The 56979-nt window shown below is 61.8% G+C and carries 55 protein-coding genes (1 of these 55 cut by a window edge); 35 read left to right on the forward strand and 20 right to left on the reverse strand.

From position 1 onward, the window contains the following. Window positions 1-113 precede the first annotated feature (113 nt). Both VJ698_RS24205 and VJ698_RS24210 read left to right on the forward strand, forming a co-directional pair. A complete protein-coding gene (locus VJ698_RS24205; protein WP_324105388.1) occupies window positions 114-1073 on the forward strand; it encodes a transporter in 960 nt (319 codons plus the stop codon). A 26-nt stretch (window positions 1074-1099) separates the two neighbouring features. Beyond that, window positions 1100-1540, forward strand: a complete 441-nt coding sequence (locus VJ698_RS24210; protein WP_324105389.1) for a TlpA disulfide reductase family protein — start codon at window positions 1100-1102, stop codon at window positions 1538-1540. A 49-nt stretch (window positions 1541-1589) separates the two neighbouring features. On the opposite strand, the gene VJ698_RS24215 is transcribed toward VJ698_RS24210, so the two are convergent. The 4 genes from VJ698_RS24215 to VJ698_RS24230 form a co-directional block, all read right to left on the reverse strand. Next, window positions 1590-2699, reverse strand: coding sequence for an ATP-dependent 6-phosphofructokinase (locus tag VJ698_RS24215; RefSeq protein ID WP_324105390.1), 1110 nt, complete (start codon window positions 2697-2699; stop codon window positions 1590-1592). A gap of 96 nt (window positions 2700-2795) precedes the next feature. Then, window positions 2796-3137 (reverse strand): zinc ribbon domain-containing protein YjdM, encoded by a 342-nt coding sequence (locus VJ698_RS24220; RefSeq protein WP_324105391.1) that lies wholly within the window; start codon window positions 3135-3137, stop codon window positions 2796-2798. A 66-nt stretch (window positions 3138-3203) separates the two neighbouring features. Further along, entirely contained in the window at window positions 3204-3614 is a 411-nt protein-coding gene (locus tag VJ698_RS24225; protein WP_324105392.1) for a hemerythrin domain-containing protein, read from the reverse strand. Between the two features lie 131 nt (window positions 3615-3745). Next, window positions 3746-4483 (reverse strand): Crp/Fnr family transcriptional regulator, encoded by a 738-nt coding sequence (locus VJ698_RS24230; protein ID WP_324105393.1) that lies wholly within the window; start codon window positions 4481-4483, stop codon window positions 3746-3748. A 267-nt stretch (window positions 4484-4750) separates the two neighbouring features. Here VJ698_RS24230 and VJ698_RS24235 point away from each other — a divergent pair, with 267 nt between their 5' ends. From VJ698_RS24235 to VJ698_RS24275, 9 genes are all read left to right on the forward strand, one after another. Beyond that, window positions 4751-5851, forward strand: a complete 1101-nt coding sequence (locus tag VJ698_RS24235) for a HAMP domain-containing sensor histidine kinase (protein WP_324105394.1) — start codon at window positions 4751-4753, stop codon at window positions 5849-5851. A gap of 85 nt (window positions 5852-5936) precedes the next feature. Then, window positions 5937-6635 (forward strand): hypothetical protein, encoded by a 699-nt coding sequence (locus VJ698_RS24240; protein ID WP_324105395.1) that lies wholly within the window; start codon window positions 5937-5939, stop codon window positions 6633-6635. A gap of 170 nt (window positions 6636-6805) precedes the next feature. Continuing rightward, window positions 6806-8053, forward strand: a complete 1248-nt coding sequence (locus VJ698_RS24245) for an efflux RND transporter periplasmic adaptor subunit (RefSeq protein WP_324105396.1) — start codon at window positions 6806-6808, stop codon at window positions 8051-8053. Continuing rightward, window positions 8050-9279, forward strand: coding sequence for an ABC transporter permease (locus VJ698_RS24250; RefSeq protein ID WP_324105397.1), 1230 nt, complete (start codon window positions 8050-8052; stop codon window positions 9277-9279). Before VJ698_RS24245 ends, VJ698_RS24250 begins: the two co-directional genes overlap by 4 nt. Next, the gene (locus VJ698_RS24255; RefSeq protein ID WP_324105398.1) at window positions 9272-9961 is read left to right on the forward strand and encodes an ABC transporter ATP-binding protein; all 690 of its coding nucleotides are present in this window, start codon (window positions 9272-9274) and stop codon (window positions 9959-9961) included. The genes VJ698_RS24250 and VJ698_RS24255 overlap by 8 nt, the downstream gene beginning before the upstream one ends. 139 nt (window positions 9962-10100) lie before the next feature. Then, window positions 10101-10835 (forward strand): Crp/Fnr family transcriptional regulator, encoded by a 735-nt coding sequence (locus tag VJ698_RS24260; RefSeq protein ID WP_324105399.1) that lies wholly within the window; start codon window positions 10101-10103, stop codon window positions 10833-10835. Between the two features lie 185 nt (window positions 10836-11020). Further along, window positions 11021-11221, forward strand: coding sequence for a hypothetical protein (locus tag VJ698_RS24265; protein ID WP_324105400.1), 201 nt, complete (start codon window positions 11021-11023; stop codon window positions 11219-11221). 20 nt (window positions 11222-11241) lie between these two features. Next, window positions 11242-11595: a hypothetical protein gene (locus VJ698_RS24270; protein ID WP_324105401.1), complete on the forward strand. Its 354-nt coding sequence runs from the start codon at window positions 11242-11244 to the stop codon at window positions 11593-11595. Continuing rightward, the gene (locus VJ698_RS24275) at window positions 11582-11800 is read left to right on the forward strand and encodes a hypothetical protein (RefSeq protein WP_324105402.1); all 219 of its coding nucleotides are present in this window, start codon (window positions 11582-11584) and stop codon (window positions 11798-11800) included. Before VJ698_RS24270 ends, VJ698_RS24275 begins: the two co-directional genes overlap by 14 nt. 146 nt (window positions 11801-11946) lie before the next feature. Here the strand turns inward: VJ698_RS24275 and VJ698_RS24280 are convergent, their stop codons facing one another. From VJ698_RS24280 to VJ698_RS24300, 5 genes are all read right to left on the reverse strand, one after another. Beyond that, window positions 11947-12108, reverse strand: a complete 162-nt coding sequence (locus VJ698_RS24280) for a hypothetical protein (protein ID WP_324105403.1) — start codon at window positions 12106-12108, stop codon at window positions 11947-11949. A gap of 140 nt (window positions 12109-12248) precedes the next feature. Continuing rightward, window positions 12249-15017 (reverse strand): protein kinase domain-containing protein, encoded by a 2769-nt coding sequence (locus VJ698_RS24285; protein ID WP_324105404.1) that lies wholly within the window; start codon window positions 15015-15017, stop codon window positions 12249-12251. Window positions 15018-15571: 554 nt separating this feature from the next. Beyond that, window positions 15572-16342: a PP2C family protein-serine/threonine phosphatase gene (locus tag VJ698_RS24290; protein ID WP_324105405.1), complete on the reverse strand. Its 771-nt coding sequence runs from the start codon at window positions 16340-16342 to the stop codon at window positions 15572-15574. A gap of 22 nt (window positions 16343-16364) precedes the next feature. After that, entirely contained in the window at window positions 16365-16643 is a 279-nt protein-coding gene (locus VJ698_RS24295; RefSeq protein ID WP_324105406.1) for a hypothetical protein, read from the reverse strand. A 176-nt stretch (window positions 16644-16819) separates the two neighbouring features. Further along, window positions 16820-17101, reverse strand: coding sequence for a hypothetical protein (locus VJ698_RS24300; protein ID WP_324105407.1), 282 nt, complete (start codon window positions 17099-17101; stop codon window positions 16820-16822). Window positions 17102-17536: 435 nt separating this feature from the next. Between VJ698_RS24300 and sodC the strand changes: the two genes are divergently transcribed. Then, the gene (sodC, locus tag VJ698_RS24305) at window positions 17537-18079 is read left to right on the forward strand and encodes a superoxide dismutase [Cu-Zn] SodC (RefSeq protein ID WP_324105408.1); all 543 of its coding nucleotides are present in this window, start codon (window positions 17537-17539) and stop codon (window positions 18077-18079) included. A 91-nt stretch (window positions 18080-18170) separates the two neighbouring features. Here sodC and VJ698_RS24310 read toward each other — a convergent pair whose 3' ends face one another. From VJ698_RS24310 to VJ698_RS24320, 3 genes are all read right to left on the reverse strand, one after another. After that, window positions 18171-18365 (reverse strand): hypothetical protein, encoded by a 195-nt coding sequence (locus VJ698_RS24310; protein WP_324105409.1) that lies wholly within the window; start codon window positions 18363-18365, stop codon window positions 18171-18173. Between the two features lie 155 nt (window positions 18366-18520). Next, window positions 18521-18784 carry a hypothetical protein gene (locus VJ698_RS24315; protein ID WP_324105410.1) on the reverse strand — a complete coding sequence of 88 codons (264 nt, stop codon included), beginning with the start codon at window positions 18782-18784 and terminating at the stop codon, window positions 18521-18523. Between the two features lie 62 nt (window positions 18785-18846). Next, window positions 18847-19128, reverse strand: a complete 282-nt coding sequence (locus VJ698_RS24320; RefSeq protein ID WP_324105411.1) for a hypothetical protein — start codon at window positions 19126-19128, stop codon at window positions 18847-18849. A 131-nt stretch (window positions 19129-19259) separates the two neighbouring features. Here VJ698_RS24320 and VJ698_RS24325 point away from each other — a divergent pair, with 131 nt between their 5' ends. Next, window positions 19260-19433 (forward strand): hypothetical protein, encoded by a 174-nt coding sequence (locus VJ698_RS24325; RefSeq protein WP_324105412.1) that lies wholly within the window; start codon window positions 19260-19262, stop codon window positions 19431-19433. A 114-nt stretch (window positions 19434-19547) separates the two neighbouring features. Then, window positions 19548-21587: a serine/threonine protein kinase gene (locus VJ698_RS24330; RefSeq protein WP_324105413.1), complete on the forward strand. Its 2040-nt coding sequence runs from the start codon at window positions 19548-19550 to the stop codon at window positions 21585-21587. Window positions 21588-21951: 364 nt separating this feature from the next. On the opposite strand, the gene VJ698_RS24335 is transcribed toward VJ698_RS24330, so the two are convergent. Further along, window positions 21952-23778, reverse strand: a complete 1827-nt coding sequence (locus VJ698_RS24335; RefSeq protein WP_324105414.1) for an SUMF1/EgtB/PvdO family nonheme iron enzyme — start codon at window positions 23776-23778, stop codon at window positions 21952-21954. A 212-nt stretch (window positions 23779-23990) separates the two neighbouring features. Here VJ698_RS24335 and VJ698_RS24340 point away from each other — a divergent pair, with 212 nt between their 5' ends. The 8 genes from VJ698_RS24340 (at window position 23991) to VJ698_RS24375 (ending at window position 33509) form a co-directional block, all read left to right on the forward strand. Continuing rightward, window positions 23991-24446 (forward strand): DUF4399 domain-containing protein, encoded by a 456-nt coding sequence (locus VJ698_RS24340; RefSeq protein WP_324105415.1) that lies wholly within the window; start codon window positions 23991-23993, stop codon window positions 24444-24446. A 20-nt stretch (window positions 24447-24466) separates the two neighbouring features. Beyond that, window positions 24467-24892: a DUF4399 domain-containing protein gene (locus VJ698_RS24345; protein WP_324105416.1), complete on the forward strand. Its 426-nt coding sequence runs from the start codon at window positions 24467-24469 to the stop codon at window positions 24890-24892. Window positions 24893-25038: 146 nt separating this feature from the next. Further along, window positions 25039-26955, forward strand: coding sequence for an HD domain-containing phosphohydrolase (locus VJ698_RS24350; protein ID WP_324105417.1), 1917 nt, complete (start codon window positions 25039-25041; stop codon window positions 26953-26955). Further along, entirely contained in the window at window positions 26952-28346 is a 1395-nt protein-coding gene (locus VJ698_RS24355; protein ID WP_324105418.1) for an efflux transporter outer membrane subunit, read from the forward strand. Before VJ698_RS24350 ends, VJ698_RS24355 begins: the two co-directional genes overlap by 4 nt. A 19-nt stretch (window positions 28347-28365) precedes the next feature. Beyond that, on the forward strand, window positions 28366-30846 hold the full coding sequence (locus VJ698_RS24360; protein WP_324105419.1) for an FHA domain-containing protein: 2481 nt from the start codon (window positions 28366-28368) through the stop codon (window positions 30844-30846). 309 nt (window positions 30847-31155) lie between these two features. Next, window positions 31156-32529, forward strand: coding sequence for an HlyD family efflux transporter periplasmic adaptor subunit (locus VJ698_RS24365; protein ID WP_324105420.1), 1374 nt, complete (start codon window positions 31156-31158; stop codon window positions 32527-32529). A gap of 95 nt (window positions 32530-32624) precedes the next feature. Next, complete coding sequence (locus VJ698_RS24370; protein WP_324105421.1) at window positions 32625-33083, forward strand: universal stress protein; 459 nt, start codon at window positions 32625-32627, stop codon at window positions 33081-33083. 75 nt (window positions 33084-33158) lie between these two features. Next, entirely contained in the window at window positions 33159-33509 is a 351-nt protein-coding gene (locus tag VJ698_RS24375; RefSeq protein ID WP_324105422.1) for a hypothetical protein, read from the forward strand. A gap of 10 nt (window positions 33510-33519) precedes the next feature. On the opposite strand, the gene VJ698_RS24380 is transcribed toward VJ698_RS24375, so the two are convergent. The 3 genes from VJ698_RS24380 to VJ698_RS24390 all read right to left on the reverse strand — a co-directional run bounded on the left by VJ698_RS24380 (window position 33520) and on the right by VJ698_RS24390 (window position 37286). Beyond that, window positions 33520-33969, reverse strand: a complete 450-nt coding sequence (locus VJ698_RS24380) for a CBS domain-containing protein (RefSeq protein ID WP_324105423.1) — start codon at window positions 33967-33969, stop codon at window positions 33520-33522. A 717-nt stretch (window positions 33970-34686) separates the two neighbouring features. Beyond that, on the reverse strand, window positions 34687-35883 hold the full coding sequence (locus VJ698_RS24385) for an acetate/propionate family kinase (RefSeq protein WP_324105424.1): 1197 nt from the start codon (window positions 35881-35883) through the stop codon (window positions 34687-34689). Next, window positions 35880-37286, reverse strand: coding sequence for a bifunctional enoyl-CoA hydratase/phosphate acetyltransferase (locus tag VJ698_RS24390; RefSeq protein WP_324105425.1), 1407 nt, complete (start codon window positions 37284-37286; stop codon window positions 35880-35882). The genes VJ698_RS24385 and VJ698_RS24390 overlap by 4 nt, the downstream gene beginning before the upstream one ends. 621 nt (window positions 37287-37907) lie before the next feature. On the opposite strand from VJ698_RS24390, the gene VJ698_RS24395 reads away from it, so the two are divergent. The 11 genes from VJ698_RS24395 to rquA all read left to right on the forward strand — a co-directional run bounded on the left by VJ698_RS24395 (window position 37908) and on the right by rquA (window position 47795). Further along, window positions 37908-38579 (forward strand): Crp/Fnr family transcriptional regulator, encoded by a 672-nt coding sequence (locus tag VJ698_RS24395; protein WP_324105426.1) that lies wholly within the window; start codon window positions 37908-37910, stop codon window positions 38577-38579. 354 nt (window positions 38580-38933) lie between these two features. Continuing rightward, window positions 38934-39572 (forward strand): cytochrome c biogenesis heme-transporting ATPase CcmA, encoded by a 639-nt coding sequence (gene ccmA, locus VJ698_RS24400; RefSeq protein ID WP_324105427.1) that lies wholly within the window; start codon window positions 38934-38936, stop codon window positions 39570-39572. Then, window positions 39566-40234, forward strand: coding sequence for a heme exporter protein CcmB (ccmB, locus tag VJ698_RS24405; protein WP_324105428.1), 669 nt, complete (start codon window positions 39566-39568; stop codon window positions 40232-40234). Before ccmA ends, ccmB begins: the two co-directional genes overlap by 7 nt. Window positions 40235-40631: 397 nt before the next feature. Then, window positions 40632-41312, forward strand: a complete 681-nt coding sequence (gene ccmC, locus VJ698_RS24410; protein WP_324105429.1) for a heme ABC transporter permease CcmC — start codon at window positions 40632-40634, stop codon at window positions 41310-41312. Then, window positions 41309-41503, forward strand: coding sequence for a heme exporter protein CcmD (gene ccmD / locus VJ698_RS24415; protein WP_324105430.1), 195 nt, complete (start codon window positions 41309-41311; stop codon window positions 41501-41503). The genes ccmC and ccmD overlap by 4 nt, the downstream gene beginning before the upstream one ends. Further along, a complete protein-coding gene (gene ccmE, locus VJ698_RS24420; protein WP_324105431.1) occupies window positions 41487-41957 on the forward strand; it encodes a cytochrome c maturation protein CcmE in 471 nt (156 codons plus the stop codon). Before ccmD ends, ccmE begins: the two co-directional genes overlap by 17 nt. After that, window positions 41958-43940: a heme lyase CcmF/NrfE family subunit gene (locus VJ698_RS24425; protein WP_324105432.1), complete on the forward strand. Its 1983-nt coding sequence runs from the start codon at window positions 41958-41960 to the stop codon at window positions 43938-43940. 223 nt (window positions 43941-44163) lie between these two features. Continuing rightward, a complete protein-coding gene (locus tag VJ698_RS24430; RefSeq protein WP_324105433.1) occupies window positions 44164-44691 on the forward strand; it encodes a DsbE family thiol:disulfide interchange protein in 528 nt (175 codons plus the stop codon). After that, the gene (locus VJ698_RS24435; RefSeq protein ID WP_324105434.1) at window positions 44684-45151 is read left to right on the forward strand and encodes a cytochrome c-type biogenesis protein; all 468 of its coding nucleotides are present in this window, start codon (window positions 44684-44686) and stop codon (window positions 45149-45151) included. The genes VJ698_RS24430 and VJ698_RS24435 overlap by 8 nt, the downstream gene beginning before the upstream one ends. Beyond that, complete coding sequence (gene ccmI / locus VJ698_RS24440; RefSeq protein WP_324105435.1) at window positions 45148-46413, forward strand: c-type cytochrome biogenesis protein CcmI; 1266 nt, start codon at window positions 45148-45150, stop codon at window positions 46411-46413. The genes VJ698_RS24435 and ccmI overlap by 4 nt, the downstream gene beginning before the upstream one ends. Before the next feature lie 629 nt (window positions 46414-47042). Further along, on the forward strand, window positions 47043-47795 hold the full coding sequence (rquA, locus tag VJ698_RS24445) for a rhodoquinone biosynthesis methyltransferase RquA (RefSeq protein ID WP_324105436.1): 753 nt from the start codon (window positions 47043-47045) through the stop codon (window positions 47793-47795). 54 nt (window positions 47796-47849) lie between these two features. Here the strand turns inward: rquA and VJ698_RS24450 are convergent, their stop codons facing one another. The 4 genes from VJ698_RS24450 to VJ698_RS24465 all read right to left on the reverse strand — a co-directional run bounded on the left by VJ698_RS24450 (window position 47850) and on the right by VJ698_RS24465 (window position 54119). Beyond that, window positions 47850-48554: a lipoate--protein ligase family protein gene (locus VJ698_RS24450; protein WP_324105437.1), complete on the reverse strand. Its 705-nt coding sequence runs from the start codon at window positions 48552-48554 to the stop codon at window positions 47850-47852. Between the two features lie 487 nt (window positions 48555-49041). Next, complete coding sequence (locus tag VJ698_RS24455; RefSeq protein ID WP_324105438.1) at window positions 49042-50628, reverse strand: methyl-accepting chemotaxis protein; 1587 nt, start codon at window positions 50626-50628, stop codon at window positions 49042-49044. Between the two features lie 281 nt (window positions 50629-50909). Then, entirely contained in the window at window positions 50910-53135 is a 2226-nt protein-coding gene (locus tag VJ698_RS24460) for an MtrB/PioB family decaheme-associated outer membrane protein (protein ID WP_324105439.1), read from the reverse strand. A gap of 18 nt (window positions 53136-53153) precedes the next feature. Beyond that, entirely contained in the window at window positions 53154-54119 is a 966-nt protein-coding gene (locus VJ698_RS24465) for a DmsE family decaheme c-type cytochrome (protein WP_324105440.1), read from the reverse strand. An 807-nt stretch (window positions 54120-54926) separates the two neighbouring features. Between VJ698_RS24465 and VJ698_RS24470 the strand changes: the two genes are divergently transcribed. Both VJ698_RS24470 and VJ698_RS24475 read left to right on the forward strand, forming a co-directional pair. Continuing rightward, window positions 54927-55901 (forward strand): DmsE family decaheme c-type cytochrome, encoded by a 975-nt coding sequence (locus VJ698_RS24470; RefSeq protein WP_324105441.1) that lies wholly within the window; start codon window positions 54927-54929, stop codon window positions 55899-55901. A gap of 16 nt (window positions 55902-55917) precedes the next feature. Then, a protein-coding gene (locus tag VJ698_RS24475) for an MtrB/PioB family decaheme-associated outer membrane protein (RefSeq protein WP_324105442.1) crosses the window boundary here: on the forward strand, window positions 55918-56979 show its 5' end (the start). The gene runs 1290 nt beyond the window's last position; 1062 of the gene's 2352 nt are visible here — the first part of the coding sequence; it begins with the start codon at window positions 55918-55920; its stop codon lies off the right edge, out of view.

Genomic DNA, 56979 nt, shown 5'->3' on the forward strand with positions numbered 1-56979 from the left:
CACGGAAAGGTGCTCCCGAGCATGTCGGCGCCATTCCGTAATACATTCGATTCCTGCCTGCCGTCGTCACATGGCTACAGCTGGTCCATCCATCATTGAAGCAAACCCTGCACATGAAGAATCCGAAGTTGCTGCTCCTTGCCGTTGCCGCCGGCGCCATTCCCTCCTTGTCCTTTGCCAGCTGCGGCGCCGCCTTTTGCACCGTGAATTCCAACTGGACCTCGGAAAGCGCCATGGTCGAGTCCGGCTCGTCCTTCGACCTGCGTTATGAATTCATCAAGCAGGACCAGCCGCGCACCGGCACGGACAATATCGCGGTCGGGCAGATCCCGCACCATCACGATGAGGTCAGCACCTACAACCGCAATCTCGTTGCAACCTACAGCCGCAGTTTTGCCTCGGGGTGGGGCGTGTCCGTGATTGCGCCGCTGGTGGATCGCGACCACACGCATATCCACAATCACCAGGGCGGAAAGGATCTGGAACAATGGAACTTCACTGAACTCGGGGATATGCGCGTGATCGGCCGCTACCAGTTGCCGTTGATCGGCGACCCGATCAATGCCGCCACCGCCGGCCTCACCTTCGGCCTGAAGCTGCCGACCGGACGGACCGATGTGGCGAATGCAGATGGCGATGTGGCAGAGCGCAGCCTGCAGCCGGGCAGCGGCACCACCGACCTGATCGCCGGTGCCTACTACCACCAGAAGCTTCCGCACCTGAATTCAGCGTGGTTCGCGCAGGCGCAATATCAGCATGCGCTGAACGAACATGACGGCTTCAAGCCGGGCGCCCAGTTCGGCGCGGACGTCGGCTACCGCTACGGCGTCAGCGACAATCTCGGCGCGCTGGTGCAGCTCAACGCCGTGGTGAAGCAGCGCGACAGCGGCACGCAAGCGGAGCCAGCCGACAGCGGCAGCCGCGCGGTGTTCCTCAGCCCAGGGCTGAGCTATGCGGTGGCGAGTAACCTGCAGGTCTATGGCTTCTACCAGCACCCGCTGTACCAGGACGTCAACGGCGTGCAGCTCACCGCGAAACGAGCCTTCGTGCTCGGCCTGAGCGGGCGGTTCTGATCAACCACTAACGGAATGCGAAGCCCATGCTGAAACGTTTCCTGATCCTGCTGCTTGCGGCCCCGCTCATCGCGCATGCGACGCCATCCGGTTTTTCGCTGACGGACATGCAGGGAAAGACGCACACGCTGGCGGGGCACCAGGGCAAGTGGGTGCTGGTCAATTTGTGGGCCACGTGGTGCGCGCCTTGCCTCGGCGAGATGCCCGAACTGGAAGCACTCGGCAAATCGCGCGGCGACCTCGTGATCCTCGGCGTGGCCGTGGACGGACAGAGTCCGCGCAGGGTGGCGCAGTTCGTGGAAAAGCTGCACGTCACTTATCCGGTTGTGGCCGGCGATGAGGAACTGGCGAAGCAGTTCAAGCCGCGCGGCTTCCCGACCAGCATCCTCTACGATCCTGCCGGCAAGCCGGTACTGACCAAGGAAGGCGTGATCACGCGCAAGGATATCGAGAGCGCACTGCATTAAGGATGTGAGGCTTCGTGCCTGCCGCTGCGGGAGTTGGCGGGGCAGGCGACTAATCCCCGAAGCAGATCCCCAGGTCGCGCCCAGTCTGCAGCGTGTCGCTGTCCATCGGCACCGCCTTCATGCGGCCCGCGACTTCTTCGAGGGAGACATAATCCACGTTGGGGAAGGCGAGCGACACCATGACGCCTGACAGGCCGTTGCCGAGCGCGCGCACGGCCGCGGCACCGAAGCGCAAGGCCGCCAAACGGTCGAAGCTGGTCGGGCTGCCGCCGCGCAGAAGGTGGCCGAGCACCACCACGCGGGCATCCTTGCCGGTGCGCTCAGCGAGCGCTTTCGCGACGCGCTCACCCATGCCGCCGAGTCGCTCGGCATGGCCGGCTTCCGCCGGCGTGACCACCTCGCGATGTCCGTCGATGGGTTCGGCACCTTCCGCCACGACGACGATCGAATACATGCGGCCCAACTTGTCGCGGCCGCGGATCTTGGCGGCGACCTTGTCCACGTCGAAGCGGATTTCCGGAATCAGGATGCTGTGCGCGCCGCCGGAGATGCCGGAGTGCAGGGCGATCCAGCCGGCGTAGCGGCCCATCACTTCCACCACCATGATGCGCTGGTGGCTTTCGGCGGTGCTGTGCAGGCGGTCGAGGCATTCGGTGGCGAAGGCCACCGCGGTGTCGAAGCCGAAGGTGGTGAAGGTCTTGTCGAGGTCGTTGTCGATGGTCTTGGGCACGCCCACTACGCGCAGTCCCTTGCGATGCAACGCGTTGGCGATGGTCAGCGAGCCGTCGCCGCCGACCGACACGAGCGCATCCAGTCCTTCGCGCGCAAAGTACTGCAGGATCTCGTCGGAGCGGTCGGTTTCCCTGACCGTACCGTCCGGCATGGCAGTGGGGAAGCTGAGCGGATTGCCCTTGTTGGTCGTGCCGAGGATGGTGCCGCCGAGATGCGCGATGCCGCGCACCTTGTCCATGGTGAGACGGACCACGCCGCCTTCGGGATAGCGTTCCGGGCAGAGGATGCCGTTGAAGCCGTCGCGGATGCCGTAGCATTCCCAGCCGCGCTTGGAGGCGGCAACGACCACCGAGCGGATGACGGCGTTCAGGCCGGGGGCGTCGCCGCCTCCGGTGTTGATGGCAATGCGTCGGATCTGGCTGGACACGGAGACTCCTGCAGGGAACATGACTGGTTGATATGCAGGGAAGTATCTACGGCGACCATGATCAAGTCAATCGCCGCCGGCCGCCACGCGGACCGCTCAGGCCTTGCGCAGGTAGCACGCTTTCAGCATGAAGCTGCCTGCATCCATCTTGCAGTCGACCTCATGGTCGCCGCCGACGAGGCGGATGCTCTTGACCTTGGTGCCCATCTTCAGGGTGATGGACGATCCCTTCACTTTCAGGTCCTTGATGAGCACGACGGAGTCGCCGTCGCTCAGCACATTGCCGTTGGCGTCTTTCACCACGGCGTCGGCGCTGTCATCAGCGACGGCGGTCTGCGCCATGGGCCACTCGTGCCCGCAGTCGGCGCAAACATAGTTGCTGCCGTCCGGGTAGGTGTTTTCCATGGCGCATTGCGGGCAGGAGGGGATAGAGGACATGATTTCTTTCACATTGCAAGCGGTTCAAAGGCGGGAAGTATAACCGCATGAAATGAATTCGAGAAATCAATAAGCCTCGATTGCCGGGTAGAACTCGGTGTTTTCCCTGCACATCCGGTCATACAGGACGCGCAGCACGTTGTTGGCATCGGCGCGGAATTCCTCCGGTTTGTTCGTCAGCGTATGCGCCGTATTCCAGCGGCGCGCGAAGTCAAGGTAAGAGTGGGCGATGCCCGTCATCTCGTCCTGATAGCGTTGACCCATGCGCGTCAGCGTGGAATCGCCGGTGTTCTTCAGTGCCGGATAAAGGACCTTGTCCTCGACGGCGAGATGCAGCTTGATGGTGGAGCTCATCGAAATGATCCTGCGCGCAATCTCTTCGGCATTGGTGCCGATGCCGCTCTTGACCAATGCCCTTAAAACCGAGATGGACGAAAGGATTTCAACATGCTGGTGTTTGAACTTGTCGATGTTCATGATTTCTCCTGGGCGATGTTCGCAACAATGTGATTGAACGTGGCCAGCGTCCGGTCGATAAACCGTCTGAAAACGTTGCGGTGCAGTAATTTTAGAACGGCTCGCTAAAAGATGCAAATAAAATGTATCTTTTAGCGATCGACCTGGCCGGAGCCGCCCAAGCCCAGGAAATTGGCGAGATGCCGCCGTACCACGCCATAGCATTCGCAGCATGCTTCCTCGATGCCGGCTCGGTCCATGATGGTGATGACGCCGCGGTTGTACCTCAGCAGCCCGGCCTGCTGGAAGCTGCGCGCGATGAGGGAAATGCTGGGCCGATGCACGCCAAGCATGTCGGCCAGGAATTCCTGTGTTAGCTGGAAAGTCTGGGAGCGCGCGCGATCATGACTGTGAAGAATCCAGCGTGCGAAGCGCTCTTCGGTGGAGTGCAGGCGGTTGCACGCGACGGACTGCGAGACCTGCGCAAGATAGGCTTGCAGGAAACGGTAGGACAGGCGGCGCAGTTCCGGACACGCAGCGAGTGCGTCGTTGAACTTTTCCACGGGCATGCGCAGGCTTTCCCCGGGGATCTGGCAGATCGTGGTCTCGGTCGCCTGCGTGCTGCCGGTAAGAACATCCACCGTCGAGAGCCCTTCATAGCCAACGGTGCCTACCTCTACGGCCGATCCATCTTCCATGATCGCCAGCACGGAGTGCGCCCCGGACAGCGGGAAGTATGCATATCGAATCTCCTTGTCCCTTTCGAACAGCACTGACTTCAATGGCGTCGGAAAGAATTCGAGGTGCGGCCTGATAGCTTGAAATTCATTGGCCGGCAATTGCGCCAGCAGGAGGTTCGGGCATTCGGCGGCAGTGGCGGGGATGTTCATTGTCTGTCTTCGCGTTCGAGTCAATGTCAAGCCGGCGCGCGTGTGCTTGAGGGTAAGCGATCCCGCGTACCAGCGCGAACAGGATGATGCATGACAGACAAGATCAGGGATGAATGATTCCTCTGATTCTGTGCATGGACTGGGATCGAAATCGTACGTATAAAAGTATACAGACAGGGCGCGGCCGTTTTGCTACATTCGCCACCTTTCGAAATAAATACAATGCGCGGCCTCAGGAGCAGGAGAAGGTCGAGCCCAAGGAGATACATGAGACTGGCCGCATTGATGCTCGAAAATCTGGAGCCGCTCTGCCGGGAGTGGGAAGATTCCGCCCGCGGCATCCGGCCGCACAGCCGCTCTCCGGAGCCTGTCGATTTGCGCGACCGGATGAAGGAAATCCTGCAGGAAATCGCCGCTGCCGTTGCGGGATCGACGCCCATCGCCAACGCAACGGGCGAGGGAAGCGCGGTGCATGCGCATGCGGAGGCGCGGCTGAAGTCCGGCTTCGATGTGGAGCACCTGGTCGCCGAGTATTGCGCGCTGAGGGCGAGCGTGCTGCGCCTGCGGCTTTCGCAGGGCAAGAATGCCGACCGGCACGATCTGGACGACATGCGCCGCTTCGACGAAGCAGTGGATCGCATCCTCGCCGAGGCCGTGGCGCATTACGCGTCGCTGGTCCGCCGTTCGCGCGACATCTTTCTTGGCATGGTCGGGCACGATCTCAGGACTCCCTTGCAATCGCTCAGCATCGGCGCGCAACTCCTGCTCCAGCTTGCACAAGACGATTCGCGCTTGAGCCAGCTAGGTACGCGCATGCTCAACAGCGCATCGCGCATGAGCCAGATCCTCGATAATCTGCTCGACTTCACCCGCAGCCGGCTTGGTAGCGGCATGCGCATCAAACTCAGGCCGGCCGATCTCGCTGCCATCCTCGAACAGGTGGTCGAGGAACTGCGGCTTTCCCACCCGGAGCGCGCCATTGTCGTCCAGTCGCGCGGAGACCTTTCCGGCCGCTGGGACGCGGGAAGGATCGGGCAGGTCTGCCAGAACCTGATCGGAAATGCCCTCCAGCACGGCGGGCGCGAGGGCGATATCACGGTACGCGCGCAAGGCGACGAGAATGGCGTCAGGATCGACGTGCACAACTACGGAGAGCCGATTCCGGAAGCCGAGCAGGCGAGGATCTTCGATCCGATGCACCGCTACGTGAACCAGGCTGCGGGGCGAAGCGATTGGACCAGTCTCGGGCTTGGTCTGTATATCGTGCGGGAGATCGTCCAGGCGCATAAAGGCAGCGTCGAGGTGAGGTCGGCGGTCGGGAGCGGCACGACTTTCAGCGTGTGGCTTCCGAAAAAAGACGCCCCATGAGCGGCATTGGCCGGCCTCGTTCATAATGTTGCGTTCGCGGCCTTCCTTCGCCGCTCCTCCTCGCCTGGCTCAGGACAGCAACATCATGGAACAATTTCAAGCCTTCGACGCCAGCCTGCTGGACCATGCCGGACTGAACCGGCAAGCCGTGTTCGACCTGGATGCCTTGCCTGCAGACATCGCCGCGCCGTTGCGCGCCGGCAGCAACGCCCGCTTCCGGCAACTCATCCTCCTGGGCCACGCCGGAAGACGTCTCTGGGAAGCGGTCAAGACGTCCGACGTCGACCCGGAGCATCCGATCGACGATTTCACTGTGCGCACCGTGCGCCGCTGGTTCGCGGACAAGCACCCGCAGCATACCTACGACATCATTTATCCCGGAAGCCAGACCATCGGCCTGCAGCGCCTCGGCCAACTGGCGGGCTGGCATCACGCGACCCCATTCATGGTCGGCATCGACCCGAAGTGGGGCACGTGGTTCGCCTACCGCGCCGTCGTCCTCGCGGACACGGCCTTTGTCCCCACGCGCTCGGTGGAAGGCGAACATTCCTGCATGTCCTGCAAGGACAAACCCTGCATTACCGCGTGTCCGGCAAATGCGCTGGAAGGCGGGCAGTTCGACCTCGCGCGGTGCATCGGCTATCGCCGGCAAGCCGATTCGCGCTGCAGGGAAACCTGCGTGTCGCGCCTGAGTTGTCCGGTTGGCATCGAGCACCGCTATCCCGAAGAACAGATCCGCCACAGTTACACGCTCTCGCTGCGGGCGATCGAAAAATACTATTAAGGCTTCCTCCGCCGGCAAGCATTCGGATGCCCCACGGCTCCATGAAATCGGCCCCAACTTGATCCAGATACGCGCGTCCGCCCCCATTTCGTCGTAGCGTAGCAATAGTTCGTCCCACCGCACCGGAGTGTGAAGGCCACGGGCCGCAATCGCAGGAGCGCATGTTGGGCATGCTTGATCTTTCCGAATCCTGGCGCAAGCACCGGGCCGCCTTGCTCGGGCTTTCCGTTGTCGTGCTCGCCCTGGTGTTCCTTGCGGCGCACACGGTGCTCGGCCCGGAAGTGCCCGCCTACGCCGTCACGCGCAGCGATATCGTCCAGACCGTCGTCGCCAGCGGCCGCGTGGAAACGCCATTGCGCGTCGAGATCGGCAGCCAGGTCACCGGCACGGTCGCCGCCATTCCGGTCGCCGAAGGCCAGGATGTGAAGGCAGGCCAGCTCCTGATCGCGCTTGAAAACAGCGAAGCCAGCGCCACCGTGACGCAGGCGCGCGCCGCCGTGGCACAGGCGCAAAGGCGACTGGAACAACTGCGCGACGTCGGCCTGCCGACCGCGCAGCAGGGTTTGCGCCAGGCGGAGATCGCCTTGAACAATGCGCGCCGCCAGCATGAGCGCACCCAGGAACTGCACAGCAAGGGTTTCGTGGGTGAAGCGCAACTCGATGATGCGCAGCGTGCGCTCGACACGGCCCAGAGCCAGTACCGCGCGGCACAATTGCAGGTGGCAACCAACGGCCCGCAGGGCAGCGACTACCGGATGGCCATGGCCGCACTGGAACAGGCGCAGGCGAACCTGCGGATGGCGCTGGCCCGGCTGGAATACACGAGCATCAAGGCCCCGGTGGACGGCACGCTGATTGCACGCAATGTCGAGCGCGGCCACGTGGTGCAACCGGGAAAGATACTGATGGTGCTGTCGCCGGCGGGGCAGACACAGCTCGTGCTACAGATCGACGAGAAGAACCTTTCCACGCTGCGCCTCGGGCAGCAGGCGATCGGTTCGGCCGACGCCTATCCCGACGACCGCTTCGCGGCTGAACTGGCCTACATCAATCCGGCCGTCGATCCGCAGCGCGGGTCGGTGGAAGTCAAGCTCAACGTTCCGCATCCGCCGGTCTACCTGCGTCAGGACATGACGGTATCGGTCGACATCGAGGTGGCGCGCAAGACCAATGCGGTCGTTTCGGCATCCGCCGCCGTGCATGATATCGGCGGCAAGGCGCCGTGGGTCATGAAGGTCAACGGCGGCAAGGCGCACCGGATGCCGGTCAGGCTCGGCGTGCGCGGCAGCGGGAAGCTTGAATTCCTGGAAGGCGTGCAGCCCGGCGATGTGCTGCTCGCCGCCACCAATGCCGTCGTGAGCGACGGCGAGCGGGTGCGCCCGGTCGTGCACGCGCCGAATGGAACGCCGGAGCCATGAACGACCTGATGCCCTTCGAATGGATCGCAGCCATCCGCTTCCTGCGCGAAGGGCGGATGCAGTCGCTGTTCATCATCTGCGGCGCGGCCATCGGCGTGGCAGTGATCGTGTTCATGTCGGCGCTGCTCGACGGCATGCAGGCCAATATCTTTCGCCGCGTGCTGAGTTCGCAGGCGCATATCGTGCTTGAGCGGCCGAAACAGGTGGCGCGGCCCTTGCGCGCGACCGCGCCGGGCCAGTCCGCGCTGGCAACGATCCAGAAGCCGTCGCAGCGGCTGAGTTCCATCGACCAGTGGCAGAAGATCCGTGACGAGATGAAAACGCGGCCCGATGTCGCCGCTGTCTCGCCGACCGTGACCGGGCCGGCCTTCGCGGTGCGCGGCGACGCCAACCAGGCGATTTCGCTCATCGGCATCGATCCCGAACAGTATGTGCGCATCGTGCCGCTGCCGGAGAAGATCATTCGCGGTACGTTCCGGCTGACGAACAACGACATCCTGATCGGCTACCAGCTGGCCGATGACCTCGGCGTGGAAGTCGGCGACAAGCTGCGCGTGGCGACCGCATCCGGCGGCAACCTCACGCTCACGATCGCCGGCATCTTCGACCTCGGCAGCCGCGGCGCGAACCTGCGCAACGTGTACGTGCTGCTGTCGACCGCGCAGAACCTGATCAACCTGATCGGCGGCGTCTCCAGCATCGACCTGACCGTGAACGATCCGTTCCAGGCGGAGGACATCGCGCAGTCGATCGCCGACCAGACCGGCCTTGATGCACTGTCGTGGATCAAGACGAACAACCAGTTCTTCCTCGGCCTGAATGCGCAGAAATTTTCCAGCCAGATGATCCGGCTGTTCGTCGGCCTCTCGGTGGCCGCCGGCATCGCGAGCGTGCTGGTCGTGTCAGTGGTGCAGCGCTCGAAGGAAATCGGCATCCTGCGCGCGATGGGCGGCTCGCGCGGGCAGGTGATGCGCGTGTTCCTGATCCAGGGCGCGGTGGTCGGCCTGCTCGGCTCGCTGCTCGGCTCGACCATGGCGACCGGTCTGATGGCCGTGTGGCGCCTGGTCGCGAAGAACCCCGATGGCACGCCCATGTTTCCCGTCACCGTGCAGCCTTCGCTGTTCATGTGGGCCGCCGTGGTGGCGACGCTGACCGGCCTGCTGGCGGCGGTGACGCCGGCCTTGCGCGCGGCGCGCCTCGAACCGGTGGAGGCGATCCGTGGCTGACGATGTCCTGCGACTGGAGCAGATCAGGAAATCCTACGCAATCGGCACGCCTGCAGAAACCGAGGTCCTGCACGGCATCGATCTGTCGCTGAAGCGCGGCGAATTCTGCGCGTTGATCGGACCGTCCGGCTCCGGCAAGAGCACGCTGCTCAATATCGTCGGCCTGCTCGATCGTCCCAGCGGCGGGAAACTCTTCCTCAACGGCGAGGACACCACCACGTTGGACGAGGCAGCGCTGACACGGCTGCGTGGACGCAGCATCGGCTTCGTGTTCCAGTACCACCACCTGATCTCCGCGTTTACCGCCGTCGAAAACGTCATGATGCCGATGCTGCTCGAACAGGGACGGCCGAACGCGGCCATGCGCGACGATGCTTTGCGCCTGCTCGACAAGGTCGGCCTGGCGCAATGGAAGGACCATCTGGCCACCAACATGTCCGGCGGGCAGCAGCAGCGCGTCGCGATTGCACGCGCGCTGGCGCTCCAGCCTTCGCTCGTGCTGGCCGACGAGCCGACTGGCAATCTCGACACGAAATCGGCCGACAGCGTATTCGAACTGCTGCGCCAGGTCGGCGCGACAAGCGGCACCACCTTTCTTTTCGTTACGCACAACATGAATCTTGCGAAGCGCTGCGACCGCATCGTCGAGCTGGTCGATGGGCGCATCGTGTCCGACAGGTAATCGAAAAAAACATTTGCGGCATGTCCGGCATGGCGGCATTGGCTGATGTATTCTTGGTTACGAGCTGCACTCTCCCGCCGGTTAAATCAATACGGGCTGTTGCCCTGCGGCGTCCGATATTCCTGTCGAGGAGATGCGCATGCACGATCATATCAACGCCTTCCGCCGCCGCGGCAATTTTCTCCTCGACAGTCTTGATGACGAAGAATACTGGCAGGTGGATCCGCATTTGCAAGTCGTGCGTCTTGCGGCGAAGGATGTGATCGGCGAACGGGATGCATCGCATACGCACGTCTATTTCCCATGCACCAGTGTATTGTCCGTGCTTGTCCTGCTGTCCGACGGCTCGGCCGTTGAAGTGGGTACGGTCGGCAAGGAGGGAATGGGTGGCATAGAGGCGCTCGCCGGCGGAGACCGCTGGACCGAAACCGTCATCTGCCAGATCGAAGGTCACAGCTTTTGCATGCCGCGCAGCGCGTTCGCAGACGCCATCAATGGCGATACCGGACTGCGGCGCATCACGCAGCGCTATCTTCTGGCTTACCTCGGCATGGTGTCGCAATCCGTCGCCTGCAACCGGCTGCATGCGATCGAAGCGCGCTTTGCGCGCTGGGTGCTCATGACGCACGACCGTGTCGGTGGCAGCGAGTTCGGGCTGACGCAGGAATTCCTGGCTGACATGCTCGGTGTCAAACGGCCCAGCATCAGCCTCGTGGCCGGAGCGTTCCAGCAGGCAGGGCTGATCCGATATTCGCGCGGGCACATGATGATCCTGGACCGGCCCGGGCTGGAGAAGGCTTCCTGCGAATGCTACGACGTCGTGCGCAGACAACTCGATCAATCTTATGAGTTCGACGATGCCCGCATGCATTGAGCAGTGGCGTGGTCATTCCTTCTGTCCATTAAAATGCCTTGCGCGCACCGCTGTTTCGATATTTTCGCAACGTCGCGGTGGGCTTTTTTACGATCCCTCAGGCATGTGTCAGCTATCGAACAGAGCAACACTTCGAGTAAATGGATAATGTCCGATGTCCGTGAACTTGTTGTTGAGTTTTTCCCATGTCTGCAGTCAATGTTGCCCATCCCTGGATCCTCGGTTCCTATGCGGTCTATGCGCCCAGCCTGCATGCCGCCCGGAGAGTCTACGAACTTGTCTGCTCGGAATTCCCGCCCCGTCCATTCGGAACGGTGATTCTCGAGACAGGCGATGAAATCGACTGGATCAACATGCGCTACCGGAGCATGCCCTGCCTCGCCTGATCGCTGCGCAAGCTGGCGCCATGCGAGAGGTGATGCTTCCGAAAAAAGCGCTGCGTCCTGCAAAATCTGAAGATCGAGCCATGAATCAATTGAGCCAAGCACATTACTACGACCCCAACCGGCTGATCGACGCCTTGTCCGATTGGCTCGGCATTACCGGCGATGCGATGCTGTCGCGCGCGCTGAAAATCTCACCGCAGGTACTGAAAAAATTGCGAACCGGGCGGATTCCGCTCCGCCCCAGCATTCTCGTCTCGATGGCTGACTGTGCAGGACGAAGCATCGACGAGTTGCGATGCGTACTGGGAGAAAGACGTCGCAAAGCACGCATGACCATCGCGATCGGCGCGGAGGCAAGGCATGGAAATAACTGACGCAATGCTCGATGCGGCGGTACGCAAAGCGGTGGAGGCGGGCCTGTTCGCACGTCACGGCACATCGCATGACTTGGCCAATAATCGCGAGATCATGCGGTCAGTGCTGGAGGCATCCATGCAAGTGGCCATTTCGGAGGTGCCGGAACATGAACCAGCGCGCAGATGGGGCAGGATACGACGGCGTGCCGATGCAGCGTCGTAGCGCGCGGAGCATGATGAAGAGCACCGAAGACGCCCAGCCGGCCTCTTGAAAGACACATAAAGATTTTGTATTTTTCGTGTCTTTCGTGGACAAGAGGTTTTGCGCAGCGAATGCGCGCATCCACCCCTGCACCATTAACCTGCGCTTCAATGCCAGAGCAGTTCGAACGCCAGGTCGACGAAATACATCGAGCCGAACACAACTGATGGCACGCCGATGATGAACATGGTGGCGTACTTGAAATTCTCGTTATGTTGCGGGGTAGGGCGCTGGGACGTGTGCGCGGGGCTGAAGAAATGCAGTTTCATGGCCTTGCTCCAGATGCAGTCATGCCGGCCTGCAATTCCAGTATAGGAACAGGTTTTCGGTCCGCAAGCCGGGTTTCGGGCAAACTTGATCTGGAGCATGGTGCGTGGGCCGATGCAGGCCCAAAGCGGACCACATCGATTTATTCCGTGCCGCCCGCCACGGCCGGCTCTGCTGCGGTCGGTTGGCCCGTCTCTTGCCGTCCGCCTGATGAGGCACGGCTCCTGGCTGCCTGAAGCGCGCGTTCCGAGAACACCAGCTTGCCGTTTTCCGTGCGCTTGTCATTGCGGAACTCACCTTCCCAGTAGCTGCCGTTGGCCCAGGTGTAGCGCCCGTGGCCCTGGCTCTTGCCGTGAACCCATTCGCCGCTGTAGACATCGCCGCTCCTGAAGTGCGTGGTGCCCTGTCCGTGCGGGACGCCGTCCCTGACATCGCCCTCGTAGCGACTGCCGTCAGTGAAGGTGATGGTGCCTTTGCCGTTGGGCATGTCCCTCGCCCAGTCGCCGGTGTAGCGCTGGCCGTTGTTCCAGATGAATTTGCCGCGGCCTTCCTTCTTGCCGCGCACCAGCGTGCCTTCGAACTGGTTGCCGTTGGGCCAGACCACCTTGCCTGTGCCGGACAGCACGCCGGTTTTCGGATCACTGGTGAAATCACCGGTCAGTACGGTGTTGTCGTCGGTGGTGATCGTCTTCTTGCCCGTCGTGCGCGGCTCGCCTGCGGGTGCTGCCTGGGGCGCTTGTCGTGGCACTGGAGCGGCGGAGGGGCGCGGGCTTTCCGCTTGTGTCCGCGCTGATTTCTCTATCGGCGCTGATTTCTCTGCAGGCGGCGGTAGCGAGGCAGGTGTCGACGCAACGCGCTCGGCGCGCTTCAGGCTGGCCAGCCTATCCTTTGCCTGCGGTGCGTAACGGCCTGCCGGATAGACGTTGAGATAGGCTTCATAGGCAGGCGCGTCATCGATGCCGGCGGCCGATTTCCAGAGGTCCTCTTCATCTGTCGATGCGGCTTTCGGCGCTGCGGAACGCTGCTCATCCACCTGCGGTTTCTTCTGATCGGAATCGGAAGCCTGCGTGGACGGTGCATTCAACACGATCTTCGGTTGCTTCTCCTCCAGCTTGCGGCGCGCCGTGGATGCATGCGGCCCTTTCGGATAGGCGTCGAGATACTTTTCATAAGCACGCGATGTATTCAACGCGTCGGCTTCCTTCCAGAGGTCCTTTTCCGACGGCTCGCGCGGGGCGCTCTGCGAGGCTGGGGCGCGTTCCGGCTTGGGAGTGACGGCCTCCTTCGCCATGACAGGAGGCTTGCTTGCGCGTTCGACAGGTGCGGGCAGTGCGGGCGCAGGTACTGCAGCTGCGGGCTTTTCCGTCGGTAGCGGAACGGGCGTCGCAGGGCTTGGCTGTTCGTCCTCCGTGGCATCGCTCGATCCGGACGATTCCATGGCGGGCTTGCTGCTCGCGACGGTGCTTCCATGCAGATCGCGCCATGGCTGGTGCGTGCCGAGGTAGACACCTGAAGCGATGCCCGCCGTGAGCAGCAGGCCGAGCACCAGCCATGCCGGCTTGTCGCGCGACGCCATGTTCTCGGCAGCCTGATTCACGCCCCATGTCTTTTGCCAGTTGCCATCGCCATGATCCATGGGCGGATCGGGCCGGTGGGGCGGCGCAGCGGGCTCCAGCTTTGGCTCGACACGTGCTTCGTGGCGCGCTTCGGGGTGCGATTCAGGACGCGATTCAGGGCGCGCCTTGGCTGCATGCGCCCTGGAGCCGGGCTGGGTTCTCGGCGTCGTGGCAGGCCGGTTGGGAGGAAGCGTGCCGAAGCGTGTCTGCCCGTCCGGTTCCTCCGCTTGGTTCGGCACCTGCGGCGGCGGCACATTCTGCTTCACTTCCGCAATGCGCGTGGTGCGCACCGCAGTGGTATCCCATTGCGAGGTCATGCGCGGAAGCGTGCGGGGCACGGCTTCCATGATGTCCAGCGCCTGGCGCAATTCGTCGATCGAGCGGAAACGGTGTTCCGGCTTCACCGCCAGTGCCTTGTCGAGCGCGGCAAGGAAGGACGGGCTGTAACGGCCTTTGCCAGCCTCGCGCGCCGGCACCAGTTCATCATGCACCATGCGGGCCACGGCCGGCGGCGGCGCCTTGCCTGTGATGAGGAAGTAGACCACGGCGGCCAGCGCGTAGATGTCGGTCCAGGCGCCTTGGCGCAATCCCGCGATGTCCGCGTATTGCTCGATGGGAGCGAAGCCGGGCTTCAGGATGACGGTCAGGCATTGCGTGAGGTCGCCGATCACGCGGCGCGCGGCGCCGAAGTCGAGCAGCAGCGGACGGCCATCCTTGAGCAGCAGGATATTGTCAGGCGCAATGTCGCGATGCAGGCAATGCGCGCGATGGATGGTGTCGATGGCATCGAACAGGTCCGCCAGCAGCATGCGTATCCACGGTTCGCCCGGCGTGATGCGGCGTTCCTTCAAGGCGCGCTTGAGCGTGATGCCCTCATAGAACGGCATCACCATGTACGCCGTGCCGTTGCCTTCCCAGAAGCGATGCACCTTGACCAGCGAGGGCGAATCGAATTGCGCCAGCATGCGCGCTTCGTTGATGAAGCTCTTGAGGCCGGCCGTGAAGGTCGCGGCGTTATGCTCGGAGCGCACGGTGACGGCCATGCTCGTGGTGCGCGTGGCCAGGCCGGAGGGCATGTACTCCTTCAGCGCGACGTGCCGCTCCAGCGAATGATCGTAGGCCAGATACACGATTCCGAAGCCGCCTTCGCCGATCAGGTCGAGGATTTCGAATTCGCCAAGGTGCGTTCCCACCGGGAGGACGTTGACGCTCTGTTCGGAGTCGCTGCCCGGCGCCGGCCTGAACGGCATCCTTCGTGTGCGCACCATGGTCTTGTCATTGTCTTCGTTCATCATGTGAACCTAACGAGTGTTTGAAGGCGCCGTATCCGGCGCGGGACTCGTGCAAGCATTCGCGCAGCCGGTATGACAATCGCGATTTCTAGCAGCTTTGATGCCAGCAAGCGAAAACCGGATGCACGGTCGCGTGCGAGGGGAAAATGCAGTGCCGTCTGCAGAAAAATGAAGCCTGCGCGGGCTTTTCGGGTGTGTCGATGATGCGGATGCCACCTCGCGATCGCGCGGCTCGCTTGCACGTGTCCGTCCGCGGCCGACATGGGCGTGCCATGATGTCCCGGAGCGTTGGAAAATCCCCGACACATCCATGCTGCGCACGTTGCCAGGTGGATGGCCACGCGGATCGCCGATTCGCATCGATGGAAAGTTTCTGCGCCCGTCCTGCGAGCAATGAAGGTGCCTGTCTGCCCGTACATGCTGTGAACCCCTGAGGGTCGTTCCATGATCGTCGCACCATGCGTACAGGCGTTGATCTGCGTCGCAATCGGGTTGATTTTCAGAGGAGCTGTTGCGAAAGGAGCCCGCTACACCGGTGCGGGCATCGATGCGGCGTTTCAGAGCGCCGGATTGAGCACGGTCTTTTCGGTGCTGTAGAGGTCTTCCGCGCGCGCGACGATGACCGAGACGTTGTCATTGCCGCCATGGTCGAGTGCGAGTGCCAGCAGGGTTTCCGCTGCCTGCCGACAATTGCCGGAGACGAGCGCGTCATGCATGTCCTGCGCACTGACCTCATTGCTCAGGCCGTCGCTGCACAGCAGGAACATGTCGCCATCGAGCACGTCCAGCATTTCCTCGTCGAGGTCGAGCAGGTCGGCCGCGCCGATCGCGCGCGTGATCAGGTTGCGCGCGGGATGGTGCAGGGCATCCTCGGCGCTGATGGTGCCGGTCTGCCTGAGCTCTTCGACCTGGCTGTGGTCACGCGTGAGCTGGCGAAGTTCGCTGGCGCGATAAAGGTAGATCCGGCTGTCGCCGGCCCACGTGCAGGCACAACGGCCGCCGCAGGCGAGCAGGGCGGCGACGGTGCTGCCGATGATCGGCACGTCGCGCATCGCTGCTTCTGCGCGCAGTTGGCGGTTCACGTCGTGCAGGTGCGTACGGACCTCGACAATGAAATCTTCCAGCGTGTCCTGTTGCGGAATGGCGCCGAGCGATTGCACCACCATGCGGCTGGCCAGGTCGCCGAGGGTATGGCCGCCCATGCCGTCCGCCACCACCCACAAGCCGCGCTCGGGCTGGTCGAGGCAGGCATCTTCATTGACCTGACGGACCATGCCAGTGTGGGAGCAGGAGAACGAGGTCCATGCGAATTCGGTTACACGCGACACGAGTACCTCTGGGAATCAGTGATCAATGCTTGTTGTTCACGCTGTTCTCATCCAGGCCAATGTTGATGCTCGAGTTGGGCGCCGTATTCTTGACGTCGACGACCTGGATCTGGTTGATCATCTGGTCGGCAAAGTTATTGATCTGGTAAAAATTGATCACGGGGCCGAAGGCGGGCGTGGCTGCAACAAAGGGTCTGATCCAACCATAAACCCAGGATGCGCCGCCGCCTTTGATGAAGGACATTGCCGAGCGATCCAGTGTGCGCTCCGTGCGCAGGTCTTTGATGGTGATTGCCGCCATGGGATGTCTCCTGGATATGAATTCGAAATATTTTGATCGCCTGGTTGCTGCCATTCTTGCCCATTCACCGTGCATCCGGAACGCCGTCCGGCTCACGGATCATGATATTGGACATGCTGATTCTTTTTTAATTCTCGCAGGGAGGCGCAGCCAGCGCCGCGCCATCCCGCAGGGGTTTAGCCGAAGTTGATCTTGTTGGTGCCGTTTTGCGTCGGCTTGACGTTGGCAGTGATGTTGTCAGAGAAGGCGACGTTGTTGCCGTTGTTGACTTCCGTGTTCTGCGATTGCGACAGCAGTTGCTGGGCATCGAAGGAGAAGTCGTTCTTGTTCACGCTCAGCGACGGGCCGCCCCAGTAGTAAGGGTAGGAACCCATGCCGGTGCCGCCGTGCACGGCAGCCATGGCATCGCGGTCGAGTTCTTCGGTGACGGACAGGTCTTTGATGGTCAGGGTTTTCATGATGGTCTTCCTTTAAAGATGATTGGGTTTGGTTGGTGAGCGTTTCGTTGCACTCGACAGCCACTATCGCAGGGAGTGTGCCAGCCTGTGGCGCAGGCACTGCAGGCGCGCGCAAGTCATTGAAAACACGCGGAGATTTTCGTTTCGATGACGCTTTGAATAGAGACGATGGCAAGCCTCTCGCGCACGATGTGCCGGATCGCGTCCAACAGATTTTTCGGCGACTGTTCGCCAGCCTGAGACACCGGCCTGCGACAACGGGCTTACTTGCGCCAGCACTTGCCGCAGGTCAGGCTGTGCTTGCGCTGAGCTTCATCAAAAGCAGGGGAAATGCGGCTGCTACAGTCTTGCGAACCCCCGCGGCCCGGTTTGGAGATATCAGCCCGTGTGCAGCAGGCGGCCTGGAAACGTTCTGGATCATCAAGAAAGGAAAAAATGAAAATGCGATTGAAGATGTTGACGGGCATTGCCCTGCTTCTGCTTGGAAGCCTCGCAAGGGCCAATGACACCGGCCTGACCGAGCTGACGGTGCCGATGAATTTCGTCGATGAGAATGGTGTCGGCGCGCCGGTCGGACAGGTGACGATCACGCAGTCAGCTTATGGCGCGGTGTTCACGCCGGCGCTCACCGGGCTCCCGCCCGGAATCCACGGCTTCCACGTGCACGAAAACCCGAGTTGTGATCCGGGCGAGCAGGGCGGGAAGATGGTTGCCGCACTTGCGGCGGGTGGACACTATGATCCGCAGTCGACCAAGCGGCATGGCTTTCCGTGGGGAGACGGACATCTTGGTGACCTGCCGGCGCTGTACGTGGACATGTCGGGCAACGCCAGCAACCCGGTGCTCGCGCCCAGGCTCAAGCTCAGCGACGTGAAAGGGCATGCCCTGATGATCCACACCGGCGGCGATAACCACGCCGACCAGCCGACGCCTCTTGGCGGCGGCGGAGCGCGCATCGTATGCGGCGTGATCCAGTAGCGGGAGAATAGACGACAGGCCCGATCACGCGGGCCTGTGCTGGGATATGGACGGATATATGGACGGAGATTCGGTCAGAGAAGGGCGGCGATTACCTCGACCTTGCTTTCTCGGATGACTGTGGCGCAAAGCCGGTCGGGAAATTGACGATCCGTGTGCCGCCGAATATTGTCCGTCCGATCGCTTGCGGGCGGCCACGGGTGCGCGCGCCGCCGATGATCGCAACCATTGCCTTGCGATCGAGTTCCATGCTGTCCGGCAGGTCTTTGATAACGATGTGAGCCATGGCTTGTTCCTTAGGGTCAAGGTGGGCAGGCGGCCACCAGTTTAGGGGGAAAGGATCTTCTGATTGGACAGGTGTGCAGGGCTGGTGTTCAGTCATGGCATGGAAAACAAATAGCAGAAAGCAGAAAGCAGCGGAACCCTTCCGCTGCTTTCGTCTTACAGGATCGCCTGTGCGTTGGCGAACTGCGTCGGGCTGACATCGAGCTTGAGCGGCCCGAAGCCGGCGCCGATCACGCCCACGTTGTTGAGCGCATTGACATCGACCTTCTGCAATTGCGTGATGTCCTGGTTGACATTGACGTTCACGTTGGCAACCGGTCCCAGCCCTTTCAGCCAGGAATTGCCTCCGCGGATGGCCGCCAGCGCCTTGCGGTCGAGTTCCTGGCTACCTGCCAGGTCACGGATCATGATATGGGACATGCTGATTCTCCTTTCATTTTTTGGCAGGCGGCGCAGACCTTGCTGCACCGCCACCGACTGGTTTAGCCGAAGTTGATCTTGTTGGTGCCGTTTTGCGTCGGCTTGACGTTGGCGGTGATGTTGTCGGAGAAGGCGACGTTGTTGCCGTTGTTGACCAGCGTGTTCTGCGATTGCGACAGCAGTTGCTGGGCGTCGAACGAGAAGTCGTTCTTGCTTACGCTCAGCGATGGGCCGCCCCAGTAGTAGGGGTGGGAACCCATGCCGGTGCCGCCGTGTACGGCAGCCATGGCATCGCGGTCGAGTTCTTCGGTGACGGACAGGTCTTTGATGATCAGGGTTTTCATGGTGGTCTTCCTTTAAAGATGATTGGGTTTGGCTGGTGAGCGTTTCGTTGCACTCGACAGCCACTATCGCAGGGAGTGTGCCAGCCTGCGGCACAGGCACTGCAGGCGCGCGCAAGTCATTGAAAATACGCGTGAATTCCAGCGTTGATAGCACATTGGCCAGCCAAAGCGGCAAGCTTTCCGCAGTCGGAATGACGGGCGCGGCCCAACACAATGCGGCCGCCTGTTCGACCACGGAAAACACATTGATCGATGGCAGTCATGCGGATGATTTGAATTTACGGATGCCGTATCTGTCTGAATAATCATGGTAATCAGCAGTACACGCCTGGGTTCGCGCCGGACGAAGCGAAGCGCGACAAGGCAATCTGCAGGGCGCGAATAACAAGAACAAGGCGGGACGTCGGGAGTTGATACCTATGGCTAGTCTGGGACACGCGATTCATTCCTTTCAAAACGGCAGGCTGTCGCACAAGGAGTTCTTCGCCCAGGTGGATCGCGTCCTGGGATCGGACGACACCAGCCCGGCGCACCTGCTCCAGCTGCTGGACGACGAGCACACACGCGTCCAGCTGCCGCCCGACGTGTATGCTGAATTGGCGCGCCGCGTGGAGCGGCTGCTGGAAGAAAAGCAGAAGACGGGCACCACTGAAACGCGCATGCAGACCCGCCTTGACGAGCGCGTGACTTCACCTTCGATGCGCAACCTGGAGCGTGACCTCAACGAGGAACCGGCGCGCATGAAAGGCGTCGGCGACACGCTCAATGGGCGCTTCGTGCTGGAGGAATGCATCGGCTTTGGCGGCATGGGCACGGTGTACAAGGCGCTCGACCTGCGCAAGCTGGAAGCATCCGACCGCAAGCCTTATGTCGCGATCAAGGTGCTGAACGTGCAGTTCCGCGGCCATCCGAAATCGCTGATCGCCCTGCAGCGCGAAGCGCGGAAAGCGCAGACGCTGGCGCATCCCAACATCGTCGCCGTGTATGACTTCGATCGTGACGGGTCGACGGTGTATCTGACCATGGAATGTCTGTCCGGCAAGCCGCTGAGCCGGCTGCTCAGGGCGCCGGGCTTCACCGGCATGCCGCTCAGGGACGCGATGCGCATCATCCAGGGCATGGGCAAGGCGCTGTCCTATGCGCATGAACGCGGCTTCGTGCATTGCGACTTCAAGCCGGCCAATGTCATCCTCACCGATTCCGGCGAGGTGAAGGTCATCGACTTCGGCATCGCGCGCGTCTTCCAGAAGCCGGAGGAGGAGGTCGAGGCCACCGTGTTCGACCCGGGCAGCCTCGGTGCGCTCACGCCGGCCTACGCCAGTCCGGAAATGATCGAGCACCGTGTCCCTGATCCGCGCGACGACGTCTACGCACTGGCATGCATCACCTACGAACTGCTGACCGGGCATCATCCCTTCGACCGGATGTCCGCGACCCAGGCGCGCAACACCGGCATGCGCGCGCAACGGCCGAAGAACCTCGGGCACTTCCAATGGCGCGCGCTGAAAGCGGCACTGTCCTTCGAACGCGAAACCAGGACGCCGACCGTCGCGCGCTTCCTGCAGGGAATGAGCGGCGAGCAGCATATCGCGCGGTACGCGGCGATGGCCGGTTCGACGCTCGCGGCCGCCATCGTCATCGCGCTGGGTATCAACTATTTCTGGAAACCGGCATCGACGCTGCCGGAAGAAAGCGCGTTGCCGCCGGCGACAAGTTCGGGCGGGCCGACCACCGAACCGCAGGCAGCCAGCGGCAGCGGACCGCCGCCAGCGCCTGCAGTGGAAGCGCCGCTGACGCTTGCCGCCGTGACGCCCGTCCTGTCCGGCGTACCATGCTCGGCCCTGGCGCCGTCGGTGCAGGGCAATACACTCGATGTGCAGGGATACATCGCAAAGAGCTATGGCAGCGCGCGCCTCAAGGAGACGCTGAATGGGATTCCTGGCGTCAAGGATCTCAAGCTCGATGTCCGGCAGGTTGGTGACGCGGAGTGCGGCGTCATCTCCGCGCTCGGGCCATACTGGGTAAAAACCTCGCAGGCGGGCGGCGCGACTGCGATCCATACCCGTGCTCTGAATGCCGAACTGAAAGAAGGTGATCCGCTGGTCCTCGACATAGCGACTCCAGGCTATGACTCCTACGTCTATGTCGATTACTACGTGCTGGACGGCAGCGTCGCACACCTGCTGCCCAATCCACGCTCACGCGACAACCAGGCGCCGGCCAACTACAAGGCCACCATCGGCAGCCTCGGCAACTGGGTCATCTCCAAGCCCTTCGGCAACGAACTGATCGTCCTGCTCGTCACCCCCGCGCCCCTGTTCGATGGTGTCCGTCCGATCAGCGAAACCCGCGCCGACTACCTGCGTCTCGTCGAAAAGCAGTTGGGGAAGATCGCAGGCAAATACGGCCGCGACAAGATCGCCGTAGATTTCGTACAGATCACGACGCGGGCCCGCTGAGCGCGGGAGTGCTTATCAGGGTGAGTGCGACAGGTGTGTTGACGTGTTGCTGTTGTTGCTTGCGTCCTATTTTTTGTCCACGGAAAACACGAAAAACACGGAAAGGTGCTTGGGTGAGTTCAAGGCGCGCTTACCGTATTTGTGTGGCGCGCGATTCTGTCAGTCTGGACGTGATTGCGCATCGATGGACGGACGATCTGAACAAGGCGCTTACAGCTCTTGTCGACAACGCAGAGGTATGTCTCGCATAGAGTACTCAGAGTTCCATGACGTTTTCCGTGTTTTTCGTGTTTTCCGTGGACAAACGATGTTGTGCCGTAGCTGAACGCTCCGACCGTCGGCCCATCCCCTCGATCTGCACGATCTACTTGTTATCCCTCGCCACGCGGAAGCCATTCTGCGACTGGCGCACGCTGGCGTCGTATTTGAAGCGGGTGGTCGATGGCATGTAGCTCGCGCCTTCGCGCCATGAACCGCCGCGTATCACGCGCATGCGGCAGTTCGCCTCGTCCCACGCCTTGCCGTCGTGCGGCGCGCCCTTGTAGTTGTTGTGCCAACAGTCGCTCACCCATTCCCAGACGCTGCCGCTCGTGTCGTACAGGCCAAAGGGATTGGGAGCGAAGGAGCCGACCGGGGTCGGCGCGTTTTCCTGCCACGGATCGCCGCAATCCTTGCAGTCGGCTTTGCCGCGCTGCATCTGGTCGCCCCACCAGTAACGCGTCGTGGTGCCGCCGCGCGCGGCGTATTCCCATTCGGCTTCCGTCGGCAGGCGGTATGGCTTGCCGGTGACTTTCGCGAGCCACTTCACATAAAGCTGGGCATCGTCCCAGCTGACGTCGCGCATCGGGGTGTTCTTTGGCCGATTTTCGTTGTCGGGACGCGGGCAAGCGCCGGCGTCGGCGCAGGCATCCCAATGCGCGACGGTGACTTCATATTTGCCGATCGCGAAGGGCGTGCCGATCGTGACACGATGCGCAGGTTTCTCCGAAGGATCGCTGGTATTGCTGCCCATCGTGAACTCGCCGGCCGGCAGCGCGACCAGATCGGGACAGGTGGCGCAGTCTTTCACGGCACCGGCCGATTTCACAGTCGAGGGCTGCGGTGCAGGTGAGGATGCGGATGACGGCGCAGGTGACGGTGCCGGCGCTGCTTTCGCCGGAGCGGGCCGGGGTTTCTCTGCGGGGGACTTCGCTGCGGGAGTTTTCGCCGCGGGAGGCGCAGGCGTTTCCGCCTTCGGAGCCGCCTTGCGCAGCCGTTCGATGCGCGCGCGCGCCAGCGCGGCGAAGCGGCCGTTCGGATAGGCCTGCAGGTAGGCTTCGTAGTCGCTGATGTGGTTGCTGTCCTTGATCGAATCCCAGAAGGTCAGTTCATATTGTTCGGCACTGTCCTTCGGCAGCACGCCGCGGCTGCGCATCGTCGTCACCGCATCATCCGGCGCCATGGCCAGAGCAGTATCCAGCCGCGATTGCTCTGAGATCGCTGGCGACAGCCAGGGGCGTTGGCGACCGTTGCTGGCCGCGCGCACCTCCGCCACAGCGCGATGGAAGCGTTGCGTCATGTCCTGGTCCGGATCACGCATCGCTCGCAGCAGCGCGGACGTGAAGAGACCATGGTGCGCCGTGTCGCCGGCGAACGTGCCGGGCGCCGTCGCATAGGCAATCAGAGTTTCCTGCGGCGCAAGGCTTGTTGCCGTCCGGCTCGCACTGAAGGGATTGTTCAGGCAAGTATCGAGGATGACAAGGTTGCGCTTGGCAGGCCGCGGCGCGCTCATGGCATCGAGCACCGACTTGAGGTCGACGCCTTTGTTCAGCAGCGTGGCCGGTGCCTTGTCCTCGACATCGACGGGCAGCAGCAATGTCTTGTCTGCAACCTGCAGGCCGTGTCCGGAAAAATAGAACAGGCCGGTGCCGCCTGCATCGAGGCGGCGCTGGAAATCCGCAAGCACGGATTGCATCTGCTGCGCGTCCAGGTTTTCGTAGCGCATCACCTCGAAGCCAAGCAGGCGCAGGGCGTCGCTCATGGCACGCGCGTCATTGGCCGGATTCGCGAGCTGTGCGCCGCGGTAATCCCCATTCCCGATGACGAGCGCGAGATGCCTTTGCGTTGCCGTGCGCTCATGGTCAGGGGCATCGGCCCCGGCCCAGTTGCAGCACAAGGCTCCGAATAAAACGATCAGGAGTTTTCGCCACACGTGGAGTGACCTTCATTTGCCAATCGTCTTGGAACTCTCGCGCATAATTCTGCGGCTCTTTATGACGCACTTCAAAATCGTGGCGAATCCCTCTGATAAATTCTGAAAACCTGTCGCGTTCCCGTCACTGCAGAATGAGCCGGTTCCAGCGCTGACAGCAAGCAATTCGGGCCCGGCTTACAGCCGCACCGCGAAGCGGACAAACCGAAAGGATGCACAGCATGCGCAAAGCAATCATGTCCTCCGCTCTGGCCGTGGCTCTTGTCTCCCTGGTCTCTCTTCCTCCCGCCATCTCGCCAGCCTACGGCGCCGGCACGCCTGCCCCCAAGGACGCGCATGTCTATTTCATCTGGCCGCAGGATGGCACGGTCATTCATGGCGGCAAGTTCTGGGTGCGCATGGGACTGCGCAACATGGGGGTCGCGCCGAAAGGCGTGAACATGCCGAACGTCGGCCATCATCATCTGCTGATCGACACCGACCTGCCACCGCTGGACGAGTCGATCCCGAACGACCGCAACCATCTTCACTTCGGCGCGGGCGAGACCGAGGCGCGTATCGAACTCCCGCCAGGAAAGCACACGCTGCAGTTGCTGCTGGGCGACCAGGATCACCGGCCGCACGATCCGCCGGTGTATTCGAAGAAGATCACCGTCACCGTGCGATGAGAGACGAAAGAGGCACGACCATGCTTAGACTCGCTACGGCCATTGCAGCAATTGCATTCTTCTTCACCGGCATCGCCTTCGCAGGAGAGACGTCGGCGCCACCGAATGCCCATCTCTATATAGGCTGGCCCAACAATGGTGAAGTCATCGCCGGCGGCAAACCCTTCCGCGTCTGGTTCGGGCTGCGTGACATGGGCGTCGCTCCCAAGGGCGTGAAGTTCCCCAACACCGGCCATCACCACCTTCTGATCGACACCGATCTGCCGCCGATGGACCAGCAGATCCCCAATGACCGCAATCATCTTCATTTCGGCGCGGGTGAAACGGAAACCACGGTGGAACTGCCGCCCGGGAAGCACACCCTGCAATTGCTGATGGGTGATGAGAACCACATTCCGCACAACCCGCCGATCTATTCGAAGAAGATCACGATCACCGTCAAATGAGCGTTGCCGAGGGTCGGAACCGCGATTGCAGGGCAGTGTCAAAAATTTCTCGGTGAATATCCTGTCTGGCTGATTCTGCCAAGAGGCTGTCGCAGCACGGCTTGTTCATCGCCTCCAAGGGCAGTGCTATGGGAAATGCAGCAAGTTTGGCCGAACCGGTCGGTGCGGTGACGGCGTATCTCGAAGTGACGGGCGAAGGCGCGGGAATCCCGACCGTCTTCCCGATCCATGACGAAGTCGTGATCGGCAGGGAGCCGCAGGATTCTCTCGCGGCGGACAAATTCATGTGCATCCCCGAGCATACCGTCAGCCGCCGGCACGCGCGCATTCGCCGTCGCGGCGACACCTATTTCGTGGAAGACCTGCATTCCTTCAATGGCACGTTCGTCAACGAGGAGAGGCTGCGCCCCGGCGCGTGGCATCCGTTGAATGATGGCGACGAGATCAGCATCTCTTCGGCACTCATCGTGTTCCACTCCCTGCTGGTGCCGGCGCGGGAAAACACGACCACCGTAATCGCCAAGGCGGTGGACGCTTCCGACCTGACGCGCATGCTGGAATCATCGCCCGATTCGACGCAGGGTGACGTGCAGCGCACCGTGCAGAAACTGCATGCGATGGCGCAGGTGAGCATTGCGCTGGGTGCGGTCACCAGCCGCGAGACGCTGACCGAGAAGATCATGAATTTCATCTTCGAGCTTTTCCCGCTGGCCGAACGCGCCTTCATCCTGCTGCGCAAGAGCGAGGGCGAGGAGCCGGTGCCGGTCGCCGCCGCGCGGCGCGATGGCGTGGCGATGGATCCCGAGAGGGTCAAGCTGTCGCGCACCATCATCGGCGAGGTGCTCGAAAAGAAACAGTCGATCCTCTCGGTCGATACCTTGTCGGACCGCCATTTCGGCAGCCAGCATTCCATCATTTCACAGGCGATCCGCAGCGTGATGTGCGTGCCGCTGCTGCTCGAGCGCGAATGCCTCGGACTGATCCAGGTCGATACCTCGTCCGATCCCTATGCTTTCAAGGAACAGGACCTGGAGATGCTGACCGGGGTCTGCGCGGAGACCGCCGTCGCGCTCAAGAATTTCCAGCTGTATTCCGATATCGAGCAGCTGCTGGACGGCTTCGTGCGCGCCTCGGTGCAGGCCATTGAAGAACGCGACCCGGTGACTGCCGGCCATTCATTCCGGGTGGCGGATTGCGCGGTGCGCCTGGCGCAGGCGGTGGACCGCTGCGACACGCCCGAATTGCAGAAAGTGTTGTTCAGCAACGACCAGATCCGCGAAATCCGCTATGCGGCCCTGTTGCACGACTTCGGCAAGGTCGGTGTGCGCGAGCATGTATTGCGCAAGGAAAAAAAGCTGCACCATGCCGACATGCGCATGCTGGAGCAACGCTTCAAGTACGCACGTTCCTGCCTGGAGCGCCAGGCCTACCGTCACCTGGTGGAGCAGCACGCACTGCATGAACTGAGCATGGCGTCGTTCCGCGAGGAGAAGCAGAGGATCGAGCAAAGCCTGGGTGAAGAATTCGCCCGCCTCGACAGCTTCCTCGATGGCATCCGGCGCGCCAATGAGCCCGCCATCTCTCATGCCGCCGGCGGGACGCCCGACCTCAGCGAGGTTCTGCACTATGCCTGGCACGATCCGGACGGGGTGGGCGCGCCCCTGCTGGAAGAGTGGGAGTTCTCCGCGCTGAGCGTGGGCAAGGGATGCCTGACGCCGGAAGAACGGCGGCAGATCGAATCGCATGTGGCCGATTCTTATTCCTTCCTGATCCTGATTCCCTGGACGCGCGATCTTTCCGGTGTACCTGCGATTGCCCATGGTCATCACGAGAAGCTCGACGGTTCGGGCTATCCGATGGGGCTGCGCGGCGATCAGATCAGCATCCAGACCCGGATCCTGACGATCAGCGACATCTTCGATGCGCTCACTGCAGGAGACCGTCCCTACAAGAAGGCGGTGCCGGTGGAAGCGGCGCTCGACATGATGTCGGAGGAATGCCGCGCGGGGCATATCGATCCCAGGCTGTTCAATGTGTTTGTCGAATCCAGGAGCTGGTCATGAGGCAAGTCATCGTCACCGGGCTGGGCGCCGCTTTGCTGGCAGGGTGCGCCGACGTGAGCATGCCTGCCTACCAGCGCCCGGAAGCGCCCGCCAAGGCGTCGTGGACGCAATCGCAGAATCCGCAGGCATCGGCCGCACAGGCCATCGCGCCCGACTGGTGGCGGGAGTTCCGCGATCCCTACCTGGATCAGCTGGTGAACAAGGCGATCCACGGCAATTTCGACGTCAAGATCCTCGCCGCGCGTATCCAGGTGGCGAATTCGCAGGTCGGTGAAGCACGCGCCGGCGCCTTGCCCACGCTGGACGCCGGCGCCGGCGCCAGCTTCGAGAAGAGTACCGGCCAGAAATTCACGAAGCAGTTCAACCTCGGCACGCAGGTCAACTGGGACGTGGACGTGTGGGGCAAGGTGGAAAAGGGCGTGCAGGCGCAGACAGCAGAATTCCGCGCCTCCGAGGCCGACTGGCGCGCCGGCTACCTCAAGCTGGTGTCGGATGTGTCGACCACGTATTTCCAGATCCTGCAGTTCGACGAACAGATCGACCAGCAGCAGAAGACGCTGGAGAAGAACAAGCAGATCCTCGGCATCTATGAAGCGATGTACAAGAACGGCTTGCTGCCGAATACGCGCGTGCTGCAGCAGCGTGCCGAAATCAACCGGCTGACCAACGACCTGCTGGAGTTGCGCCGGGCGCGCGAGCTTGCCGGCAATGCGCTCGCCACCTTGCTGGGCACGCCCGCCGGCGAGTTCCGCGTGCCGGATGGCCGCTTGCAGGAAAGAGTGCAATTGCCGGTCGTGCCGGCCGGCCTTCCGGCGGAACTGCTCAAGCGGCGGCCGGACATTGTCGCCGCCGAGTACCGCGTGCTGGAATCCTACGACCTCACCGGGCAGGCCAAGCTCGCGCAATTGCCGTCCATCAGCCTGACCGGGCGCGGCGGTACATCCAGCTTCGCGCTCACCGACCTGCTCAAGTCCTTTACCTTCGGCCTTCTTCCCAGCATCAACATTCCGATCTTCGATCCTGGCGTGAAGGCACGCATCAAAACGAGCGAAGCGCAAGCCAAGGTGGCGGAAGAGCAGTACCGCAAGACGGTGATCGACGCATTCGAGGAAGTCGAGAATGCGCTGGTGAACCTGGATGCGCACAAGAAGCAGCGCACCGAACTGCAGCAGCAGATCGATCATCTGAAGGTGGTTGCCGCGCAGGTCGAGGCGCAGCTCAAGGAAGGGCTGGTGTCCCAGCTCGAGGTGTTTGAAACGGAACGCTCGCTGCTGTCGGCACAGCTGGCATTGCTGGCCAACCACCAGCAGATCCTCTCGGACACCGTCACGCTGTACAAGGCGCTCGGCGGCGGCTGGCCGCCGGAAGACGTCCGCAACGCCAGCCGGTAATGGGCAGGCACATCAACCTATGGCATCGAATCAGGCAACGATCGCTGACACGCAAGCAGCCGCGGGTCAGGAGTTCGACATCGTGCTCAAGCCAGTCTCCCATCCGGAGCTGGGCAGCATCCGCATAGACGAAAATCTGTTTGCCATCGGGCGCACCGAGCCGCCGTTCGATGCTTATCCGCCGGAGGTCGTCGCCGACTTGTCGCGCCGCCATGCGCGCATCTTTTCCGAACAGGGCGGTGTGTACATCGCCGACCTCGACAGCAAGAACGGCACCACCGTCAATGGCGTGAACGTGCAGCAGAAGATCACGCGGCTGAGCAACGGAGACCTGATCTGCTTCGGCGGCACGCTGTCGTTCAAGGTGCATCTCGGGGTGCGGGCGGAAATGCGCGGCCGCCCGGCGAAACTGGTCAGCCTCACCTTGACGCCCGAGCGCGGCGACCTCGGGCTGCAACCCATCGTGGTCACGCGTTTTCCCTTCCTGGTCAGCAAGGCCGACGAAGTGTTCTCCCGCTACAAGAACGACTATCCGCACCAGGTGAACTATATTTCGCGGCGTCATGCGCACATTTTCCTGAAAGGCGGCTCGCCCTTCGTCGAGGACCTCGGCAGCACCAACGGCACCTTCGTCGCCGGCAAACGCCTGGACGAGCACGCGGTGCCGCTGGAAGATGGGGACGTGCTCGCATTCGGCGGTCACCATTTCGTGTACAAGGTGAGCCTGCAGAAGGAAGAGTCCGATCCCACGATCACCAGGCTGAGCCAGGCCGTGCGCGCGCCGGAACGGCCAACGGCCGATGCCGACAAGACCACCTTCGTTGCGGCGGCCGACTCCTTCCTCGATATCTTCTGCGTCGATCACGCGCCGCAGCAGGAGGATGAGCTGAATGCGGAAGCGCCGAAGCCCCAGGAGGAAGACGGCGACGACAAGCATGCGCCGCGCGGCAGGGCATGGATTTTCCTGTCTGGGCTGGCGGAGGCGTTCAGCGGGGGCGAGCACAAGGAAATGGCGCCGCGCGTCCGACGCGCCGGCGCCATCGTGGCGGCGCTGATCGCCGTCCTTGCCGCGGCCCTGTATTTCAATGGGTCTGGCAAGCGCGATCTGAAGGAAATGATGGCGGACGGGGATTATGCGCACGCGGCCGAGGCTGCCGATACCTACCTCGCACAAGACCCCGACAACGCCGAAATCAAGGCGATGGGCACGGAAGCCTTGCTCAAGGCCGCCGTGCCGGGCTGGCTGGCCCTGCTGAAGTCCGGCAACTTCCGCGGTGCGGACGCCGCGCTCGCAGACATGAATCGGCGCGGCCGCCATAACAGCGACATGCAGCCGGTGCTTGCCGAGATGGCCTGGATGGGCAGGCTGGAAAACTTCATCGCGTCGCGTGGCGGGCCGGATGCGCCGGTGCGCATCTACGTGGATGAGGATCGGATCAAGGGGCTGCTCAGGCAGTGGGACGACGACCCGCCCGCGCACCAGCGTGCGTTTGCCGCGATTGCTGCCGCTGTGCCGGAATTCCGTGATCCCTATGCGCAAGCGCTCAGCCACCTGCGCAAACTGCAGAGCGATGAAGCCGTACTGCTTGCCGCCATCGATCGCCTGAAGGGTGCCATCGGTGATGCATTGAAACAGGACCAGCCGGAAAACCTGGACTCCGTGCTGAAAGACTACGCGGAAAAATATCCGCGCCTGGGCAACCTCGATGCCGTGCGGCAGGACGTGCGGCGCTACACCGAAGCTGAGAGCCTGGTGCGCGAGCGGAACCTGGCACGGCTGGTCTCGCTGCAGGAGAAGGCGAAATTTTCCACGCCGCCATTCCAGGAAAAATTCAGCGCGCTGATGTCCGGCAATCGCTATCCGCCCGCCGAAGTCGTGCAGCAATACCAGACCGTGCGAAAAGCATGGCAAGCCGGCGACAGCGGGCAGGCCTTCGCCGGCTTGCAGAAAATGGGCGAGGGCGCATGGGGCGATGCGGCGAAGAAGGAACTGCAGCACAAGAAGGAGATCGTCGACGCTTTTGCTGCCTTGCAGAAGTCGCGAAACACCAAAGGCTATGAAGAGCGCCTGCTCGCCTTCTACAGCGGTCTGGATCCGGACGAAGATGTGTATTTCGTGCGCGCCGTAGCGCCCGACATCGGCCGTGTCCGCGACAAGGCGCTCGACCACGCACGGGAACTGGCCGGCAGGGCGCAGGCGCGCTGGCAGCAGTATCGCGAGAGAGGGCCGATCGAAGGCGGGCAGCGGCTCGAAACGCGGATCTCGGACGGGTTCCGCACGCAGGCACGTGCCTTGTCCGAAGCGCGCGCGGATGCGAACGAAAGCCTGCGTATCTACGCCCAGCTCAAGGCGGAAGCCCCGGCCGGATGGAAAAAGATGCGCGAGGAAATCGATGCTGAAGCAGATGCGCAGCGCAAGGGTTTGCTGGAGTTGCGCAACGTGCTGGAGCCGGGCTTGCTGAAGGCGAAGCTGGCATTGCTCGCGAGCGAGGACAAGTGATGAGTTATAAGCCGTACTTGAGGGCGGGCGCCGGAAGTTCACTTCCGGGATGCCTTGCCTCCGTCGTCCTCGCGAAGGCGGGGACCCATAGTCCGGTCGATTCTGAGGAACGTCGCTCGAACAGGCACATGAGGATGTGAGCGTCTCTATGGGTCCCCGCCTTCGCGAGGACAACGGGGCAAAGGTGGTGAGCAAGCAAAACCAGCGATACCCGCACTCGTACTCAAGAACTTATGAAGAAGCCCTTGTGGAAGCACTTGTAGAAGTCCTTGTAGACGCACTGGAAGGAGAACACAGCGAGTAGAAGCCATGGCAAACCCCATCCACCTCAAACCACTGACCGAAGCCCTCGAAGACCACAGCGCCGAGGGCATTGCGATCCTGACTGCGGAGCCGTGGCGCTTCACGCACGCTACGGTCTACATCATGGTCGGGCTTGTCTTCGTCGCATTGCTGTGGTCCTTCTTCGGCAGCGCGGACGTCATTGTGACTGCGCAGGGCGCGCTCACGCCGGAATCGGAAGTGCGGCGTTTCTATGCGCCGATCGACGGCGAACTGGCGAACCTGTATATCGCCGAGGGTCAGCCGGTGTCGAAGGGCGATACGCTGGCGCGGCTGAATGCGCGCGGCGCGATCGAGGCAGCCAAGAATGCGCTCGAAGCACAGCTCAAGCTGGAAGATGCGGAGCGGGAATGGAAACAGTTCCCGGAAAAGAAGGCACTCATGGAACGCAAGGTGGCCGCGCTGAAACAGGCCATGGAACTGGAAGAGCATCAACACTCGCAGCGCGTCTCGGAAGGAACGTCCAAGCTGGCCGAGGAACAGCGGGCGCAATTGCAGGAAGCGCGCACCAACCTGGAGGAGGCGCGCCGCGCGCGCGATGCCGCGAAGCTGGAGGCGGACAAGTACCAGCGCCTGTTTTCCATGACCGGCGGCGGTGGCGTCTCGCAGCTGCAAGTGGAGAGCAAGAAGAACGCACTGCAGGCGGCGGAAAATGCGCTGCGTGTCGCGCAGTCCAGGCTGAGCGAAACAAGCGTGCGGCAAAGCCAGCAGTTCGAGCAGGCGCGCTCGCAGCTGGAAACCAGCGGCCAGGAACTGACCAAGCTGCAACTGCAATATGACGCGGCAGCAAAGGAAATGGCGAATGCAGAAGAGAAACTGCGGCTCCAGGTGCAGACGGCGCGCCTGGTTGCCGACGCGGCTGCGCGGATCCGCTTCGAGAACATTGACAAGGACAATTTCCTGCTGATCCTCGCGCCGGTGGATGGCGTGATCACGGATGTGACTTCCACGCAGCCCGGCGACAAGGTCCAGGCCAACACGCCGCTTGGTGGCATCGCGCCGAAGAATGCGCGCCCGGTGCTGAAGGTCGAGATTGCCGAGCATGACCGCGCCTTCCTGCGCGAAGGGTTGCCGGTGAAGCTGAAGTTCAACGCCTTTCCCTACCAGCGCTACGGCATCATTAACGGCAGGCTCGATTTCATTTCCCCGGCGACAAAGCCTTCGGGGCAGGATAAGCAGCCGGTCTACGAGGGACGTGTCCGGCTGGACCAGGATTACTACCAGGTCGGGGACACGAAATATCCCTTGCGTTACGGTATGACGGCGACGGCCGAGATCGTGGTTCGGGAGCGCCGCCTGATCGACCTCGCACTCGATCCCTTCCGCCAGATCGGAGGATGATTCTGGCAAACAGTTGACGCATGTCAAACCGGTACCGGCCATGCGTCTAAGCTGATTACATGGCAGCCCGACAAACTGGATAGAACGCATTCATCATGTACAAACACATACTCCTGCCGACCGACGGGTCGGAACTTTCCCAGAAAGCCGTGCACAGCGGCATCCTGTTCGCGAAGAATACCGGGGCGACGGTGGTCGGCATCTACGTCATTCCCGCGCCGCACCAGGACCAGCTGGAAGCCTGGGTGCATCACGATCCGCATTATCCGGAGCGGCGGCAGGCACTGTTCGAGAAATTCGGCGACGAATATCTTTCCTTCGTGGCAAACAGCGCGCTGGCCGAAGAAGTGCCGTGTACCTGCAAGATGATCAAGTCGGACGAGCCCTATCTCGCCATCGTCAAGGCGGCCGAGCAGTCGCATTGCGACCTGATCTTCATGGCCTCGCACGGCTGGAGGGGTGATTCGGCGCAAGTGCTGGGCAGCGAAACGCTGAAGGTGCTGATCCACAGCAAGGTTCCCGTCATGGTGCACAAGCCCGGCCCGCGCGAGTGATCCTGCCTGTGCCTTTGCCAAAGGCACGCAATATGCAAGGCATGACTGTTGTCACCTTATTCGAGGAGGCGTGCCATGCCCGCAGGAGCAAACCAGAAGCGCGAAGGCGAGTTCAAGAAACTGGAACGCCGCTTCCAGCAGGAAGGGCGCTACAAGGGGCGCGAGGAAGAAGTCGCTGCCCGCATCGTCAACAAGCAGCGCGCAGAGTACGGCGAGACAAAAGAGGAAAGGGCCAAGGACCGGCAGGGCAGGTCGCCGGATCGCGGCCTGCCCATCAAGGATTACCAGACCCTCACCATTCCGCAGATCCGCGACCGGCTCGATTCGCTGTCGAGCCGAGACATCGAAAAGATCCGGTCCTATGAGGCGGAGCACAAGAACAGGAAAGGGCTGATGGCGTTCCTAAACCGGCGATTGCACCATTGACAGCTGCAGCCTAATGCGGACGTGCCTGGCTGCCGGCATGCTGCGAACCCTGCTCGGAGATGGAGGAGAGCGCTTCGCCGGCCGGTTGCATCTCGCCCGACGTGGTGCTGATATCCCCAAGGGAAACGATGCCCGTCAGGCGCTTGTCGCGGTTGACGACCGGAAGCCTGCGGATCTGCAGGTCACCCATGTTGCGCGCTACATCATCGAGGTCGTCTTCCTCGAAGCAGTACTTAACGTCCTCGCTCATCACGTCCCTGATCTTCGTATCGCCGGTCTTGCCCTCGGCAATGCCGCGCACCACGATGTCGCGGTCGGTCAGCATGCCGACCAGGCGGTCATTCTCGCCCACGGGCAGCACACCGTAATCGCCTTCGGCCATCATCTTTGCCGCGTCGAGCAGGCTCTGGTCGGGGTTGGCCACGCGCACATCGCGTGACATTGCATCAGCTACTCGCATGATATGTCTCCTTGTGAAATGAACGGCGGTCACACGACCGAATTGCCTGCACCGCGATGCAACGCATGTGCCAGTCACGACATGGCGCTGGAATGCCACGTGCAGGATCCTGCGGCCCGTAATGCGGGCTGTTTCGGTATGGGTGGCTTCGTTTTGCCGGACGCCACGCTGTAATGCTTACCACCTGCTTGTAAAACGCGAGCCTTCGCTGTCGTCGTGCTTCGGAGCGAGGCCGGTATGGGGTGCAGCAACGAAGGCATCAGCGAAGTTCTCGCGATCAGGAGCAGCATCCCGAATTCGGGAAGCGAAACGGAGCGGATCGACCAGGCTGAGGCGTTTTTTTTGATTTGGAACAGCCATATCCGGTGTGTTTCATTGTTGGCCCGCAATTTGCTATGGAGTAGGCAAGCAGAACGATGCGCCCGACAGGTTTCAGGACATCGGAATGCCACGCAGGATTCGAGCGCACGCATGCCCGAATTCCGCCCGAGGGCTTGCATGCTTATTGCTGTGTCCCCGCGCGGCCACTGCATGGAATCACGGAATTCTTGGCGGGCCTATTCGTCAAGAATGCATTGGATGTCTCCTCTTTCGCCGCCCTTTGCCGGGCGGCTTTTTTTTCGCGAAGCGGGATGGCGTGAAAGCGAGAAGACCGACAAGAAAAAACGGAGCGCACCGTGATGCGCTCCGTTCCCTTCCTGCGTGAAACGATTCTGTCTAGCTGGTCAATCGCGCAGCATCCTGCGCAGCGACGCGCCCTTCGTCAGTCGGCACCACCCACACTTCGACGCCACTTTCCGGCGCGTGAATGGCGCGGATCGCGTCGCCCGTGGCCTCCCGATTGGCAACTTCATCGATCTGCACACCGAGATAGGCCAGTGCTTGGCAGGTGTCCCGCCGCAATGCCGCGTCATGCTCGCCGATGCCTCCGGTGAATGCAATCACGTCGAGGCCGCCAAGACAGGACGCGAGGGCACCGCACTCGCGCACGAGGCGATGCGTGAAAATCTCGATGGCAAGCTTCGCCGCCGGAACGTCGCTCGCACGCAGCGTGCGCATGTCCGCCGAGATGCCGGACACGCCGCGCAACCCTGACTCGCGATACAACATGCGCTCCAGTTGTTCCGGGCTCCATCCGCCGCGCAGCAGGTGCAGCAATACGCCGGGATCTACCTCGCCGCTGCGCGTGCCCATCATCAGGCCGTCGAGCGCCGAGAAGCCCATGGTAGTAGCGACGCTTTTTCCGTCCTGCACCGCGCAGGCGCTCGCGCCGTTACCGAGGTGGGCGACCACGACGCGGCCGTGCGCGCGCGGCGAGTGCTCGAACAGCCGGTCGACGACATAGCGGTAGGAGAGGCCATGAAAGCCGTAGCGGCGGATGCCCATCTCGCGCAATGCCTGCGGCAAGGCAAACAGGTACTCGGTCTGCGGCAAGGTCGCATGGAAGGCAGTGTCGAAGCAGCCGACCTGCGGCAGCTTGGGGAAACTCCTGCGGAAGGCCCGCACGCCCGCCAGGTTGTGCGGCTGGTGCAAGGGAGCAAGCGACGAGAGCGAGGTCAGGTAGGCCAGCATCTCGTCGTTCAGCACGACCGACTCGGACAGTCGCTCGCCCCCGTGCACGATGCGATGCGCAATGGCCGTGATGCGGATGCCCTCGGCATGCTGCTTCAGTACCAGGTCGAGCGCGGTCAGCGCGCGGTCGTGCGGGCAACCGTCGCCGGGTTCCAGTGTATGGATCGTGCTGCCGTCCTTGCCGGATACTTTCACGACCGGCGCGCCGCCCGCTTCCAGCCCCTCGATGTTTCCGGAAAAACGCGCTGCGCCGATTTCCCGTCCATGCTGCGGATAGAGCGCGAACTTGAGCGAGGATGAGCCAGCATTGACCGCGAGGATAGCGTCCAGGGAGTCGCTCATGGCTGCACCTTGCGGTTATGGTGCGCAAGCATCATCGCCAGGGCCGCCGATGCGACGCGTGCATTGGCGCCGTCAGCGCGGCTGGTCAGCGCGATCGGTATGCGCGCGCCGAGCACCACGCCGCAAGTGGTGGCGCCGGCCAGGTATTCAAGCTGCTTGGCCAGCATGTTGCCGGACTCCAGGTCAGGAACGATCAGAATGTCCGCATTGCCGGCCACGGTCGATTCGATGCCCTTGATGCGCACCGCTTCCATCGACACCGCGTTGTCGAAGGCGAGCGGGCCGTCGAGGTTGCCGCCGGTAATCTGGCCGCGGTCCGCCATCTTGCACAGGGCCGCCGCGTCCAGCGTGGACTGCATCTTGATATTGACGGTCTCCACCGCGGACAGGATCGCCACGTTCGGACGGGTGTTGCCGAGCGCGTGCGAGAGATTGATCGCGTTCTGGATGATGTCGACCTTTTCTTCCAGCGACGGCTTGATGTTGAGTGCGGCGTCCGATATCAGCAGCGGCTTCTCGTACATGGGCACGTCGAAGCGGAACACATGCGACAGCCTGCGCTTGGTGCGCAGGGCGCGCGTGGTCACTACCGCATGCATCAGTTCATCGGTGTGCAGGCTGCCTTTCATCAGTGCTTCGACTTCGCCGTTGGCCGCCATTTCCGCTGCGCGTTCGGCGGCCGCGACGCTGTGCTCGACCGGGCGGATCTCAATGCCGCCCAGATCCAGTTCCGTGGCGTCGGCGACCGCACGAAGCTTCGCTTCCGGCGCGATCAGCACGGGCTCGATCAGGCCATGGCGTGCCGCGTCCAGCGCGCCGCGCAGCGACTCCGGATCGCAGGGATGCACGACCGCGCAGCGCACGGGCGCAAGGTGGCGCACGCTGGAGAGCAGGGCGTCGAGGCGCGCCTGCGGATCGAAGGTGTGCACCCACGGCATGGGCATGGCATGGCGCGAGACTTTGCGGGTCGGTGCGAGCACGACCGCGGTGCCGGCCAGCACGGTCTTTCCAGTCTGGTTGGCGACCCTGCAGTCGAGCGTGACGCGCTTGGTGAGATCGTCCTTCGCGGTGACGGTGACGACGACCGTCAGCGTGTCGCCCACCCGCACCGGCAGCATGAAATGCAGCGACTGGTCGACATACACCGTGCCGGCGCCGGGAAATTGTGTGCCGAGCAGGCTGGAGATGAGGGTGGCGCCCCACATGCTGTGGGCCACTACGCCGTGGAACAGGGTCTTGACCGCGAATTCCGCGTCGACGTGCGTCGGGTTGTAGTCGCCCGAGACGGCGGCGAACGCCTGGATATCCGAAAGCGACAGCGTGCGCACGAGGCGCGCCGACTGTCCGACGGTCAGTTCATCGTAAGTGGTGTTTTCGATGTCTTTCGAAATGATGTCGTTCATAAAACCCTGTGCGGAAAATAAGTTGCCGGGTGCTTCGCCTTCCATGCGCGCTGCACAAGAATGGAAGCGATTCCCGGGTTGGCTAAAAGCAAGGAGTATGCCGAACGGAAACGTCATGCAAGGCATTGCGCTGTCAGGCAGTAGCGAAGGCAAGGCGTCCGGGTGCGTCTGTCAGGCGCCGGAATGACTGCATTCCGCCGTGCCGCCGCGCGCATTTTGTGGCGGCGCGAAGGCACTTTCTTTCCTTTTATCGAGGCATTCCGGAAAAATTGATCTGGATCATTAAAAAATGTAACGACCACGCTATCCTTGGGGGGATCTTGATTTCTCTCAAACGGGCTGGCGCGAAGCTTGCATATTCGCAATGGTCGTTTGATTTCAACGGTCGCTCACAGCGGCGTTGACCCGATGGGTATGGCATGGTCGGCGGGAGGGAGATCAGTTGCGGCCATGCGTGCTTCTCTCTGGGAGGGCGACGGGGCCGGAAGCTTGCCGTGGACTGGCGGGTATCGCAGGAACGCAGTCCATCGCAGTCTTCTCGGGTGGTGCGGATTCCGATTGTCAGTAACGAGGTTTTTGAAAATGAGAATAGAACGTGTTCGATCGCCGCGAGATGACACCATGCAGAACCTGAGACGCATTCTTGCCAATACCTCGCTCTTCCGTATGCTCGACGAGCGGCAGCTCGATGACATCACTGTCGCCACCCAGCCGATCCGCGCCTCCACCAATACCTGTGTCGTCAATCAGGGCGATGCGCCGAAAGGCGTGTACATTGTGGTGTACGGACAGGTGAAGATCGGCTTCGACCGCAAGGACGGCAGCGAGAAGACGCTCGCCATCCTCGGCCAGAACAAATGCTTCGGCCTGGGCGAAATGCTGCTCGACCGCGCGCACCTTGCCTTCGTCAAGACCACCACCGACTCGATGCTGCTGCATACCTCGCGCGACAAGGTGATGGAAATCGCGCGCGAAAACTTCGGCTTCGCGCAGGAGCTGATGGTCTGCGTGGGGCGCCAGCTCTACACGCTCGTGCGCGATATCGAAAGCTATTCACTGCAAACCGCAAAGCAGCGCCTGGCAGGTTATCTGCTGCGCCAGAGCCAGTACCAGGCTGGCGACTGCGTGGAACTCATCGCCAGCAAGACGCTGATCGCCTCGCGTCTGAGCCTGACGCCGGAAACCCTGTCGCGCTTGCTGCACGACTTCTCTTCGGACGGGCTGATCGCCGTGACCGGGCGCCGCATCAGGATCCTCGATTACGAACGCATGGGCGGCATGCTGGCCGCCTGACGCAGTTTGCGCAGCGCGCCGGCCGGGCAGATGGCGGCCGGTGAAATCCTTTCGCTGTCAGCAGGTCCGCTCGCGCCCGACTGGTTTTTTGCCCGTCCGGAACTCCTGCGCAGCGCACCGCTCCTAATGGTGACCTGAGTCAATTCATTTTCCTCGCACATAACGGTTTTGCGGGCACGCAAGCGCAAGATGGCACATAATATGCATTCTTGCCGGAAACGCGGTTTCGCGTATCATTCGGCGCGATCCTGTGCGGCGCGTTTCTGTTTAATCTGATCTGTCTATGGCCACATGTTTTCTGCTTGAGGCGCAGTCTTGCGCGCAGCCTTCACGCCGCACCGGCAAAGGACGCGAATGACGCTTCAGGCCCATCAACTCGGCTGCATCCGCGGCGACCTGCAACTTTTCGCCGATATCAATTTTGAAATCCAGCCTGGCGATGCGATGCGCGTTGCCGGCACCAATGGCAGCGGCAAGACCAGTCTTCTGCGCATCCTGTGCGGCCTGTCGGCGCCGGCACAGGGCGAGGTGCGCTGGGACGGGCGCAATATCCGCAGCCTGCGCGATGAATTCTGCAGCAAGCTCATCTACCTCGGCCATGCGAATGGCGTGAAGGATGATCTCGCCGCGTGGGAGAACCTGGTCGTTTCGTCAACGCTCATGGGCCGGCCGGTGACCAGCGATGAAGCGCACGAGGCGCTGGACCAGCTCGGACTTGCGCGCGCGGCGGACCTGCCGACGCGCGCCCTGTCCCAAGGCCAGCGCAAGCGCGTCGCACTGGCCCGCCTGAGCCTCGGCCTGGCGATGCCCTTGTGGATTCTCGACGAGCCGTTCACCGCGCTCGACGTCAGCGCCGTCAAGGCACTGTGTGGCACGATCGACAAGCATCTCGCGTGCGGTGGCATGGTCATTTACACCACGCACCAGGAAGTCGACCTCTCCTCGGCGCGGCGCTCGCTGTGCCTGGACATGAACCAGGGGCGCCTATGCTGAAAGTGCTGCTCTGTGTTGTCCGGCGCGACCTGTTGCTCGCTTTTCGTCGCCGTTCCGATGTCCTTACGACCTTGTTTTTCTTCATTATCGTCGCCAGTTTGTTCCCGTTGGGCGTAGGCCCTGAACCCGCCTTGCTGCGCACCATGGCGCCCGGCATTCTCTGGGTCGGGGCGCTGCTGGCCTCCATGCTCGCACTGGGCCGCCTGTTCGCGCTGGATTTCGCCGACGGTACGCTGGAGCAGATGGTGTTGTCGTCCGAGCCATTGACCGTGATCGTGATCGGCAAGGTCATTGCGCACTGGCTGGTATCCGGCTTTCCGCTGGTGCTGCTGGCGCCGGTGCTGGCGATCCAGTTCGACCTGCCGGTTTCATCGGTCGTGGTCCTGTTCGTCAGCCTGCTGCTGGGCACGCCATCACTCAGCCTGATCGGATCGATCGGCGCGGCGCTGACGCTCGGTGTGCGCGGCGGCGGCGTGCTTGTGTCACTGCTGGTGCTGCCGCTGTACATCCCGGTGTTGATTTTTGGCGCAGGCGCGGTGGGGGCGGAAGCTTCTGGTGTCGGCGCCTCTGCGCACTTGCTCCTGCTTGGCGGTGCCTTGGCAGGCGCGGCAGCACTAACGCCCTGGGCGACTGCCGCGGGGCTCAGGATTGCACTGGAATGACTAATTTTGCTGGCAGGCTTGCGAGCAGGAATATGCGGAATATCGACCGACAGTCGGGTAACATCCGCATATCCGTGGCCGATCCTGTCACCTGGATGAAACTCGTGGCATAGCGATTGCTTTCATTGCAGAAAAATTCGGCCAGGCATGGATTTGGGCTTGAAAACGCAGCTGTGCGGCGGGCTAGAGCGATTTGCTGTAGGATGCATTCCCGAATTTGGGAAGGGCGGCGGGGTTAAACTTTCGTCGACCTCGAAAGCAGTATCATAAAAAATATCATTGGAGTATTGCAGAAGTGTCCACGTCAGACCATCTTCTCTCCGGCAATCTGGAAGCTAGCGGGTTCAGGTTCTTCAAATACGCATCACCACAAACGTTTTTCCCATTAGCGGGAAAAATGATTCCCTTCTTTGCGACCGCCGCCGTCGTCCTCGGCATCATCGGCATGTATATAGGCCTGGTGCTGGCGCCGACTGATTTCCAGCAGGGCGATGCCTACCGCATCATCTTTATCCACGTGCCCGCCGCCTGGATGTCGATGTTCATCTACTGCGTGATGGCATTCTGGTCCGCCGTCGGACTCGTGCTCAACACCCGCCTGTCCTCGATGATGGCGACCGCGCTGGCCCCGACCGGAGCGATGTTCACCTTCCTCGCCCTCTGGACCGGTGCGCTGTGGGGCAAGCCGACCTGGGGAACCTGGTGGGTCTGGGATGCGCGCCTGACTTCCGAACTGATTCTGCTGTTCCTCTACATCGGTTTCATGGCCCTGCAGGCATCGATCGATGACGTGCGCCGCGCCGACAAGGCGGGCGCCGTACTGGCGCTGGTGGGCGTTGTCAACGTGCCGATCATCTATTTTTCCGTGCAATGGTGGAACACCCTGCACCAGGGCTCCTCAGTCAGCATGACCAAGGCGCCGAGCATGGCGATGACGATGCTGGCAGGCATGCTGATCCTGGCGCTGGCCTCCTGGGCTTATGCCATCATGATGACCCTGCTGCGCGTGCGCTGCATCATGCTCGAACGCGAGCGCCATACCGACTGGGTGAAGGAATACGTGGAGAAGAATGCATGAACTGGCATAGCTGGAGCGAATTTTTCGCAATGGGCGGTTACGCGCTCTATGTGTGGGGCTCCGTGCTGATGACTATCGCACTGCTCGGCGCGGAAGTGCTCTCGGTGCGCGCGCGCCGCAAGAACCTGCTCAGGCAATACAGCCGCTGGATACGGAATACTCGGAGGGAAAACGATGAAAACAAGGCATAAGCGCCTGGTATTGGTTGCGGCAGGTCTGGGCGCGTTGGGTCTTGCGGCATGGCTGGTGTTGTCGGCATTCAAGCAGAACATGGTGTTTTTCTTCACGCCCACCCAGGTATTGACCGGCGAAGCACCCAAGGGGCGGAGCTTTCGCATCGGCGGCATGGTCGAAAACGGTAGCCTCAAGCGCCAGACCGACGGCGTCACCGTAAGCTTCATCGTCACCGATACGGCACAGAAACTGCCCGTCACCTACAAAGGCATCCTGCCCGACCTGTTCAAGGAAGGGAAGGGCGTAGTGGCGCAGGGCAAGCTTGACCAGAATGGCAACTTCGTCGCGGACGAAGTGCTGGCCAAGCATGATGAAAACTACATGCCTCCGGATGCCGCCTATGCAATGAAGAAGGGCCAGGAGGCCAAACAGAAAGCCGCAGCCGGCAACATGGCAAAGGACGCGAAATAAATGATTCCTGAACTTGGCAATTTTGCCGTCATCCTCGCGCTGTGCGTGGCGCTGGTGCAAGGCATACTCCCGATCGTCGGGTCGTTCACGGGCAACCAGCGCTGGATGTCGCTGGCGCGTCCCGCCGCCGCGGCGCAGTTCCTCTTGCTGACGACAGCGTTCGGCTGTCTCGTCTATGCGTTCGTCACCAATGACTTCTCGGTGAGCTACGTGGCTTCCAACTCCAACTCCAGGCTGCCGATCTACTACCGCATCGCCGGCGCATGGGGCGGCCACGAAGGTTCGATGCTGCTGTGGATCCAGATGCTGGCCGTCTGGACCTTTGCCGTGTCGCGCTTCAGCCGCCAGTTGCCGGATCAGACCGTGGCGCGCGTACTTGGCGTGATGGGCCTGATCAGCGTCGGCTTCCTCGCCTTCCTGCTGTTCACTTCCAATCCGTTCGAGCGCCTGCTGCCGGGCGCGGTGGATGGCCGCGACCTGAACCCGCTGCTGCAGGACTTCGGCATGATCATCCACCCGCCGCTGCTGTACATGGGTTATGTCGGCTTCTCGGTGGCATTTGCCTTCGCGATCGCCGCGCTGATGGGCGGCCAGCTCGATGCCGCCTGGGCACGCTGGTCGCGCCCCTGGACCGCGGTTGCCTGGATGTTCCTGACGCTCGGCATTTTCATGGGCAGCTTCTGGGCCTATTACGAACTCGGCTGGGGCGGCTGGTGGTTCTGGGATCCGGTGGAAAACGCTTCCTTCATGCCGTGGCTGGTCGGGACCGCACTGGTGCATTCGCTCGCCGTGACGGAAAAGCGCGGCAGCTTCAAGAACTGGACCGTGCTGCTGGCGATCATCGCCTTCTCCTTGTCGTTGCTGGGCACCTTCCTGGTCCGCTCCGGCGTGCTGACCTCGGTGCATGCGTTCGCCACCGACCCCGAGCGCGGCATGTTCATCCTGGTCTACCTGGTCTTCGTCGTCGGCGGCTCGCTCACGCTGTATGCGTGGCGCGCGCCGAGCGTCGGGCTGGGTGGCCGTTTCGCACTGGTCTCGCGCGAATCGTTGCTGCTGGTGAACAACGTGCTGCTGCTGGTCGCCTCCGGCACCGTGCTGCTGGGCACCTTGTATCCGCTGTTCCTCGATGCCCTCAACCTCGGCAAGATTTCCGTCGGGCCGCCGTACTTCGAGGCGGTGTTCGTGCCGCTGATGATTCCGGTGCTGGTGCTGATGGCCATCGGCCCGTTCGCGCGCTGGAAGGAAGCCTCGGTGCCTGACCTGCTGCGCCGCCTGCGCTGGGTTGCGCTGGTGGCGGTCGGCCTGGCACTGGCGATCGCATTGGTTCTCGCAGCATCCCCGATGGTGACCGCGGGCCTTGCCTTCGCCATCTGGATCCTGTTCGGCTCCGCGGCGCACATGATTGAGCGCGCCCGCCATGCGCCGAAGGGTATGTCGCTTTGGAAACGCCTTTCGCGCGAACCGCGAAGCTACTGGGCCATGCTGGTCGCGCACGCCGGCATCGGCGTGTTCGTGGTGGGCGTCACGCTTGTCAAGGGCCTCGATGAAGCCAAGGACGTCAGCATGCGCGTGGGCGATACCACGACCGTGAACGGCTATACCTTCGCCTTCAAGAACCTGCAGGAAATCAAGGGACCGAACTACGTGGCGGCCCAGGCGACTTTCGATATCACCTATGGCGGCAAGCCGGTCACCACGCTGATGCCGGAGAAGCGCATGTACACGGTGCAGCGCATGCCGATGACCGAAGCCGGCATCGACCGCGGCTTCACGCGCGACCTTTACGTGTCGCTCGGCGAGGAAACGAACGACGGCGCCTGGGTCGTGCGCGTGCAGCACAAGCCCTTCGTCTCCTGGATCTGGGCGGGCTGCCTGATCATGGCCTTCGGCGGTCTGCTGGCCGCGTCGGATCGCCGCTATCGTGTCGCCGCGCGCAAGCGCGTGGCGGAGCAAGTAGCGGTGGCAGAGCCGGTGAGCGCTTGAATCAGGAATTGGATTTGTCCACGGAAGACACGGAATGCACGGAAATGTTAACGATGAGCTTTGTGTGTGTTTTGGGTTTTTTGTGGACCGAACAATTTTCTTGAAGCAGCGTGCATGAATCAAAAACCTGGATAGTCCACACGAAGCACAAAAAAATGAAACATGACTTTTCCGTGCTTTCCGTGTCTTCCGTGGACCAACCAACCCCCTCGAAACAAAGCACATGAAACGATTTCTTCTTCCTCTTGGCGTATTCATTGCCCTGATGGTCTTTCTTGCCATCGGCCTTCGCCTCAATCCGCGCGAGATTCCGTCGCCGTTCATCGGCAAGCCGGCGCCGGCATTCAAGCTGACGCAGCTCCAGGCGCCGGACAAGACCATCTCGCCGGCCGACATGAAGGGGCAGGTCTGGCTGCTGAATGTATGGGCATCGTGGTGCGTGTCCTGCCGCGAGGAGCATCCGGTGCTGATGGACTTTGCCAAGGCCAACGTTGTGCCCATCGTCGGCCTCAATTACAAGGACAAGCGTGATGACGGCATGGGCTGGCTCAACCAGTTCGGCAATCCTTACACCGTCTCGGGTTTTGACAACGACGGACGCGTCGGTATCGACTACGGCGTGTACGGCGTGCCGGAGACTTTCGTGATCGACAAGAACGGTGTGATCCGGATGAAGTACACCGGTCCCATTACGCCGCAGGCGATCGCCGAAAAGCTCCTGCCCATGATCAAGGAGTTGCAGCGTGCGTAAATTCGTTCTGTTCCTGATGCTCGTCCTTTCCCTCGGCGCGCAGGCAAAGGAAGCGCCGCCGGCGGCTGCCGATCCCGCGCTGGAGAAGCGGATGCTGGACCTGACCGAGCAGTTGCGCTGCCTCGTGTGCCAGAACCAGACGATCGCCGACTCCCACGCCGACCTCGCCATCGACCTCAAGAACCAGGTGCGCGAAAAGCTCGCCGCCGGCATGTCCGACAAGGAAGTCATCAATTACATGGTGGATCGCTACGGCGACTTCGTCCTTTACAAGCCGCCGGTCAAGGAAACGACCTGGCTGTTGTGGTTCGGTCCCTTCCTGCTGCTGGTGGTCGGGATCGGCGTGCTGATGGCCAAGCTCAAGCGCCGCAATGCGACGCCTGACAACGTGCCGGAAGAAGACCTCAAGCGCGCCGCGAGCCTGCTGAAAGACACGAACAATTCCAAGGATCAAGCATGACCGCATTTCTGATTGGCGCCACGCTACTGATGGCGACCGCGCTGGCCTTCCTGCTGATGCCGCTGCTGCGCAAGGAGCGCGTGACGACCGAGCATGTCCAGCGCGACCAGCTCAACCTCGCCGTGCTGCGCGACCAGTTGCGCGAGCTCGACGCAGATCTCGAGGGCGGGCTGATCGAGCCGCTTGCCTATGAAAGCGCCCGGCACGAGCTCGAACGCCGCGTCGCCGAAGAGGTCAAGCCGGATACCTCGGTCCATACCAGCGGCGCAAGCATGCGCTGGTCTGCCGTGGCTGTCGCTATCGTCGTGCCGGTGCTCGCGGTCGGGATCTACATGGCCATCGGCAATCCGGCAGGGCTGAATCCGGCCAACCTGGTTGCGGCGGACGACAGTTCGCACCAGCTCACGCCCGAGCAGATCGAAGGCATGGTGGCCAAGCTCGCGGACCGCCTCAAGAACGATCCGAATAACGCGGAAGGCTGGAACATGCTGGCGCGTACCTACGCCGCCATGGGCCGCTATCCGGAGTCCGCCAAGGCCTATGAACATCTCGTCAAGCTGGCGCCGAACGACGCTTCGGTGCTGACCGATTATGCCGATGCGCTTGCCATGGCAAATGACCGCAGCCTGCAGGGCGAACCGGAAAAGCTGATCAAGCAGGCGCTCACGATTGACCCGAAGAACGTCAAGGCACTGGCACTTGCCGGCAGTGCGGCGTTCGACCGCAAGGACTATGCGCATGCAGCGGAGTACTGGCAAAAAATCCTGGACGTCGTGCCGCGCGATTCCGAGGTCGCGCGTTCCGTTCTGGGAAGCATCAATGAAGCCAAAGGTCTGATGGGCGAGCCGCAACTGGTATTACCGCCCGCCGCCCAGTCCGGCGCGGGGCAGGCAGCTCAGGCACCGCAGGCCGCCAGCGGCATGAAGGTGGAGGGCACCGTTGATATCGACCCCGCCCTGCGTGCGAAAGCGTCGGACTCGGATGCTGTCTTCATCTTCGCACGCGCTGCCGAAGGGCCGCGCTTCCCGCTCGCCGTCGTACGCGCGCAAGTTAAGGACCTGCCCTTCAAGTTCGTGCTCGACGACAGCATGAGCATGACGCCTGAAGCGAGACTCTCGAATTATCCGAGGGTCGTGGTCAGCGCGCGTGTGTCGAAGTCCGGTAGCGCGACGCCCGCACCGGGCGATCTCGAGGGCAGCAGCGATCCGGTGGCGCCGGGCGCGACAGGCCTGAAGGTCCGTATCAACTCGACGCACAAGTAACACCCCCCGTGCCGGGGCGGCTTCCGGTGTCACCGGACCGCGCCCGGCATGCGCATCACACATCCCCCCATCAGCAGCGCATGTGATCGCACGATCACGGATTGCATCACTCACATTCCGCGTATTCCTTTCACGACCATGCCTTCCGCGACGGCTCGGCGCCGTTCTGCGTTATGGCTGGCTGAAGTCCCGCCACCCCGCAGTGCACAAGAAAAGCTGGTACAGCGCTTGCATACTATGTCCTACAGAACATCCAAAAGAAGGGCACGGATGATCTGATGACGGCTGCCGCCTGTGGGCGGGCGTTTTTGCTGTCAAACGGGGCTGCGGAGTGTGGCTGCGCTGATGTTTTCAATTCCCGATTCTTGTGACGTGTCTCGAAATCGGGAAAATGGCCGCTGCCGAAGACCGCAGGTGATTGACCCGATGTGCGCGCAGGATGCACGCACGTGGCGGGGAAAAGGGAGACGGGTCCTGCCGCATTCCGTTATCGCGAATGCAGGAGGCTACAAGGGCAGGGCCGAAACCAGGACGAATCACGCGGAAGCGAAACAGGGAGGCAAGACCTGTATCGAGTGCCTGCGAGGCACCGCACACCTCTTGTCGGCTGACTATAAGGAACCTGGAGAATGAATAATCTGATATCAGAACAGGGCGTGGCACAGCCTTTTGATTTTTCTGCACCCATTGAATTTGACAAAACCCCGATGCGCATCACCGTGCCGGCCTACCTGCAAAAGATCTACTGGTGGGCGTACGTGCACCCGAACGCGGTCAGGGTCTTCGAGCGCGAATGGCTGGTCAACCTGATCCTGTTCGGGAATTACTCTGCACTGCGCGACGCGGCGCTGGATGATATCGGCGTCGACGCGAAGGGCGCCACATTGCAGGTTGCCTGCGCCTATGGCGATCTCACGCCGCGCCTGCGCGAACGCATCGCTGATGATGGCAAGCTGCATGTTATCGACGTGCTGCCGATCCAGTTGCAGAACCTGAAGCGCAAGCTTCCCGCGGACATGCGGGTGTCCCTGATCCAGCGCGACTCGGCGGCGCTCGGCTTCGCCGATGCCAGCTACGAACGCGTACTGGTGTTCTTCCTTTTACACGAGCAGCCGGAGGATGTGCGCCGGCGCACGTTGGCCGAGGCCTGCCGCGTGGTCAAGCCGGGCGGGAAGGTGATCGTGGTCGATTACCACAGGCCGGACAACTGGAACCCGGTTCGCCATCCGTTGCGCGCGCTGCTCAAGCGCCTTGAGCCGTATGCGGACGACCTGTGGAACAACGAGATCCAGACTTACCTGCCGCAAGACATCACGTTCTCCGACATGAAGAAGGAAACCTTTTTCGGCGGCCTGTACCAGAAGGTGGTGCTGACCCGATGATGGCGTTTCCCTGGGCTTGAGGGGCCAGTGGGGATTCGGGCGGTTCCGTACCGGCTACTCGCCGGCGTGGATCGCTTCTTCAAGCGCCGCACCGAGCGATGCGGCGAGGTCCGTCACCGAAAGTTCACGCCCGAGCTGCTCCGCGCAGGAGATCGTGCAGCGCGCCAGGGTTGCGGCATCTTCTTCCGGTTTTCCCATCACGCTGCACAGCAGCGGCCAGTCCGTGTTGGTCAGCAGGATGCCTGCGACCAGCAGGATGCCGTTGCGCTTGCGCACCTGCGCAAAGCCCACGATCTTCCTGTCATCGACAACCAGCTCGCCCGGCGAAAGGCCGCCGAAGCAGGCCCATTCGACGGAAGACGCACGATTTTCCTGTTTCCATGCATGCGCTTCCTCGGGGGAGAGGACATGCGTCTTCACGCCGGCCGCCGCAAGCACCGACGCATAAAGATCACCGATCCACTGATAGCTTCTTGCCGTGCTGGGCGTGACCAGCGGGTGCGAAGCGGGCAAGACGACGGATGCACTCAGCATCCACGGACCGACGAGGACGGCGCCGCCGCCTGCATGTCGCAGGACGATATCGATGCCGGCCTGCGAGAGCGCCGGATTCGCTGTCAGCATCGCATGCTGCGAGCGGCCGAGAACCACCGCCGGCTGGTCATACTGCCAGAGCTTCATCGCGGGAGTCCGTACTTCGTCGCTCAATCGGGACTGGTTCCAGTCCTGCTCGGCCAGATGTTGTTGCGTGTTCTGCATGAGGGATAGATGGTCGTTGCGATGCCGGCATGCCCTTGCCGCCGGAGGATTGAACGGAGCTGCAAGGCACTGCGCCGCCAGAGCACATTCTAGCGTCGATGGGCGTATCGAGTCACGTCTGGATGGGGTTTATCGGCTTGCGCCAGAAAATGCAACCTGCGGGCGTTTGGCGCGAATTTGGCCGCGTCGGCGGGCACATCGGCGCACATATCAGTCGGCGATAAAAAAGGGGCGCATCAACTGCGCCCCAAAAACTGCATGCTCGATATACCTGCAGTCGCCTCCAGAGCGGGAGGAGATGCCCCGGAAGAGTCTGGAATTACACGTCTCGGCGGTATTGGCGGCGTTAATGCTGTTCCTCGTACCGTCACTGCCGCGTTTGCCTGATTTCGTTATAGTCCACCAGCGGAACGGCGCATGCGGCTGGCGGCGGAAATTTCCGATTCCCTTGACATGCAACAGGAACCCTGCAACGCGGTCGTCGGTGTCAGGACGGAAGGGCGATGCGCGACGCCTGTTGCGAAAGCGCGGGCGCGGCGGATTCCTGGGCCAGCCTGAAGGCGCTGGCCATCGCATTCAGTTGCGCCGCCTGGAGCTGCATCGACTCTGCTGCCGCGGCGGCTTCCTCTACCAGCGCGGCGTTCTGCTGCGTCACCTGGTCCATCTGCATCATCGCCTGGTTGACTTGCTCGATGCCGGCACTTTGTTCCCGGCTGGCGGCCGTGATTTCCTCCATGATGTCGGTGACACGCGTGACGCTGCGGACTACTTCATCCATCGTTGCACCGGCTTCATTGACCAGCGTGCTGCCGGCGCCAACCTGCTCGACCGACTCCTCGATCAGCGCCTTGATTTCCCTTGCCGCTGCCGCGCTGCGCTGTGCAAGGTTACGCACTTCACCGGCGACGACCGCAAAGCCGCGGCCCTGTTCGCCGGCGCGTGCCGCTTCCACTGACGCGTTCAATGCCAGGATGTTGGTCTGGAAAGCGATGCCGTCGATGACGCCGATGATGTCGGAAATCTTGCTTGCCGACGCGCTGATGGAGCCCATGGTGCGAACGACATCGGCCACCACCTGGCCGCCTCTGGAAGCGGTATCCGAGGCGACATGCGCAAGCTGGTTGGCCTGTTGCGCATTCTCCGCATTCTGCTTCACGGTGGAAGTCAGTTCTTCCATGGAGGATGCAGTCTGCTGCAGCGAACTCGCCTGTTCTTCGGTGCGCGCGGAGAGGTCCTGGCTGCCCGCCGCAACCTCGCTGGATGCCGTGGCAATCGATTGTGTTCCGCTCCGCACGTTCGCCACCAGCGCTGCCAGGCTGTCCTGCATGGTCTTCATGGCAAACAGCAGGCTGCTTTGGTCCCTGTCGTCCAGCCTGATCTGCGCGGTCAGGTCGCCGGAGGCGATGGTGGTCGCCACGCGCACGGCGTAATCAGGTTCTCCACCCAGCTGCAGCATCACGTTGCGGGTTAGCCAGAAGGCAATGCCTGCCCCGGCGGCCAGTGCGATGGCGGCGAGCGCAAGGCTGGACACGAGGCGGGAATGCGTCTCCTCGGCCAGTCGGGAGCGGGCAGCGGTGACCGCCGCATTCTTCGACTTTGCCAGCGCCAGCAGCTCCGCACGCATCTGGCGCCACAGCGGCGTCTCATCCTTGTTCAGTGCGGCGATGGCCGCGGCAGGATCACTCTTCGCGAAGCCGACGATCTGCTGCTGGATTTTTGCCTGCTGCTCGCGCAACTGTCCTATCGTGGCCAGCACCTGGAGGGCATCCCGGTCGTTGCGCGCGAGATTGCGCGCTTCATTCATGGCGTCGGAGAAGCCGCGCGAAGCGTCGTCCAGGTTCGCGTATGCCTTTGTATTGGCTGGATCGAGCACGAGGTTGCGCAGTGCCTGACCCATTTGCAGGCCCTGGGCATACAGTGCGTTGCTGCTGGAGAGGAAAGCCTGGTCTTTGGTGATGAAGGTGTCGAATTTTTCCGCCGTATCTTTCATCCCGCTCAGGGCTACCGCCAGAGCCGCTGCAAAGATGCCGCAGACCACCGCCATGGCGATGAACATTTTCTTTTTCAGCTTCATTTTTCCGTTTTGCCTGATTGATAACGATTCGCCCCGTTACCGGATGCATCTCGATGCTGAGGGACCGAGGCGCAGTCGCGTCTCCTGTCACTTCCGGTTGCTGGCGATTATAGAGCGATGCGCGGGAGTGCGTGCAGGCCGGGAAATAGGCTCGATTCCGATGCGCGTGAAAGCGGGGGCAGCGTGTCGTAATGCTGCGTGTCGTGGCAGGGGGGGAGAAGAAAAAGGCCGCTGAAGAAATCTTCAGCGGCCAAGGGGTTACATCAGGAGAACAGCTTGTGTTACTGGAACTTGTAGATGTAGCTCACGCCGATGAACGTGACGTTTTGCTGTTGCTGCGCGCTGAGCGAGGTGTTGTCGGAGTAGAAGAACGGAACGCCGGCGTAGCCCCAGGCCCAGTCGTTGTACTTCGCGCGCTGATGGATCAGGTCGAGACGGATGTCCGCGTTCTTCTGCAGCGCATACTTGCCGAACAGGTTCAGCGTGGTCGCGCGATAGGACGTATCCGGCAAGCCACCCGTCGCGTTCAGGAACGCCTGGTTGGTTGCGATGGTTGCAGCCGGATTGTCTTCGGCGAGGCCTTGCGCGTACTTGTACTTGTCGTCCGTTACGGTCAGGTTGCCGCCCAGCTCGATCTTGCTGGAGACCTTGCCGTTCAGGCCGAGGCCGAAGGCCGCGGTCTTGCTCGACAGCGAGCCGAGGTACAAGGTGTGGTTGACCTGCATCGACTCTTCGCCCTGGTTCCAGTAGGCGTTCATCTTCCAGTTGTCGGACAGCGCGAAGGAAGCATCGATGCCGTAGAACTTCGCATCGCTGTCTTCCAGGCCCTTCACCTCGCCGCTATGCGGGGAGTCGAACTTGTCCTTGCCATCTTCGTAGATGAACTGCAGCGAGACACGTTCCATCGGTGTCCAGTCGGCCGACAGGCGGATCTTGTCGCGCTTGCGGTCCTGGAACATGGTCGGCGTCACAGGACGGCCGCCTTCGCCGAGCAGTGCAGCCGCTGCGGCAGAGATGACCGGCGTACCCTGCACGTCGGCATTGCGCCAGTCGGAACCGTCACGCTTGCTGTGGATGTAACCGATGGCGCCGGTGAACGTCTCCGACAGGCTGCGGCGCAGTTCGAGACGATAGGCGAGGTCGTTCGTCTTCTCGCGCAGGATGTCATAGCCGCCGGGCTGCGAGGTCGCCGCCGGGACGCCATAGTCCATCGTCTCGTAGTCCACGCCAAGCGTGCCGCTGTAGCCGGGCGCGAAGCGGTAATTCGCTTCGAGCTTGCCGTCCAGCTTGGTCAGCGAGTTCTGGCTGTTCGTCACGCCGGCATTCCAGCCATAGAGTGCGACCGGGGTCTTGTTGTTGCGGTCCTCGTAGCGCACGTTCGCCAGCAGGCCAAGCTTCGGCGTGATGCGTGAGGTCACACCAACCTGGGCCAGTTGCGTGTCGACACGTCCGTCGAGGTTGGGCACGCCTGCAGGCCCGCCCGTCAAGCCGGAGCTGGCAAAGTCCTGATCCTGCCTGGCGTAGGTGTAGGCGTACTTGAAGGTGGCCTTGGTGGACGGCGTGAACGTGTAATTGCCCAGGATGGAGAACTTGTGCGCCTGGTTATCCGGCGCCAACGCCATCGGCTGCGTCATGTACGTCGCGACATAGCTGCCCGGTCCGGTCGCGGTGTTGAGCACCGTGCCGTTCGGGTTGTACAGGTTGCCGCTGAGAGTCGGCCGGAGGGAGCCGAACGCATTGTCATAGAACGAGCCGTTGTACGCGGCGCTGATCAGGAACTTGTCGCCGGTGAACGTCAGGCGTGCTTCCGCCGTGCGCGTGGTCGAATTGATCGGTTCCGGCAGCATCAGGATGCCGCCCGAGGAGCCAGGGCCGCAGAAGATGTGGGTGAATCCGCTGATCGTGCCGCAATTGAGGCCGCGGCCGAAAACGCGTGCGCCATCCTTGTCTTCGTTCTTGAAGTTCGCTTCGAACTGCAGGTTCGGCGAAATCCATTTTCCAAAGTTCAGCGTGGCGGCCTTGCGCTTGGTGTGCAGATCCACGTCGGTACCTGTGCCGGGCGCAGCGAGGGCCCGGATCGTCGGCGTGTCCGTACCGATGCCGGTCATGCCGGTGTTGACGGTGTTCTGATAGTTGCGCACCAGTTCACCATACTCGATCGAGTACTTCCAGTCGCCTTGCTTTTGCTGGCCGAAACCGAGTTCGCGCGTATCGAGACCAAGGTTGCTGCCCCTGAACTTCGTCCAGGTGCCGGTCGCGTCATCGCGCTTGTTGATATCGACGTCGAACAGGCCGTAGTAGTCGTCATTGCGCAGGCCGTTGTACTGGCCGAACAATGCGCGGTCCTTGCTGTCGCCGGACACGCCACCTACACCGACACGTACCGAGCTGTCGGGCTTGATGAACTCGTTGATGCTGTCGTCCGCATGCGCGGGACCGAAGGCGGCAAGAATGGCGAGCACCAGTACCTTTTGGCTCAAGCCGAATTGCTGTTTAGAGGTTTTCATCACCAGTTCTCCCTGTTCTTAACGCAGCATGAACTGCGGAGTGGGTTGTGCGTTCGCCGGGTTGTTTCCGCCATGTACCTCTGTATGGCAGTTCACGCAACCGCGTCCCTGGGTGTATGTGATGCCGTTGCGGCCGACGCTGGTCGCACGCGGAGACTGGTTGGTCAGCTGCGCGAGGTTGCCGCCGTGCGGTGTGTGGCACTGATGGCACAGGAAGGGCGGACGTGTCTTCAGCATGCTTTCCACGTTGCTGCCGTGCGGGTTGTGGCAGATGGCGCAGTCTTCGCTGACCGGCGCATGGTTCCACACGAACGGGCCGCGCTTCTCGGCGTGGCAGGCGTAGCATGTCTCGACCACGCTGTCACCCTTCATCAGCTTCGGACCGACAGAACCGTGCGGATTGTGGCAGTCGGAGCAGGCCACCTTGCCTTCGAGGATCGGATGGTGCGAGATGCGATTGACCTGGCTGCGTTGCTCCTTGTGGCAGGTGAAGCAGACTTCAGTCTGGGTCTTCTTGCTCAGCGCCTTGTCCTTGCCGGCATGGACCGTGTGGCAGGAGGAGCAGGCCACGTCATGCGTCTGGTGCGTACTGCCTTCCCAGTGCGAGCGCTTGGCATCCTTCTTGTGGCAGCTCAGGCAGACCTCGCTACGCTGTTCCGTCGGATTCGCTGAGCCCTTGTCGAAGGTCATGTCGGGTTTCGGCGGCTTATCCTTGCCCTTGTAGTTCGCGTGCTTGTCGCTGTCGCCGTGGCACTTCGTGCAGGTTGGCGTCCTTCCGTCAGCGACCGTACCGTGCTTCGTCTTGCCGATCGCCAGCAGCTTCGGCGAATCGGCTTCGTCGTGGCAGGACGTGCATTTCGCATCGCCCTTGAGCACGAGGTCCTGTGCACCTGGTTTGGCGGCATCCGCCGCGAAGGCCGGCGCGACGCCAGCCACTCCTATCGCAAACGTCACTAGCGTGACGACCTTCTTCCAGAGCTTCATCAGTTTCTCCCTTTGGTTCACATCAATTCATGCATCCGCTGTAACCCAAGCACTTCCCACTACAGGCTCCGCCAACCAGCGCAGCCGCAAGCGATTACAGAATGCTTTTTTTATTCGATTCGGCAGCCGGATTCACTTCGTTTTGTAGCCGGCCGATTCGAGTTTCTTTTGTGGCAGCGTTGCGACATTTATACAACTTCATGCAATTGCATTGAACGCACGCATTTGAAAAATTTTGAATCCATTGATGTGAAATAAAACTTTGTGACGCCTTACAACAGCTGATCCATGTATGAGAAAAGGCCCTGTTTTGATTCTCGAATTAGAGAAGCGGCGATCATATAACTCATGGCTTTTTTCACTCGTGTGCCATGGCGGCAATGCTTGTGAGTGGAGATGTGCGTCGGGCAGAGGGAGCGGCAGGCCGCGATACTGGTTTCACCAAAACGGGAAATGGCGAACCAACGCTAATGATGTTCTCGAATTAGAGAAAACTTGATCGCAAATAGATATGCATGACGCTTGTTTTTCAATTTGTCTCATGTTGTGAGCAAACGCACTCGACCGAGCCGCACATCTACTCATCGAAAAATTATCCAACGTCAAAAATTTCAAAAAGTCCGTGCAATCATCGTTTGATTTACAACATACGCAATTGTGAAAAAGTATTTGAGTAGATACCCTTCGAACTGTGTGGAAATCCGCGTGTTGTAGTGCCGATGGCCGAACGTGGACAGAGCATGACGAACTGCATTCGCTGGAAGCCAGCCATTGCAGAAAGCGAAGTGAACCATGGGGAGGAAGCTGATGAAGCTCTGGAAAAAAGTCGTCACGCTAGTGACGTTTGCGATAGGGGTGGCTGGCGTCGCGCCGGCCTTCGCGGCAGATGCCGCCAAACCGGGTGCGCAGGACCTCGTGCTCAAGGGCGATGCGAAATGCACGTCCTGCCACGACGAAGCGGATTCACCGAAGCTGCTGGCGATCGGCAAGACGCGCCATGGCACGACTGCCGATGAGCGTACGCCAACCTGCACCAAGTGCCACGGTGACAGCGACAAGCATGCCGACTACAAGGGCAAGGACAAGCCGCCGAAACCCGACGTTACCTTCTCCCGGAATTCCACCAACTCCGCCGAGCAGCGCAGCGGTGCCTGCCTGAGCTGCCACAAGAAAGACGCCAATCGTTCGCACTGGGACGGAAGCACGCACCAGACACGCGACGTGGCCTGCTCCTCCTGCCACACGGTCCATGCCGGCCATGACAAGGTGCTCGACAAGAAGACGCAATTCGAAGTCTGCTTCTCCTGCCACAAGGAGCAGCGCGCTCAGGTGAGCCGCCCCTCGCACCACCCGATCCTCGAAGGCAAGGTGGCCTGCTCCGACTGCCACCAGCCGCACGGCTCGGTGAGCCCGAAGCTCATGAAGCGCAACAGCGTCAACGAGACCTGCTACACCTGCCACATGGAGAAGCGCGGCCCGTTCGTGCATAACCATTCGCCGGTCGATGAAGACTGCGGCAACTGCCACAACCCGCACGGCACCGTAGCGGAGAGCCTGCTCAAGGTTCGCGCGCCGTTCCTGTGCCATCAGTGCCATACGCCGCACGGCGGTTTCATCCCGCAAGTGGCAGGCGCACAGGTTACAGCCCCGACAGTCAATGCGGCGGGCAAGAGCGGTATCAACGTAACCCAGGCCAGGTCATGCCTGAACTGCCATACGCAGGTGCACGGAAGCAACAATCCGAGCGCAACCAACCCGACGCCGCAGTTCATGCTTCGCTGAGAAAGGGTCAGACATCATGAAAATCTCGAAACAACATCTCGGCGTGAGTCAGACTGCGATCGCTCTCGCCCTGCTAGCAGCATTCGGCCCGGCACGGGCAGAAGACGGCCAAAGCGTGGCGGAACTCACCACGCCGGAAAGCTTCGTCAGCGTCGGCGTCGCGGGCGTGTCCGGCGACAGCAAGGACCGCGCATTGTTCGGCCAGTACAACGGCATGCGCAACGATGACTTCTACGGCCTGCTCAACTTCGACTACCTGAAGCGCGACAACGCGACAGGCACCTGGACCGAGTTCAAGGGCAGCAACCTCGGCCTGAGCACACGTGAGCTCGGCTTCCGTCGCGACGTGCAAGGCAACTGGAAGGTCAAGGCCGAGTACAGCGAACTGGAGCGCTACTATCCGCGCACCATCAACACCGGCATGACTGGTGTTGGGACGACCACACCGACCATCAACCGCCTCGCGGCGCCCGGAACCGGGACCGACGTCGACCTGAAGACGAAGCGCAAGAATGCCTTGCTCGGTTTCGAGAAGTGGGTCTCGCCGTCGCTGCAGTTCGTTGCCGAGTTCAAGAACGAAGACAAGGATGGCGCGAGGCTGTGGGGCAGGGGTTACGACTGCGCATCCTACGTCTGCGGCAGCTCGACCACTGCTGCAATCAGCCAGGCAGCGTTCGTCAAGAACGCGGTTCTGCTGCTGGCCGAGCCGATCAAATCCAACACCAAGCAGATCGACGCGAAATTCAATTTCCACGACGAGAAGCTGATGCTGAGCGCAGGCTATTACGGCTCGTTCTACACGAACTCGTATGGCAGCCTGAATCCGGTCGTGCCGAACCTGTTCAACAACGGCCTTGGACAGCCGTTCCCCGGTTATCCAGCGGTCGGCACGAACATCATCGCAGGCGGCGGCATGAGCCTGCAGGGCGTGCTGCAGACGCCGATGGCGCTGGCGCCGGACAACCAGGCGCACCAGATCTACTTCGACGGTAATTACGCGTTCACTCCGACGACCAAGGCGAACTTCAAGTATGCGTACACGCACGCGACGCAGAACGACAACTTCGTTGGCATGGGC

It is taken from the genome of Noviherbaspirillum sp., assembly GCF_035254685.1.
Lineage (GTDB): Bacteria > Pseudomonadota > Gammaproteobacteria > Burkholderiales > Burkholderiaceae_D > Noviherbaspirillum.

Coding starts and splice junctions, on each gene's coding strand:
- VJ698_RS24205 (WP_324105388.1), top strand. CDS start 114: ATGAAGAATCCGAAGTTGCTGCTCCTTGCCGTTGCCGCCGGCGCCATT.
- VJ698_RS24210 (WP_324105389.1), top strand. CDS start 1,100: ATGCTGAAACGTTTCCTGATCCTGCTGCTTGCGGCCCCGCTCATCGCG.
- VJ698_RS24220 (WP_324105391.1), bottom strand. CDS start 3,137: ATGTCCTCTATCCCCTCCTGCCCGCAATGCGCCATGGAAAACACCTAC.
- VJ698_RS24225 (WP_324105392.1), bottom strand. CDS start 3,614: ATGAACATCGACAAGTTCAAACACCAGCATGTTGAAATCCTTTCGTCC.
- VJ698_RS24230 (WP_324105393.1), bottom strand. CDS start 4,483: ATGAACATCCCCGCCACTGCCGCCGAATGCCCGAACCTCCTGCTGGCG.
- VJ698_RS24235 (WP_324105394.1), top strand. CDS start 4,751: ATGAGACTGGCCGCATTGATGCTCGAAAATCTGGAGCCGCTCTGCCGG.
- VJ698_RS24240 (WP_324105395.1), top strand. CDS start 5,937: ATGGAACAATTTCAAGCCTTCGACGCCAGCCTGCTGGACCATGCCGGA.
- VJ698_RS24245 (WP_324105396.1), top strand. CDS start 6,806: ATGCTTGATCTTTCCGAATCCTGGCGCAAGCACCGGGCCGCCTTGCTC.
- VJ698_RS24250 (WP_324105397.1), top strand. CDS start 8,050: ATGAACGACCTGATGCCCTTCGAATGGATCGCAGCCATCCGCTTCCTG.
- VJ698_RS24260 (WP_324105399.1), top strand. CDS start 10,101: ATGCACGATCATATCAACGCCTTCCGCCGCCGCGGCAATTTTCTCCTC.
- VJ698_RS24265 (WP_324105400.1), top strand. CDS start 11,021: ATGTCTGCAGTCAATGTTGCCCATCCCTGGATCCTCGGTTCCTATGCG.
- VJ698_RS24270 (WP_324105401.1), top strand. CDS start 11,242: ATGCGAGAGGTGATGCTTCCGAAAAAAGCGCTGCGTCCTGCAAAATCT.
- VJ698_RS24275 (WP_324105402.1), top strand. CDS start 11,582: ATGGAAATAACTGACGCAATGCTCGATGCGGCGGTACGCAAAGCGGTG.
- VJ698_RS24280 (WP_324105403.1), bottom strand. CDS start 12,108: ATGAAACTGCATTTCTTCAGCCCCGCGCACACGTCCCAGCGCCCTACC.
- VJ698_RS24285 (WP_324105404.1), bottom strand. CDS start 15,017: ATGATGAACGAAGACAATGACAAGACCATGGTGCGCACACGAAGGATG.
- VJ698_RS24295 (WP_324105406.1), bottom strand. CDS start 16,643: ATGGCGGCAATCACCATCAAAGACCTGCGCACGGAGCGCACACTGGAT.
- VJ698_RS24300 (WP_324105407.1), bottom strand. CDS start 17,101: ATGAAAACCCTGACCATCAAAGACCTGTCCGTCACCGAAGAACTCGAC.
- sodC (WP_324105408.1), top strand. CDS start 17,537: ATGAAAATGCGATTGAAGATGTTGACGGGCATTGCCCTGCTTCTGCTT.
- VJ698_RS24310 (WP_324105409.1), bottom strand. CDS start 18,365: ATGGCTCACATCGTTATCAAAGACCTGCCGGACAGCATGGAACTCGAT.
- VJ698_RS24315 (WP_324105410.1), bottom strand. CDS start 18,784: ATGTCCCATATCATGATCCGTGACCTGGCAGGTAGCCAGGAACTCGAC.
- VJ698_RS24320 (WP_324105411.1), bottom strand. CDS start 19,128: ATGAAAACCCTGATCATCAAAGACCTGTCCGTCACCGAAGAACTCGAC.
- VJ698_RS24330 (WP_324105413.1), top strand. CDS start 19,548: ATGGCTAGTCTGGGACACGCGATTCATTCCTTTCAAAACGGCAGGCTG.
- VJ698_RS24340 (WP_324105415.1), top strand. CDS start 23,991: ATGCACAGCATGCGCAAAGCAATCATGTCCTCCGCTCTGGCCGTGGCT.
- VJ698_RS24345 (WP_324105416.1), top strand. CDS start 24,467: ATGCTTAGACTCGCTACGGCCATTGCAGCAATTGCATTCTTCTTCACC.
- VJ698_RS24355 (WP_324105418.1), top strand. CDS start 26,952: ATGAGGCAAGTCATCGTCACCGGGCTGGGCGCCGCTTTGCTGGCAGGG.
- VJ698_RS24360 (WP_324105419.1), top strand. CDS start 28,366: ATGGCATCGAATCAGGCAACGATCGCTGACACGCAAGCAGCCGCGGGT.
- VJ698_RS24365 (WP_324105420.1), top strand. CDS start 31,156: ATGGCAAACCCCATCCACCTCAAACCACTGACCGAAGCCCTCGAAGAC.
- VJ698_RS24370 (WP_324105421.1), top strand. CDS start 32,625: ATGTACAAACACATACTCCTGCCGACCGACGGGTCGGAACTTTCCCAG.
- VJ698_RS24375 (WP_324105422.1), top strand. CDS start 33,159: ATGCCCGCAGGAGCAAACCAGAAGCGCGAAGGCGAGTTCAAGAAACTG.
- VJ698_RS24380 (WP_324105423.1), bottom strand. CDS start 33,969: ATGCGAGTAGCTGATGCAATGTCACGCGATGTGCGCGTGGCCAACCCC.
- VJ698_RS24385 (WP_324105424.1), bottom strand. CDS start 35,883: ATGAGCGACTCCCTGGACGCTATCCTCGCGGTCAATGCTGGCTCATCC.
- VJ698_RS24390 (WP_324105425.1), bottom strand. CDS start 37,286: ATGAACGACATCATTTCGAAAGACATCGAAAACACCACTTACGATGAA.
- VJ698_RS24395 (WP_324105426.1), top strand. CDS start 37,908: ATGCAGAACCTGAGACGCATTCTTGCCAATACCTCGCTCTTCCGTATG.
- ccmA (WP_324105427.1), top strand. CDS start 38,934: ATGACGCTTCAGGCCCATCAACTCGGCTGCATCCGCGGCGACCTGCAA.
- ccmB (WP_324105428.1), top strand. CDS start 39,566: ATGCTGAAAGTGCTGCTCTGTGTTGTCCGGCGCGACCTGTTGCTCGCT.
- ccmC (WP_324105429.1), top strand. CDS start 40,632: ATGATTCCCTTCTTTGCGACCGCCGCCGTCGTCCTCGGCATCATCGGC.
- ccmD (WP_324105430.1), top strand. CDS start 41,309: ATGAACTGGCATAGCTGGAGCGAATTTTTCGCAATGGGCGGTTACGCG.
- ccmE (WP_324105431.1), top strand. CDS start 41,487: ATGAAAACAAGGCATAAGCGCCTGGTATTGGTTGCGGCAGGTCTGGGC.
- VJ698_RS24425 (WP_324105432.1), top strand. CDS start 41,958: ATGATTCCTGAACTTGGCAATTTTGCCGTCATCCTCGCGCTGTGCGTG.
- VJ698_RS24430 (WP_324105433.1), top strand. CDS start 44,164: ATGAAACGATTTCTTCTTCCTCTTGGCGTATTCATTGCCCTGATGGTC.
- ccmI (WP_324105435.1), top strand. CDS start 45,148: ATGACCGCATTTCTGATTGGCGCCACGCTACTGATGGCGACCGCGCTG.
- rquA (WP_324105436.1), top strand. CDS start 47,043: ATGAATAATCTGATATCAGAACAGGGCGTGGCACAGCCTTTTGATTTT.
- VJ698_RS24450 (WP_324105437.1), bottom strand. CDS start 48,554: ATGCAGAACACGCAACAACATCTGGCCGAGCAGGACTGGAACCAGTCC.
- VJ698_RS24455 (WP_324105438.1), bottom strand. CDS start 50,628: ATGAAGCTGAAAAAGAAAATGTTCATCGCCATGGCGGTGGTCTGCGGC.
- VJ698_RS24460 (WP_324105439.1), bottom strand. CDS start 53,135: ATGAAAACCTCTAAACAGCAATTCGGCTTGAGCCAAAAGGTACTGGTG.
- VJ698_RS24465 (WP_324105440.1), bottom strand. CDS start 54,119: ATGAAGCTCTGGAAGAAGGTCGTCACGCTAGTGACGTTTGCGATAGGA.
- VJ698_RS24470 (WP_324105441.1), top strand. CDS start 54,927: ATGAAGCTCTGGAAAAAAGTCGTCACGCTAGTGACGTTTGCGATAGGG.